Source organism: Streptomyces sp. NPDC048337 (genome assembly GCF_043201175.1).
GTDB lineage: Bacteria > Actinomycetota > Actinomycetes > Streptomycetales > Streptomycetaceae > Streptomyces.
This window is the reverse complement of sequence record NZ_JBICYR010000003.1, coordinates 411,923-468,291: the sequence shown is the minus strand read 5'-3', so window position 1 is coordinate 468,291 and position 56,369 is coordinate 411,923. Positions and strand designations below refer to the sequence as shown.

Here is a 56,369-nt window from a genome sequence, read left to right as displayed (position 1 = left end):
TCTCGTGGACACCGACGACCCGCCCACCGCCGCCGCCCGCTACCGCGCGCTCGGTGCCCGTACGGTCGCGGTCACCGCGGGCGCCGACCGGCTGCTGCTCGACGACGGCGTACGGGCGGCGTACCGGCCCGTGCCCGCCAACCCGGCCCCCGTCGACGCGACCGGGGCGGGCGACTGCTTCACCGGCACGGCCACCGCCCGGCTCGCCCTGGGCGACGGCCTGGCGGACGCCGTGGCCTACGGCATCGCGGCCGCCTCCCTCTCCGTCTCCGGCCGCGGCGGCACCGGGCGCGTCCCCGCCTTCGCGGAGACGGCGGCCCTGGCCGCCGCGCACCGCCGGGCTACAGGGAGTTGAGCAGCGCGATCTCCTCGGCTCCGAGGCGCAGGGCACCCGCGGCGATGTTCTCGACGAGGTGGTCCGGATTCCCGGTGCCGGGGATCGCCAGGACGTGCGGACCGCGGTTCAGCGTCCACGCGAGGCGCAGCTGGGCGACGGACACCCCGTGGACCTCGGCGAGGGGCTCGACGCGTTCGCCGTCGCCCCCGGCCGCCCCCGACTCCTTGCCCGCGCCCGCGATGGCGAAGAAGGGGACGAAAGCGACGCCCTGCTCCCCGCACGCGTCCACGAAGGCGTGCTCCTCGGCCGACGAGCCGATCCCGTACGGGTTCTGCACGCACACCACCGGCGCGATCGCCTGGGCCTCGGCGAGGTGGTGGGCGGTCACGTTGGAGATTCCCAGGTGCCGGATGAGCCCGGCCGTGCGGAGCTCGGAGAGTGCGCCGAAGTGCTCGGCGAGCGAGGCGTCCGCCGCCGTGGACGGGAGGCGCAGGTTGACCACGTCGAGGTGGTCCCGGCCGAGCTGGCGCAGATTCTCCTCGACCTGACCGCGCAGCCGGCCGGGCTCGGCCCAGTAGAAGTCACCGGACGGATGGCGGCCCGGCCCGACCTTGGTGGTGATCACCAGCTCGTCGGCGTACGGGGCGAGCGCACTGTTGATCAGCTCGTTGGCGGAGCGGAGCGGGGAGAAGTAGAAGGAGGCGGTGTCGATGTGGTTCACACCGAGCTCGACGGCCCGGCGCAGCACCCCGATCGCCCGGCCGCGATCGCTCGCGGCGGCGTCGGCGGCGAACGCCGCGCCGCTGCTCTGCGGCAGGCGCATCGCGCCGAAACCCATCCGGTTGACGGTCAGGTCGCCCAGCTTCCAGGTGCCGGCGGCGTCAGCGGTGATCATGTCGGTGGTCATCCCGCGACCGTACCGGGCTCGGAAACCCAGCCGGCGGCCAGGACCAGCCGGGAGGTGCGGTGGACCGCCAGAAAGCCGAAGGGGCGGTGGAAGTACACCTCGGCCCGGCGGGTTCGGTACCTCAGCCGGGGCGGTGCGCCTCCGGCCGCCGCCACCGCGAAGTCGGTGACGGCCGCGGCTTCGAAGCCCTCGGCGCTGAAGCGGGCCAGCGCCGACTGAGCGGCCGAGCCGATCGCCAGCGGCTCGGAAGCGATCCCGGGGAAGTGCCCGTAGTCCGCGTCCGAGGCGGTTTCCAGCCCGAACAGCGGGGCGTGGGCGAGGAGATCGTGCTGCGCGCGCACCTCGAAGGCAACCGTCTCGATGTCCAGCCGGGGCTCCGGAGACAGGGTCGCCATCATCTCGACGAACAGTCCCGGGCCGGGGTTGCCGTCGGGGAGCAGGCTCGCACCCGTGGCAGGGAGGGCCCGGGTGACCGCGTCGATGCCGGTGGCGATCACCTCACCGGCGGGAGCGTCGGCCTCGCCGAGCATGAGGTGGACGTCCACCCCGGTGGCCCCGACGACTTCGAGCAGGGTGACGGGACCCGTCGGTCCGTGGGCCACCCGGACCCGGTCCAGGAGGGACGTGCTGCGGCGCAGTACGGGCAGGATCCGGTCGCTCCACGGGCCCTCGTGCGCTTCCCCCGGCATCTCCCAGAACGGTTGGATCCACTTCAGCCGCAGCGCGAGCGCCGACGCGAGGACCAGCCGGGTTTCTTCCTCGAGGACAACCGGCATGCTGCCGATCTCGCCGCCCGTCCGCTCCGACGCCCACACGTCCAGCGCCCTGTGGTCGGCCTCGGCGTCCCCGGTGAGCGTGCCGCGCGCGCCCGCCGGGAGTTCGGCCGACCAGGCCTCCTCCAGCAGGAGGTCGCCCTTGGCCCAGAGCCCGGTCGCCGCCTGAAGACCTCGTACGCCGGACAGCGCGGTCAGCAGTTCCCGTGCGGCCCCCGCCGCCGCCTCGGCGGACATGCCGAGCGCCTCCGCCAGTTCGGCGCGGGCCGGGCCGCCCGCGCCGTCCGCGAGCAGGGCGAGCAGCGGCCAGACCCCGGCCGCGGTGAACACCGTGCCCGTGTCCCCGGCGGGGGGTTGTGCGGCGGCCCAGCGCTTCGTGAGGCGGTTGACCGCCCGTACCGTCGGGTTCCTCATGCGCGGGAGCGTACGTGGTGGGACGCCGCCGGGCCGGATCATTTTCCGCGGCCCGGCGGCGCCGGTCAGTGGCCGCGCAGGCCCCGGTCGACGGCCGTCATCAGCTCGCCGTCGGCGGTGTCCGCGTCCAGTGACCAGAACATCGCACCGCCCAGGCCGTGTTCGCGGATGTAGCCGGTCTTGGCGCGCAGCACCTGCGGGTCGTCGTACGTCCACAGGGTGGTGCCGTCGAACAGCCAGGCGTGGCCGCCGCGCCGGTCCCGGTGGACCTGGTAGGTGCCCGAATCCGCCAGCTTCCTCAACGCCTTGTAGTCCTCGTACCCGGCGGACCAGGTGGCGGGCGCCGGACCCGTGGCGGGCTGCCCCATGCCGTCCCCGCCGCCACTGACGCCCGTCCAGCCCTGCCCGTAGAACGGCATGCCCATCACCAGCTTGTGCGCGGGCGCGCCGCGCCGCTTCCAGGCGTCCACCGTGCCGTCGACGCTGAAGTCGCCCCGGGCGTAGAGCGCGGACTGCTGGGCCGTGGTGGGCTCGCCCGAGACGTGGAAGTCGTAGCCCTGGAGGGTCACGAAGTCGAGGTCGCGCATGATCCGGCGGACGTCGAAGCCCGCGTCGATCTTGGCGGGGGCGGTGGGGACGAAGGCCGTCAGCTCGTACCCTGCCTTCCGGTTCTGGCTGCGCGCGTACGCATCAAGCTGTGTGCGGAACTCCTTGACGAGTTCGGCGAAGTTCCGCTTGTCCTCCGGCCGGAACTTCGTGTCGGCGTCGCCGGCCGAACCGGGCCACTCCCAGTCGAGGTCGATCCCGTCGAACAGGCCCGCGGCCGCACCTGCGCCGCCCCGGGTTCCGTCCTGCGGCAGGTTGCCCTTGATGTAGAGGTCGATGCAGGACTCCACGAGGGCCTTGCGGGAGGCGGGGGTGAGGGCGGCGTCCGAGAAGTGGGTGGACCAGCTCCAGCCGCCCAGCGAGATCAGCACCTTGAGGCCGGGGTGCTTGGCCTTGAGCTCGCGCAGCTGGTTGAAGTTGCCGGCGAGCGGCTGTTCCCAGGTGTCGGCGACCCCGTCGACGGAGTTCTCGGCGTCGAGCGGGCGCACGTAGTCGGCCCAGGCGTCGGCCTCGCCCGGCACGTTGCCGGTGAAGCACTTGCCTTCCGGGCTGACGTTTCCGAAGGCGTAGTTGATGTGGGTGAGCTTGCCGGCGGAGCCGTTCGACTCCAGGTCCTGGACCTGGAAGTCCCGTCCGTAGACGCCCCATTGGGTGAAGTAGCCGACCTTCCTGTACGAGCGGTCGTGGCCGCCCGCCGTGTCGCCGTGCGCGCCGGCGGCGGGCGCGAAGGCGGTCAGCAGGGACAGGGAGCAGGCGGCGACGGCGAGCCTGCCGAGCATGCTGCGGCGCATGGGCTTCCTTTGCGGATGCGGGAGCGGGGCGTGAGCGCGTGCGCGGTGCATGCCGGAAACTATTGGTCTGGACCAGGGCGGTCAAGGGGGTGGCCGAAATGGGTGTGATCGTCAGCTCGTAGTCTCCATGGCCACGGGATTCACCAGATGACCGGTCAAGACGGGGGACGACACATGACATACCGACGGGCAGCGATCCCGGCACTGGCCGGAGGGCTGCTGCTCACCGCGCTTCTCTGGTGGGCCGGGGCGAGCGCGCAGGCACTGCGCCTGCCGGGTACCGGCGGGGTGATCAGCAGCCGGGTCGCCGCCGAGCTCGAACGCTGGCTCATCCCCTGGTCGTACGACCCTCCGTCCGCGCTTCCGCTCGGCGCCGAGCTGTCCGGCGGGAGCGGGGACGCGGCCGGGAGCGGCGGCAGCCACTACCTCACGCTGTACTCCACCGGCATGCAGATCCGCTTCGCCGCGGTGTTCGCCTTCTTCGTGCCCGTCGCGCTGCTCCTGATCCGCAGGCTGCCGCCGGTGCACGGCCGGATGCCGGCCACGCTGCTCGCCGTGTGGGCCTGGGGCCTGGTGGCCGGGACCCTGGCCGTGACCGTCTCGGCGCCGTGGCTGATCGCCGCGGACGGGCGCGGGAGCTACCGCTTCCTGCCCCAGCTGGCGGGCGTGATCGCCTCCGGGCGGCAAGCCCTGGTGGCGACCGCGCTGGTCGCCGCGGTGGTGACCGTGCTCGTGGCGCGCGTCACGGCGAAGGGCGCCGGTCCGCTTCCGCAGAACATCGTGCCCGCGCGGGCCGCCCGCCTGGCCGCCACGGTCGGGACCGCGGTGGTCGCCCTGTCCCTGGTGGTCCTCTCGTACCAGCCGGTCGCCGCCGAGATCCAGCTGCTCTCCCCGGACGGCGGGCTGTTCGCCGAACCGGGCGATCTCCTGCGCCAGTGGCTGCTGCTCGGCGTCTGGGTCAGCCCGGCGGGCGTGCCGCTCGCGGACTGGCTCCTGCACATGGCCGTCACCATGCTGCTGCTCGTCGTGGTGTGGTGGGCGCTGCGGCGGCTGCCCGCCCTGCTCACGCGGGCCACCGTCCCGGCGATGGCGGCGTGCGCGGTCTGCGCGACCGTCCTCGGTCTGCTGGTGAGCCAGCTGGTGCGGGCGTCGACGGACTCGCTGGCCTCCCTCTACGGGCCGCTGCAGCGGTTCGCGGGCGTGGGGGAGGGTGTTCCGGCCGCCCTGACCTTCGGCCTGGTGGCGGGAGCCGCGGCTGCCGTGACCCTGCGGGTGGCCGTGCGCCACGCGGAGACCGCCGAGGTGACGGTCGAGGAAGAGAGTGCTGCCCGGCCGTAGGCCCTCCCCGCCGTCCTCAACGGAGGCTCCAGTGGCCGACGTCGTCGGCGAGACCACCGTTCAGGGCGAACTGGACCGCGGCGGGTACGGCGTGCTCGGGGAGCCGGAAGGTGACGTGGCCCTCGGCCGTGCCGCCGGGGCTGAGCATGACCGTGTCGGGGAAGGAATCCCCGGCGGTGGTGGCCGTGTTGAGGCCGGCGAACCGCTGCCCGGAGGCGTCCAGCAGGTGCGCGGACGGGGCGGGGGAGTCCTTGTACACGGCGGTACCGGTGTTCTCCAGGCGCAGCCGCACGGCGACCAGCCGGGTGGAGGTGTCGGGCGCCGGGCCCTCGGGGTCGGCCGGAGTGGCCGGGTCGACCACGCGCACCAGGGTCACGTCGAGCCGCTGGCCGGGCTCGTTCCCCGAGAGGGAGATCGTCTCGCCGGACCCCGCGGCGGCCGCGGCCGGCAGTGCGGGGACGAGGAGTACGAGCGCGGCGAGCGATGCCCGGCGCGCGTGGTGCCGACGCGGCTCCCGGCCCGGGAACGGGCGGGGCGGCCGCGGGTCGTGTGCGTGGGGCGCCGGCGCTGCGTCGCGTACCCGGCGGAGGCCACAGGGCATGGCGGAACCTCCTGATCCACGGTCCACCCTGCCCACGATCCTCCGCCGCCCCGGGTCCCGCCACCCGCGTCCCCGCCGACCGTCGCGGCCGCCCCGTCTCACGGAGCGAACACGGAGCGGAAAACAGTGGATCTTCTGGCCGCGCCGTGCCATGGTTGGTCCCACCGAAGGGGTGTAGCTCAGCTGGTCAGAGCGCTGGTCTCCAAAACCAGATGTCGTAGGTTCGAATCCTGCCACCCCTGCGAACACAAGCAGTTCACGGCGCTCCGGGCCCGTCTCCCCGCACAGGGGGGACGGGCCCGGCGTCGTTCCCGCGGCCGTCTGGCAGACTGGGCCGGGCCAAACCAGGCGGTGCAGGACAGGAAACCGGTGCGATTCCGGTGCGGTCCCGCCACTGTGACCGGCCGTCTCCGCGTGGGAGGCCGGGAGTCAGACACTGACGCACCGCCTCTTCACGTCGACCAGGGGACGCGGATCCCCCGGAGAGGCTCCACCATGTCGCGAACCCGCGCCCTTCTGCGCGCCGTCCGGCCCCTCGCACTGCTGATACCCCTGGCCGCCTGCGGCGGTTCGCCGGGTACGGGGGACCGGGCCGCCGACCCGTCCGCCGCGCCCGGGTTCCCGTACACCGTCACCAACTGCGGTGTGACCAGCACCTACCAGGCCCCGCCCCGGCGCGCCGTCACCATGAACCAGCACGCCACCGAGCTCCTGCTCGCCCTCGGGCTGCAGGACAGGATGGTCGGCACCGCCTACCTCGACGACGCCGTACTGCCCGCCTACCGGCCGGCCTACGACGGGATCAAGGTGCTGGCCAAGGAGTACCCCTCGAAGGAGATCCTCCTCGGCGCCGACCCGGACTTCGTCTACGGGGGATACGCCAGCGCCTTCGACAAGGCCCAGGGACGCGACCGCGACGGGCTCGCCAGGACCGGCATCAACTCCCGGCTCAGCGTGGAGTACTGCACCGAGGGCCGGGTCGGCCTCGACCAGCTCAGGACCGAAATCACCGAGGTCGCACGGACCTTCGGCGTGCCCGAGCGCGGCGCGCGGCTCGTCGAGGACGAGCAGCGGCGCATCGACGCCGTGACCGCCCGCCTGGGGGACAAGGCGCGGCCGTCCGTCTTCGTCTACGACTCCGGCGAGGCCTCCGCCGCCACCTCCGGAGGCAACGGCATCGGCAACGAGATCGTCTCCCTCGCCGGCGGGACGAACGTGTTCGCCGACCTCAAGGACACCTTCGGTGACGTGTCGTGGGAGAAGGTCATCGAGCGCAAGCCCGAGGTCGTCCTCATCTACGACTACGGCGGGACCACCGTCGAAGCCAAGAAGCAGCGCCTGTTGAACGACCCGGCCCTCGCCGAGGTTCCCGCCGTCAAGAACCGGCGCTTCGTCGTGCTGCCGCTCTCCTCGGCCGTGCTCGGCGTACGCGTCGCCGACGCGGTCGAGTCCCTGGGCCGTCAGCTCCACCCCGACCCCGCGTGAGGCTCCGCACCCCCGCCGTCCTCGTCCTGCTCGCCGCCGCGCTCCTCGCGTCGGCCGTCGCGGGGCTGGCCCTGGGGGCCGTACGGATCGCACCCGGGCAGGTGCTCGACATCGTGCTCGGCGCCCTCACGGGGGACCGGCGGACCGGGGCCTTCGCCTCCATCGTGTGGGACGTGCGGATGCCGCGCGTCCTCCTCGGAGCCGTCGTCGGCGCCGGGCTCGCGGTGTCCGGGACCGTGCTGCAGGCCCTCGTACGCAACCAGCTCGCGGACCCGTTCCTGCTCGGCGCCTCCTCGGGGGCGTCGGCGGGAGCCGTCCTCGTGATCGTCCTGGGCGCGGGGGCGGGCCTGGCCGCGCTCACCGTTCCGGTCGCCGCCTTCGCCGGATCGATGGCCGCACTCGTGGCCGTCTACGCCATGGCCCGGCGGGGCGGAACCATGACCACCGGCCGGCTGATCCTCGCCGGGGTCGCCGTCCAGTACATCCTGTCCGCCCTCACCAGCCTGGTGCTGGTGCTCGCCGCGAGCCCCGACCAGATCCGCAGCGTGCTGTTCTGGACCCTGGGCGGGCTCGGCGGTGCCCGCTGGGACGAACTGGCCCTGCCCGCCGCCGCGCTGCTCGCCGGGACCGCCCTGCTGGTCGCACTCGCCCGGCCGCTCGACCTCCTCCTCGCCGGAGAGGAGGGAGCCCGGACCCTGGGCCTGGACACCGGGCGTTTCCGCGCCGCCGTCTTCGTCCTGTCCTCCCTCGTCATCGGCGTGCTCGTCGCCTACAGCGGCGCGATCGGCTTCGTCGGCCTGATGGTCCCGCACGCCGCCCGGATGGCCGTCGGCGCGGGGCACCGGGCACTGCTGCCCGTGGCCGCGCTGGGCGGGGCGGTCTTCCTGACCCTGGCCGACCTGGTCGCCCGCACGGCGGCCGCGCCCGAGGAGATCCCGGTCGGCGTGGTCACCGCGCTGGTAGGCGGGCCGTTCTTCCTGTGGATGCTGCGCCGCTCCGGCCGGGCCGAGGGGGTGACGGGATGACGGCGCGTCCGGTGGAACTCGCGGTCGAGGGCGTGCGTTGTGAGATCGACGGGCACACCCTGCTCCACGGCGTCGACCTCACCGCCCGCCCCGGTGAGACCGTCGGCGTGGTCGGCCCCAACGGCAGCGGCAAGACCACCCTGTTGCGCTGCGTGTACGGCACCCTGCGGCCGACCGGCGGCCGGGTGCTGCTGGACGGCGCCGACGCGGACCCGCTCGGCGTCAAGGAGCGGGCCCGCCGCGTGGCGGTGGTCCCGCAGGACGCGAGCGGTGCCTTCGGGCTGACGGTGCGCGAGGTCGTCGCCATGGGGCGCAGCCCGCACAAGCGGTTCTGGGAACAGGACGGCCCCGACGACGCACGGCGTGTCGCCGAGGCCCTGGAGACCGTCGGGGTGGCCGCCTTCGCCGCGCGCCGCTTCGACGAGCTGTCCGGCGGCGAACGGCAGCGCGCCCTGGTCGCCCGCGCCCTCGTCCAGGACCCCGGCCTGCTCGCCCTCGACGAGCCGACCAACCACCTGGACATCCGCTACCAGCTGGAAGTCCTGGCCCTGGTCCGCGCCCTGCCCGCCACCGGCCTGCTCGTCCTGCACGACCTCAACCTCGCCGCCGCGTTCTGCGACCGGCTCTACGTGATGTCCGGCGGCCGCGTGGCCGCCACCGGCACACCCGCGGAGGTCCTGACGGAGGCGCTGCTGGCAGAGGTGTACGGGGTGCGCACCCGCATCGGGATCCACCCCGACACGGGCGCACCGAACATCGTCTACCTGCCGGTGGTGGCCGGGCGCGGCGCGTCTCCGGCGTGAGCGCGGTGACCTCCGTCGGCTTCCGACCACCTGTGGCAGCCGCGGTATCGCCTTCGGCCGGCTCCTGGACGACAGCCCGCCCGGGCCGGTCTCGGCCGGCCCGGGCGGGAGGCTCATGCGGCGTCGTCCTCTTGGTACCCGTACGGGCGGGTGATGATCTCCATCCCGTGCCCGGACGGGTCCGGGAAGTAGACGCCGCGGCCGCCGTCGTTGTGGTTGATCTCGCCGGGGTGTCGCCGCTGCGGATCGGCCCAGTAGCTGATCCCCGCGGCCTGGATCTTCGCGAACGCCGCGTCGAACTCCGCCTCGGAGATGAGGAACGCGTAGTGCTGCACGGTGATGGACCCGGCCGGGACGGTCGCGAAGTCCAGGGTGACGCCGTTGCTCACTTCGACGGGAATGAACGGGCCCCATTCGGCCCCGACCTCGAGGTCGAGGATGTGCGCCAGGAATTCGGCGGACTCCCGGTTGTCACGGGAGTGGATGATCGTGTGGTTCAGTTCGACTGACATGGGCGAATGCCTCCGGAAGGCATGTCACGGACACCTCCATGCCTCACCCAGCCGGTGACCGACACGCGATGCCGTGATCACGATCCTAAACACGCCTTCCGGGTGAAGTCCACCGATTTCCGGCCGACCGGTCGGCCGGCGGGCCGACCGCCACCGCCCCTCACGACCCCCCGTACACCGCCTTGACGTTGTCCTGCGCCGGGTGCGTGCGGCCGGCCGGGCCCGCCGCGAACACCCGGAGCAGGTTCTCCGTGACGCGGGTGGTCAGCGCGCCGGACCGCGCGTCCAGGCCGTGGTTCGAGCCGCTGCGGCCGTCGCCCGTCGCGTCCAGGGCCTCCACCCACCGCATCGTGCCGGTCGCGAAGACCCCCGCCCCGCTCGGCACCGTGTAGTACGCCGTGTCCTGGTGGCTCGGGCGGCCCTCGCACACCACCGGGGAGTGGGCCAGTATCTCGATCGGCCGGGGCGTCGGGAACCCGGTGTTGACCTTGTCGTACTCCACGCCCACCAGGTGCTCGAAGCGGTCGCCCGCCTTCGCGCCGGTGCCCTCGAAGAGCCAGTGGCCGGGGTGGGTCACCACGTACGGGGCGTCCACCGGGTAGCCGTCGTAGATCACACCGAGCAGCGAGCTCTCCGGGTCCGCGCCGGGCGCCGAGCGGAAGTCCACGGTCGCCGGATGGCCCCGCTTGAACCCGGGGTCCTGGTCGTAGGAGGACTTGTAGCAGACCACCGTACGGTCCGGTCCCAGATCGGAGGGCTCCAGCCGGATCCGGCGGAAGCAGCAGTTCGCGCCGAGGATCGCGATGTTGGTGCCAGCGTCGCGGGCGGCCGTGAGGTGCGCCCGCTGCTCCGGCGACCAGTACTCGTCGTGCCCGAGCGAGAGCACCGCCGCGGCCCCCTCCAGCAGCCTCTTCTCACGGGCCACGTCCGTGGTCGTGGCGTACGCCAGGGGTATGCCGAGCCGCTCGGCGAGCGCGACCAGCGGGGCCTCGTACACGAGGAACAGCCCCGCGCCGTCGTCGTACTCGTACGGTCGGTCGAAGGTCACGGCGAGCGAGCGCGAGGCGTAGCCGCCGTTCGGGCCGTCGTAACTCCCGTAGCCGCCCCACCGGTTGTAGGCCTGCCAGGTGGCCACCGCGTTGACCACGACGGTACGACCGGCCGTCGACGCCGACCGCACGGTGACCGGCACGAACCGCTGTCCCTCGCCGCCCTGCGCGTCCAGCCGCAGCAGGTAGCAGCCTTCGGGCCAGCCCTTGGTGTCGACCGTGGTCGTACGGGACCACCGGGTGCGGACCATGCGGGTCCCCGGATCCACCGTGTGCTCGGGCTGCCGCGCGCCGGTCAGCGCCTCGGAACGCCACACCAGGCGGGCCCGGGCCCCGCCGTACCAGCCCATCCGGTAGGCGGAGACGGTGAAGCGGGGCGCCATGGTGGACACGTGCAGCCCGAAGGACTCGCCGGGCAGGACGCTGACCCGGTCCGCGAAGCCCTCGATGGCCCGGGCCGGGCCCGCCTTGGTCACCGGCCAGTCGGCGTTCCCCGGCCTGGCGTTCTCGGCCTTCACGTCGAAACCGCCCGGCCCCGCGCCCGACGGCTTCCCGCTCGGCGCCGCGGACCCGCCGGCCCGCTCCCCGCCCCGTAGGTCTGCGCTGCCGTCCCCGTTCGCGCAACCGGCCGCGGCCCCGAGCCCGGCCGCCGTGGCCGCGCCCGTCGCGATCGCGAGGAACCGCCGTCTGCCTGCGCCGTCGCCGTCCCGGGCTATGTGCTCCTGATCCATGCGGGGCACGTTATGTCACTGTTCGAACCCCCTTTCCACCGGCCCGCCCGAGTCACGGTGATCTAGGCTGGCCCCCTGCCGTGCCGGACACCAACCGACCCTGGGGGCAAGCGATATGACATACAGCGCCGCACACGGCCTGGGTACGGTTCGGCAACTGTGGCAGCTGCTCGAACCCGTCCACGCCCTCGTCTACTTCGCCCCCGAGTCCTACGAGGAGGCGGCGGCGCTCGGTTACCCCACCGACGAGCGCTGGCCCCTGTACTTCGCCTACCGGGCAGCCCCGCTCGGCACCGCCGAAGCGGAGCTCGTGAGCGCCCTCTTCTACAGCTTCAGCCCGGGCATGGTCCAGCGGTACGTCGACCGGTCCTGGCACACCGCCCCGCCCGCCCGGGTCCTCGAGGCCCGCGCGGCCGGCGCCGACCGGGCCCTGCGCACCCTGCTCGGCGACCGCACGGCCTCCCCGGACCTGGCGGAGGCGGCCGCGCTGGCCCGCCGCGCCGCCGAGGCCGCCGCCACCGCCGGGCGCCCGCTGGCCGCCTCCAACGCCGCACTGCCCTGGCCACAGGCCCCGCACGCGGTGCTCTGGCACGCCGCCACGATCCTGCGCGAGCACCGCGGCGACGGCCACCTCGTCGCCCTCCAGGCCCACCACCTCGACCCGGTCGAGTCCCTGGTCCTGCAGGCCGGTACCGGAGCGGCCCCGACCGAGGCGTTCGCGGGCCGCCAGTGGCCCGCGGACGAGTGGACCGCGGCCCGCACCCGGCTCGCCGCCCGGGGCCTGCTGGCCGAGGACGCCACGGCCACCGCCGAGGGGCTGGCCCTGCGCACCTCCGTCGAACGGCTCACCGACGAACTCGCCACCGCCCCCTGGTCCGCGTTGTCCTCGCAGGAGGTGGCCCGGCTCGCCGAACTCCTCCTCCCGCCGGTCCTCGACATCGTCGGCGCCGGACTCCTCCCGGCCCAGGGCACCTTGGGCATCGGCATGAAGTACGACTACGAGGGCTGACCCCGCGGCGCCAGCCGCCCGCACGTCCTCACTCGACGTGTTCGCGGTACCGGTCGATCACCTCCCTCAGCACCTCCGCGCCGTCCCGGGCCCACAGCCCGGGATGGAAGATCTCCACCTCCACCGGGCCCCGGTAGCCGGCCGCGTCGGCCAGCTTCCGGAAGCCCCGCAGGTCGATGGAGCCGTCGCCCAACTGCCCGCGCCCCAGCAGCGCTCCCTCCGGGAGCGGAGTCACCCAGTCGGCGACCTGGACGGACACGATGCGCCCGCCCGCGCCGGCCCGGAGCAGGTCGGCGGGCAACCGCTCGTCCCACCACAGGTGGTAGGAGTCGGCCACCACCCCCACCTGCTCCGCCGGGAACCGCTCGGCGAGGTCCAGGGCCTGGCCGAGGGTGGACACCACGCAGCGGTCCGACGCGTACATCGGATGCAGCGGTTCGATGCCCAGCCGGACCCCGTGCGCGGCGGCCCACGGAGCCAGCTCGCCCAGGATCTCGGCGATCCGCCCCCGGGCGCCGACCAGGTCCCGGTCGCCCCCGGGCAGCCCGCCCGAGACCAGCACCAGCGTGTCGGCGCCCAGCTCGGCCGCCTCCTCCACGGCCCGGCGGTTGTCGTCCAGCGCGGCCGCCCGGCCGCCCGGGTCGGAGGCGGTGAAGAAGCCGCCCCGGCAGAGCGAGCTGACGCGCAGCCCCGCCCCCGCGACGAGTTTCGCCGCTTCCCGCACTCCGAAGGCGCGGACCGGATCGCGCCAGAGCCCGACGGCGCCGACCCCCGCCGCCGTACACCCGGAGACCAGCTGGGGCAGCGACCACTGGCGGATGGTCTCCTGGTTCAGGCTGAACCGCGCCGGAGCCGGGGCCGGCGCGGGGCTCATGACGCCACCCCGTGCAGTGCGAGCAGCCCGCGCATCCGGTCCTCGGCACGCTCCGGATCAGGGAACAGCCCCAACCGGTCGGCCAGTTCGTACGCGGTCGCCAGATGCGGCAGCGGCCGCGCAGACTCCAGCCCGCCGAGCATCGTGAAGTGCTCCTGATAGCCGGCCAGCCAGGCCAGCAGCACCACCCCGGTCTTGTAGAGCCGGGTCGGCGGGGCGAAGAGGTGTCTCGACAGGGGAACCGTCGGATCGAGGAGCTCGCGGAAGCCCACGAGGTCGCCGCGGTCGAGGGCGAGCGCCGCCCGGGCCGCGATCGGGGCGATCGGGTCGAAGATGCCCAGCAGCGCGTTGCTGGCCAGCTCCCCGTCCCCGGCGATCAGCTCCGGGTAGTGGTAGTCGTCGCCTGTGTAGCAGCGCACTCCCGCCGGAAGCCGCCTTCGGATGTCCACCTCCCGCTCCGCGTCCAGCAGCGAGACCTTGATCCCGTCCACCTTCTCCGGGCAATCGGCGATGACCTTCAGGAAGACCTCCGTGGCCCCGTCCAGGTCGTGGTGGCCCCAGTATCCGGCCAGCGCCGGGTCGAACATCGGCCCGAGCCAGTGCAGTACGACCGGCCGGGCGCTCTGCCGGAGCAGTCCGCCGTACACCTCCAGGTAGTCCTCGGGGCCGCCGGCCGAGGCGGCCAACGCCCGCGAGGCCATCAGTACGGCCCCCGATCCGCAGGCCTCGACGTGCGCGAGCTGTTCCCCGTAGGCGGCGGTGATCGCGGCCAGGGAGTGCGGAGCCCCGTCGGCCGGGAGCTGGTCGGTGCCCGCGCCGCACACGATCCGGCCGCCCACCGCCCGGGCCTCGGCCGAAGAACGCCGGATCAGCTCCGCGGCGGTCGGCCAGTCCAGGCCCATCCCGCGCTGTGCGGTGTCCATGGCCTCGGCGACCCCGAGGCCCTGCGCCCACAATCGGTGGCGGAAGGCCAGCGTGGCCTCCCAGTCGACCCCCGGTCCGGCCGCCGACGTGGCCGCCGGATCGGCGACCACGTGCGCCGCCGAGTAGAACGCACGGCTACGGGCCGGGCCGCAGGTCAGCGGAGGGAACGGAGCGGGGTTCGGCCGGTACGGGCGGGATCCGCCGTCCGCCGAGGGGAGCCGGATGCTCACAGGACCACCTCCGGCACCGGCAGCCGCCGCCCCTCGGCCGAGGAACGCAGACCGAGTTCGGCGAGCTGCACCCCGCGCGCCCCGGTCGCCAGGTCCCACCGCCAGGGCTCGTCGAGCACGACGTGCCGCAGGAAGAGCTCCCACTGGGCCTTGAAGCCGTTGTCGGCAGGGGTGTTGTCGGGCACCTCCTGCCACTGCGAGCGGAACGCCTCGGTCTGCGGCAGATCCGGATTCCACACCGGTTTCGGCGTCGCCCCGCGGTGCTGGACGCGGCAGCCGCGCAGCCCGGCGACGGCCGACCCGTGCGTACCGTCCACCTGGAACTCCACCAGTTCGTCGCGGTGGACCCGCACCGCCCAGGAGGAGTTGATCTGCGCGACCGCGCCGCCCTCCAGCTCGAAGATCCCGTACGCCGCGTCCTCGGCCGTCGCCTCGTACGGCTTGCCCTCCTCGTCCCACCTCCGGCCGATGTGCGTGCGCGTCAGGGCCTGCACCGTGCGGACCCGGCCGAACAGCTCGTGGAGGAGGTACTCCCAGTGCGGGAACATGTCGGCGACGATCCCGCCGCCGTCCTGCGCGCGGTAGTTCCACGAGGGCCGCTGGGCGGGCTGCCAGTCGCCCTCGAAGACCCAGTACCCGAACTCGCCGCGCACGGACAGGACCTCACCGAAGAAGCCGCCCTCGATCAGCCGCTTCAGCTTCAGCAGCCCCGGCAGGAACAGCTTGTCCTGGACCACGCCGTGCTTCGTGCCCGCCGCCGCGGCCAGCCGGGCGAGCTCCAGGGAGGACTCGAAGGTCAGCGCGGTCGGCTTCTCGCAGTAGACGTGCTTGCCCGCCGCTATGGCCTGCCGGAGCGCCGCCTCGCGGGCGCTCGTGACCTGGGCGTCGAAGTAGATCTCGACCTCGGGGTCCGCCAGCACCGCCTCCAGGTCGGTGCTCACGTGCTCCAGCCCGTGCCGTTCCGCGAGGGCCCGCAGGGCCGGCTCCCGGCGCCCCACGAGCACCGGCTCGGGCCAGAGCGCCGTGCCGTCGCCCAGGTCCAGCCCGCCCTGCTCGCGCAGGGCGAGCACGGACCGGACCAGGTGCTGGCGGTACCCCATGCGCCCCGTCACGCCGTTCATGGCGATCTTGATCGTCCTGCGCTCCATGCCGTCCCCCTCCTTCGTGTCGATTCCTTCGTGTCGATGGCCGCCTTCTCGACCGTCCGTCGATAGAAAGCGCTTTCACTCCGTTCAGGCTAGGGTCGGAAACATCCTCGCGGCAACACCCGAACGAGTGATAGAAAGCGCTTTCTCTCCTCGGGCAGAATGGAGATCCACACACCGGATGAGACGATGACCCGGATCAGGAGAAGGAGGGGGTGCACCATGGCGGTGACTCTCGCCGAGGTCGCGGCGCACGCGGGCGTGTCGCCCGCCACGGTCTCGCGCGTGCTCAATGGCGGATACCCGGTGGCCGGCACCACCCGGACCCGGGTGGAGCAGGCCGTCGAAGAGCTCGGCTACATCGCCAACGGCCCCGCCCGCGCGCTCGCGGCCGCCACCTCCGACCTGGTCGGCGTCCTCGTCCACGACGTCGCGGACAGCTTCTTCGGGATCCTCGCCGGCTCCCTGCAGAGCGCCCTCGCTCCCACCGGCCAGGGCGATGCCCGCCGCCTCGCCGTGGTCTGCAACACCGAAGGGGAGCCCTCGGCCGAACTGGCCTACCTCACCCTGCTGGAGGGCCAGCGGGCCGGGGGTGTGGTCCTCACCGGCGGCGCCGCCGAGGATCCGGAGCACACCACCGCGCTCGCCGCCCGCGTCGCACGGATGGCGGGCACCGGAGCCCCCGTGGTCCTCTGCGGGCGGCCTCCGCTGCCCGTGCCCGGCGGACTGCCGGTCGCCACCGTGATGTTCGACGACCACGGCGGCGCCTTCCGCCTCGCCGAGCACCTGTTGGCCCTCGGGCACCGCCGCATCGCCTACGTCGCCGGCCCGCCCGGCCTGAGCACCACCCGGGCGCGCCTCGCCGGGCACCGGGCCGCCCTGCTGCGGCACGACCCCGGCCTCCCCGAGGCCTGCGCCGACCTCACCGTGCACGCCGGCTTCGAGCGCTCCGCGGGCTACGACGCCACCCGCGAGCTGCTGCGCCGCGCAGCACCCTTCACCGCGATCGCCGCGGCCAACGACACCGTCGCCGCCGGAGTCGCCGCCGCCCTGCGCGAGGCGGGGATACGGATCCCCGAGGACGTCTCCGTGGCCGGCTTCGACGACCTGCCGTTCTGCGCGGACACCTCCCCGGCCCTGACCACCGTCCGGGTACCGCTGCGCGAGGCGGGCGCCCTCGCCGCCCAACTCGTCACCGGCCGCCGGGCGCTGCCCCCGGGCGGGATCACCACCCTGCCCACGGAGCTGATGGTGCGCGCCTCGACGGCCCCGCCCCCGGCCGAAGCGGGCACCCGATGAGGTACGCCTTCTCGACGCTCGGCCTGCCCGGCGTGCCGCTCGACCGCAGCGGGGCCCTGGCCGCCGCCCACGGGTTCGAGGGCCTCGAACTGCGCGCCCACGTCGAGGAGCCCCTGCACCCCGCCAGCCCGACCGCCGACCGGGCCGCCGGCCTGCGCGCCCTCACCGCCGCCGGGGTCGCCGTCCTGGGCGTCGCGGGCTACGCGCAGGTGGCCGCGGCCGGTGCGGACGAGCCGGTCCTCGCCGAACTGCGGGCCCTGGTCCGGCTCGCGGCCGATCTGGAAGCGCCCTACGTACGGGTCTTCCCGGGCGGCGGCGACCTGCCCGAGGTCGACGCCGACGCCCACGCCGTGCGCAGGCTGGGGGACGCGGCCCCGTTCGCCGAGCGGCACGGCGTGCGGATCCTGCTGGAGACCCACGACTCCCACCGCACGGGGGCCGCGGCCGCCCGGGTCCTGGACCGGGTCGCGCATCCCGGCGCCGGGGCGGTGTGGGACGTACTGCACACGTGGCTGGGCGGCGAGTCGCCCGCCGAGTCGTGGCGGGCGCTGGCCGCGCACCTGGGCTACGTACAGGTGAAGGACGTGGCATCGGCGCAGGAGCTCACCCCGCTCGGGCTCGGCGCCGGGGTGCTGCCCCTGGCCGAGGCGGTGGCCGCCGTACCGCGGGACGGGTGGCTCTGCTGGGAGTACGAGAAGCGCTGGTACCCCGACGCGGCCGAGCTCCCCGGCCGGCTCGCGCGGGGCCGGGAGTACCTGGAGTGGCTGGTGGCCAGGGCGCCGGGCGATCCGGGCGGCGCCCGGTAGGGGCACGCGCGGCGGTGGAGACGAGCAGTCCGCGCCTCCGTACCGCCGTCACGAGCCAACGCAGGACCCGATCGAAGTGATCAGCTCACCGGTGCGGTCCCACCTCAGGACCGGATGGTCAGGCGCGGGAGCAGTTCCAGATGTTGCCGGGGGCTCTCTTCGGCACCCACCTCGGACAACCGGTCCAGCAGCAGGCCCGCCGCCCGGGCGCCCACCTCACGCTTGGCCGGTGCCACCGCCGACAGCGGGACGTCGGCCATCCCGGCCACCTCGTCGTCGTACGTGATCACGGCCAGGTCCTCCGGCACCCGCACCCCCCGCGCCTGGAGCCGAGGGATCAGCATGATCGCGTCGGTGTCGCTGTGGATCAGCGCAGCGGTGACCCCGCCCGTCGTCACCGCGTCGCACAGGTACTCCAGCGTCCGGGAGAACAGGTCGGCATCGGAGACCGGGCCCGGCCCGGCCGGCGGCCACGGCGGCGCGGGCTCCAGACCGAGCGCGGCCACGGCGGCCTCGTACCCCGATCGCAGCCGCGTCGCCGTCGGGGTGAACCGGCTGGCGAGCGCGATCCGTTTGTGCCCCAGCCCGGCCAGGTGCTGCACCGCGCGGGCCGCTCCGTGCGCATGGTCGGAGGCCACCCGGTCCAGCCCCGCCGCCGGATGCCCCGGCGGAGCCCACCGCTCCACCAGCACGGTCGGAACCGGGAGTTCCGCTGCCCACGCGCCCTCCCCGGGCCCGGGCGCCCCGGTCTCCCAGTTCGGAGTCAGCAACAGCCCGTGCGCCCCCGTGGAGACCAGCCGGTCCGCCTGGGTCCGGTCCTCACCCGGCAGATACCGCGTCAGCCCCACGGTCAGCCGCGCACCGCGCGCCTCGACCACCGCGCGGGCCCCCCGGACGACTTCCGCGTAGTAGTACTCGGTCGTCGGCACCACCATCCCGATCACCAGCCCCTCGCCGGCGCCGCTGCCCGTCGATCCGCCCGCAAGGGCGGTGGCGGCGCGCGCGGGGACCGCACCCGGCCCCGTACGCACCCGGCTGATCACCCCGTGCATCCGCTGGATCTCGCCCCGCGCGGCCATCGCCTCGATGTCCCGCCGCAGGGTGACGGGGGAGATGCCGAGCTCCTGGGCCAGCTCCGCCACACGCACGCTGCCGCGCTCCCGGACGAGTGCGAGTACCTGTGCCTGACGCTGGTTCACGTGCGGTCGCAAAGCGTCCCCCTGTGGTCCGGTGATGTAAGCGGTCCCATCATAGGGAATCGAACCGATCGATTCGATCGAATACGTTCAACTGGTCATTGACGGCATGGCCGGTGCGTTCATATATTCGGCGGCGTCCGGCACCTCACAGCATCTCGGCCTCGTTCTCGGGAGTCACCGCATGCTCACGCTCGACCAGGACGGCTTCCGGCGCGCAGACCGCCCCCATCGCATCGTCTCCGGGGCACTGCACTACTTCCGGGTCCATCCGGACCTGTGGGAGGACCGCCTGCACCGGTTGCGTGCCATGGGTGTGAACACGGTGGACACGTACGTGCCGTGGAACTTCCACGAGACCGACCCGGGGAAGGCGGATTTCACGGGGCCGCGGGATCTCGGCCGGTTCCTGCGGCTCGCGCAGGGCCTGGGTCTGGACGCGATCGTACGTCCGGGCCCGTACATCTGCGCCGAGTGGGACTTCGGCGGTCTGCCGGCGCGGCTGCTGGCCGACGACAGCCTCCGGCTGCGCTGCTCCGATCCGCGGTTCCTGGCCGAGGTGGACGGCTGGTTCGACCAGGTCGTGCCGGAGCTGCTGCCGCTGCTGGCGAGCGCGGGCGGGCCGGTGGTCGCCGTGCAGATCGAGAACGAGTACGGCTCGTACGGCAACGACCGGGCCTACCTGCGCCACCTCGAACAGGGCCTGGTGCGGCGCGGGGTGGACTGTCTGCTGTTCACGGCGGACGGTGCCGAGGACGCCATGCAGCAGGGCGGCATGGTGCCGGGCCGACCGGCCACGGCCACCTTCGGCGCACGGCCCGCCGAGCGCCTGGAGGTGCTGCGCCGCTACCAGAAGACGGGCCCGCTGATGGCCATGGAGTTCTGGATCGGCTGGTTCGACCACTGGGGCGAGGACCATCACGTCCGGGCCGTCGAGGAAGTGGCCGACTCCCTCGACGAACTCCTCGCCACCGGGGCCTCCGTGAGCCTCTACATGGCGCACGGCGGCACGAACTTCGGCTTCTGGGCGGGTGCGAACCACACCGGGTCCCGCCCCGAAGAGCCCGGATACGAGCCCACGGTGACCAGCTACGACTACGACGCCCCGATCGGCGAGGCGGGCGAACTCACCCCCAAGTTCCACGCGTTCCGCGAGGTCATCGGCAGGTACGTACCGCTGCCGGACGGCCCGCTGCCCGAGCCGCCGCCGCGTGTCACCCCCGCCCTCGCGACCCCCGCGGGCACGGCCTCACTGCTGGCCGGCCTCGATCTCCTGGGCGGGGAGCCGGTGTCGCGTCCCGTGCCGGAGCCCATGGAGAAGCTGGGCCAGAGCCACGGGCTGATCCACTACCGGACCACCATCACCGGTCCGCGCCCCGCGATGCCCGTCCGGATCGACGGCCTCGGCGACCGCGCGTACGTCTTCGCCGACGGCGTGCCGCTCGGCGTGCTGGACCGCAACACCCCCGACGAGGGCCCGGACCTGGCCGTCGGCGAAGCGGGCGTGGTCCTGGACGTACTGGTCCGCGCGCAGGGCCGGGTGAACTACGGACCGCTGATCGACGACCGCAAGGGCATCCGCCGCGGCGTGCGCCACGGCCACCAGCAGCTCCACGTCTGGGAGATCCGACCGCTGCCGCTCACCGACCTGACCGGCCTGAAGTGGACCGCGGAAGCCCCCACAGTGCCCGGCCCCGCCTTCCACCGCTTCACCGTGCCACTGCCGGCGGCGGCCGACGGCTTCCCGGACCTCTCCGGCTGGGGCACCGGCCTGGTCTGGCTGAACGGCTTCCTCCTGGGCCACTACGACACCCCGCGCGGCCCCCAGCGCACCCTCTACGCCCCCGCACCCCTGTGGCGGAGCGGCGACAACGAGATCATCGTCCTGGAACTGGAACGCCCCGGCACCGAACTTCCGCTCCGCGACCGGCCCGACCTCGGCCGTCCCACCGTCGTCACCCTCCAGTGAGCGGCCGGCCGGGACCGTAACCGGGCATCCTAGACTGGCCACTTGGTCGATCACGTGCCGGACGGACGCGGAGGAACGAAACGCATGCGCCATCTCCCCCTGGGCAGTTCAGGTCTGCAGGTCTCCGCCGTCGGACTCGGCTGCAACAACTTCGGCGGCCGCCTGGACGCCCAGGCCACCCGCGCCGTCGTCGACGCCGCCCTCGACGCGGGCATCACCCTCCTCGACACCGCCGACATCTACGGCGGCCTCGGCGGCTCCGAAACCCACCTCGGCCAGGCCCTCAAGGGCCGCCGCGACCAGGTCGTCCTCGCCACCAAGTTCGGCTACGACGGCATGGACATGAAGTACGGGCCCGCCGCCGGAGCCCGCGGCGGCCGCGCCTACATCCGGCGCGCCGTCGAGGAGTCCCTGCGCCGCCTGCGCACCGACCACATCGACCTCTACCAGCTGCACAGCCCCGACCCGGCCACCCCGATCGCCGAGACCCTGGCCGCGCTCACCGAACTCGTCGCCGAGGGCAAGGTCCGCTACATCGGGCACTCCAACCTCACGGGCTGGCAGCTCGCCGAAGCCGCCCACACCGCCCGCGAGACCGGCGCGGCACCCTTCGTATCCGCGCAGAACCAGTGGTCGCTGCTGGAGCGGTCGGCCGAACGCGAGCTCGTCCCCGCGGCCCTGCACTACGGAGTCGGCGTGCTCCCGTACTTCCCGCTCGCCAACGGCCTGCTCACCGGCAAGATCCGCCGGGGCGCACCCGTCCCGGCCGGCTCCCGCCTCGAAGGCCGCGACGCCTACCTCACCGAGCAGCGCCTCGACGTAGTCGAAGCGCTCGCCGCCCTCGCCGAGAAGCACGGCCGCAGCGTCCTCGAACTCGCCATCGGCTGGCTCTCCGCCCAGCCAGGCTGCGCCTCCGTCATCGCCGGGGCCACCTCCGCCGAGCAGGTACGCGCCAACGCGGCCGTCGCCGACCGCCCGCTGGAGGCCGAGCTGCTCGCCGAGATCGACGCCGTCGCCCCGGGCGTCCCGGCGTGACGGGCCCGCTGCGCTGCGCGGTCCTCGACGACTACCAGGAGGCCGCGACCACGCTCGCCGACTGGTCCCCGGTCGCGGACCGGGTGGAGGTGGTCACCTACTCCGACCACCTCTCCCACGAGGACCGGCTCGCCGCGCGCCTGGCCGACTTCGACATCGTCGTCACCCTGCGCGAGCGGCTGGCGTTCCCCGCTTCCCTGCTCGACCGGTTGCCGCGCCTCAAGCTGCTCATCGCCAGCGGCATGCGGAATTCGGTGATCGACTACGCCGCCGCCGCGCGCAACGGGGTCACCGTCTGCGGCACCGCCAGCTCCTCCACCCCACCCGTCGAGCTGACCTGGGCCCTGCTGCTGGGCCTGGCCCGCGGCATCGTCCCCGAGAACAACGCCCTGCGCGCGTACGGCCCCTGGCAGAGCACCATCGGCGCCGACCTGCACGGCCGTCGGCTGGGCCTGCTCGGCCTCGGCAAGATCGGCAGCCGCGTCGCCCGGGTCGGGCTCGCCTTCGGCATGGACGTGGTCGCCTGGAGCCGGAACCTGACCAAGGAGCGGGCCGCGGAGGTGGGCGTGGGCCTCGCCGGGTCCAAGGAGGAACTGCTGGCCGGCAGCGACTTCGTCTCCGTCCACCTCGCCCTCGGCGAGCGCACCCGCGGCCTGATCGGCGCCGCCGAACTGGGCCTGATGCGCCCGACCGCCTACCTGGTCAACACCTCCCGGGCGGCCATCGTCGACCAGGAGGCGCTGCTCGAAGCCCTCCACTCGGGCCGGATCGCGGGCGCGGGCATCGACGTGTTCGACGTCGAGCCGCTGCCCGCCGAGCACCCGATGCGCACCGCTCCCCGACTGCTCGCCACCCCGCACCTCGGCTACGTGACACGGTCCAACTACGCCACCTACTACGGCGAAGCCGTCGAGGACATCCGAGCGTTCCTCGACGGCTCACCCGTGCGCGTACTGGGCTGACACCTTCCCGAACACCTTTCCGGGGGCCTCCCGCTCAGGACGTGATGTCCTTGCGGGAGAACCCCCGGAAGGCGAGGGCGAACAGCACCAGCGCGTACGACACCGACACCGCGACCCCCTTCACCATCCCGCCCCACTCCAGCTGAGGCTGGAGCGCGTCCGCCCACGCGAACTGCCAGTGCGCCGGCAGGAACTCGCGCCACGACCCGAGCGCCGTCACCGCGTCCAGCACGTTGCCGACGATCGTCAGCCCGACCGCACCGCCCACCGCGCCCAGCGGCGCGTCCGTCCGCGTCGACAGCCAGAACGCCAGCCCCGCCGTCACCAGCTGCGACACGAAGATGAAGGCGACCACCAGCGCCAGCCGCGGCACCGTGTCCCCGGCCGCCAGCGAGCCCCCGGTAGGGAGCTTCAACGGCCCCCACCCGTACGCCGCCGTGCCCGCCGCCAGCGCCACCACCGGCAGCAGCACCATCGCCGCCAGGCTGAAGCCGAGCGCCACGACCAGCTTGCTCCACAGCAGCCGGGCCCGCGGCACCGGCGAGGCCAGCAGATAGCGCAGCGAGGACCAGCTCGCCTCCGAGGCCACCGTGTCCCCGCAGAACAGCGCCACCGGCACCACCAGCAGGAAGCCCGCCGAGACGAACAGACACGTCGCCGCGAAGTTCGCCCCCGAGGCGGTGGCCGTGTCGATCAGCGTGATCCGGCCGTCGCCGCCGCCCCGGCTGCCGGGCCCGCCGCCCACCGCGAACGCGACGATCAGGATGAACGGCAGCGCGGCCAGCACCCCGCCCATCACCAGCGTCCGCCGCCGGCGCCACTGCCGCAGCGCCTCCACGCGCAGCGGCAGCGTGCGGCTCGCCCGATAGCCGGGGGCCACCTCCCGCGGGACCTCCGCCGTGCTCATGCCGGACCTCCGATCAGGGTGAGGAACGCGTCCTCCAGCCGGCGGTGCGGACCCACTCCGCTCACCGGCACCTCCAGCCGTACGAGCTCGGCGATCAGCCCGGCGGCCGTCGCGCCTTCGAGCCGTACGAGCAGTCCGTCGTCGGCGGCCGTCACCGCACCCACTCCCTCCAGCGCCGCCACCTTCTCGACGACCACCTCGTCCACCGGTCCCGCCAGCGTCACCAGCAGGGTGTCCCCGCCGCCCGTGATCTCGGCGACCTCGCCCGCCTGCACCAGCCGCCCGCGGTCCATGACCACCAGGTGAGTACAGGACTGCTCCACCTCCGACAGCAGGTGGCTGGAGACGATGACCGTCCGCCCGCCGGCGGCGTAGCGGATCATCACGTCCCTCATCTCCCGGATCTGCGGCGGGTCCAGACCGTTCGTCGGCTCGTCGAGGATCAGCAGGTCCGGCATACCGAGCATGGCCTGCGCGATCGCGAGCCGCTGCCGCATGCCCTGCGAGTACGTGCGCACCGCCCGCTCCAGCGCGTCGCCCAGCCCGGCGATCTCCAGTGCCTCCGCCATGTGCGAGTCCTCGGCCGGGCGGCCGGTGGCCTGCCAGTACAGCTCCAGATTGGCCCGGCCCGTCAGGTGCGGCAGGAAGCCCGCGCCCTCCACGAAGGCCCCGACCCGCGACAGCACCGGAGCCCCGGCCCGCACCGCGTGCCCGAACACCCGGATCTCCCCGGCGTCCGGCGAGATCAGCCCCATCAGCATCCGCAGGGTGGTGGTCTTCCCGGCGCCGTTCGGCCCGAGGAGGCCCAGCACCTGCCCCTTCTCCACCCGGAACGACAGGTCCCGTACGGCGTACCGGTCCTCTGCCTTGGCGTACTTCTTCGTCAAACCGGTGATTTCCAGCGGTACGTCGGCCGGCGCGGCCTCCGGCTTCGGTACGCCGGTCCGCGCCCCCTCGGCCCCCCGGCCGGTCCTGCGGATCCCGAGCAGCGCCGCGGCCAGCGCCGCAGCGCCCAGCGGCAGCCCCCACGTCCAGGCGGGCAGCCCGGCCGCCGCGGTCCGCACCTCCGGGACGACGGGCACGGAGAGGGGGCCCCGCGCCGACACGGTGTAGGTGGCGGGCGCGGCGGGCGTGGCGTAGCCGAGGTCGGTCGCGGCGACCACCAGCCGCAGCCGGTGCCCGGCCTCGACGGCGTGGTCGATCGCGGGCAGCCGCAGCTCGACGGGCGCGCCCTGCTGCGCGTTCTCCACGCGCACCGGGGCGACCAGCTGACTGGGCAGCACCTGCTGGCGGCCGTCCGGCCCGACGTCGTACACCTTGCCGAACAGTACGGCCGAACCGTCCGCGGCAGTCGACCTCACGTTCAGGGTTACGGTCGGGGTGCCGGTGATCCGCACCTCCTTGGCCAGCGGCTCCGACTCGAACCGGGCGTTCTGCCCGGGGAAGTCCAGCGAGAGCCCGGCTCCGAGCGAGGCGAGCTGTCCGCCGATGCCGGGCAGCGAGGACAGCGCGGGCGGGGCGCCGCCCGCCGGATTGGCGAAGCTCTGCTCGCGCCCGGTCAGCTCGAACTCCTGCGGGCCGGAGGTGAGTCCGGGGTACCGCTCGCCGCTCGCACCGCGCAGCTGGACCTCACCGTCGGTGGAGTCGATCCCGCCGGAGCGCGAGACGCGGAACGCCGGGCCGGTGGCGGCGCCCTCGTCCCCCTTGAGATAACGGTCGAACCAGGCCGTCACCCGGGCCTCGACCCGGTCGGCCTCGCGCATGCCGCCGTCGTGCCCGCCGGCCGCCCAGTCCACGGAGACGGGCGCGCCGTTCGCCGCGATGGCCTTGGCCATGGCATCGGCCTGGTCCAGCGGAAAGAGGGAGTCGTCCTGGCCCTGCACGATGAGCGCGGGCACCTTGATCTTGGCGCCGACGGCGGAGGGGCTGCGCTGCTCCAGCAGCGCCCGGGCCTCGGGGTCGGGCTTCCCGGCCACCGCGACCCGCTCGTACATGGCGCAGAGCTCCGGCTGGAACCGCCCGCACCCGGGCGCGGCGAGCGGATCGGGGGCCTGCGGGCCCTGCTGCGACGGCTGCATCCCGCCGGAGGAGCCGGTGGTGAAGAAGACGCCGGACCACAGCTTCTTGAAGACGCCGTTCGGGAAGAGGGAGTCCGCGAGGTTCCAGTAGGCGATCTGCGGAGCGATCGCGTCCACGCGGCGGTCGTACCCGGCGGCGAGCAGCGAGACCGCCCCGCCGTAGGAGGCGCCGGACACGCCGACGCGCGGATCGCCGTCCCCGTCGAGCCGGACCTCGGGCCGCGTCGCGAGCCAGTCGATGAGCCGGGACACGTCCTTGACCTCGTGCTCGGGATCGTTCAGCCCGATCCGGCCGCCGGAGCGGCCGAACCCGCGCGCCGACCAGGTCAGGACGGCGTACCCGTCGCGGGCCAGCTGTTCGGCCTGCTCGCGCACGTCGTCCTTGCTGCCGCCGAAACCGTGCCCGAGGAGCACAGCGGGACGTTTCTTCCCGCCGCCGTCCCCACCGCTGGCCGTGAAGTACGAGGTGTCGATGGCGGCATCGGGCATGTCCAGTACGGCGTCCTGGCGGTGCACGGCCGGCGCGTCGTCGGCGGCGGCCGAAACCGTCCACGTGCCGGCTCCCGCGACGACGGCGAGCGCGGCGGCGCCGGCGAGCAGGCGGCTGCGCCGTCGCCTGGGCAGTCGGAGCTTCATACGGGAACCCTAAACGCCAGGTGCCCCGGTGCCCGAGCGCCCACAGGGGGATGTCCCGCACTTCCCGAGGAGTACTCCGTCCGCTGTCGAGTACCGCGCCCGCGGTATGCGGGCCGTGGTGCGGCGCGCCCCGCCCGGCGGGAGGATGGCCGCATGCTGCTGGCCGAACTCGCGCGCGTGTCCCGGGAGGTCGCCGACACCTCCGCCCGGTCCCGGAAGACCGCCCTGCTCGCGGAGGTCTTCGCCGCCGCGTCCCCGGAGGAGGCCGCCCTGGTGATCTCCTACCTCGCCGGGCGCCTGCCCCAGGGCCGCCCCGGCATCGGTTGGCGGCTGCTCGCCCACGAGGTCGAACCGGCGGCCGGGCCCGGCCTGACCGTGCGCGCCGTGGACGAGGCGGTGACCGAACTGGCCGCCGTGGCCGGTACGGGGTCCCAAGCCCGCCGGCGCCGCATCCTCGACGGCCTGCTCGGCGCGGCCACGGCCGACGAACAGGCCTTCCTGCGCAGCCTGCTGTCCGGAGAGGTGCGCCAGGGCGCGCTGGACGCGGTGGCCCTGGAGGGGGTGGCCGCGGCCGCCGGGGTACCGGCCCCCGACCTGCGCCGCGCCGTGATGCTGGACGGCTCGCTGCCCCGGGTCGCGGCGGCCGTGCTGGCCCGCGGAGCGCGGGCGCTGGGCGGATTCACCCTCCGCGTGGGGCAGCCCGTACAGCCCATGCTGGCCGGCACCGCCGCATCGGTCGCCGAGGCCCTGGCCGCGCTCGGGCCCTGCGCGGTGGAGGAGAAGCTCGACGGGATCCGGGTCCAGGTCCACCGGGAGGGGGACGACGTACGGGTGTACACGCGCTCCCTGGACGAGATCACGGCGCGGCTGCCGGAGGTGGCCGAGCTGGCCCGGTCCCTGCCGGGGGAGCGGTTCATCCTCGACGGGGAGGTGATCGGCCGTTCGGCGGACGGCCGCCCCGTCCCCTTCCAGGAGATCGCGAGCCGGGTCGGTTCCCGGGTCGACGTCGAAGCCGCCCGGCGGACCCTGCCGGTCGTCCCCTTCTTCTTCGACGTCCTCGCCACCGCCGACGAGGTGCTGCTCGACCTCCCGGTCCGCGAGCGGTACGCGGCCCTCGCCGCCCTCGTCCCCGAGCACGCCCGGGTCCGGCGGCTCGTGGTCGAGGACCCGGGGGCGCAGGTCGCCGACGCCGAGGAGTTCTGGGCCGAGACCCTGCGCCGCGGGCACGAGGGCGTCATGGTCAAGGGGCTGGACTCGGCCTACGCGGCCGGGCGGCGCGGACGGCACTGGCTCAAGGTGAAGCCGGTGCGCACCCTGGACCTGGTGGTCCTCGCCGCCGAATGGGGCCACGGGCGGCGCACCGGACTGCTGTCCAACCTGCACCTGGGGGCGCGGGCCGCCGACGGCACGTACGCCATGCTCGGCAAGACCTTCAAGGGGCTCACGGACGAGATGCTGCGCTGGCAGACCGGGGCGCTGCGCGCGCTGGCGGTCTCCGACGACGGGTTCACCGTCCGGGTGCGGCCCGAGCTGGTGGTGGAGATCGCCTACGACGGGCTGCAGCGCTCCCCGCGCTACCCGGCCGGGGTCGCCCTGCGCTTCGCGCGGGTGCTCAGGCACCGCCCGGACAAGAGCGCCGAGCAGGCGGACACGGTGGAGACGGTGCTCGGGGACGGCGGCGGCGACGCGGAAGGCGGGGACAGCGGGTGAATTTGCCTCAGAGGCAAGACGGTTTGCCAGTCAGGCAAGACTCTGGCTCAATCGGGGCATGACACCCGGTCCTGCCCCCGGCCCCGAAGACGCGGCCGACGACCTGCACGCCGTGGCCCCGCAACTGCGCGACCTGCGCCGCCGTGCCGGACTCACCCTCGAGGCCGCCGCCGCACGGGCCCGGCTCTCGCCCGCCCACCTGTCGCGCCTGGAGACCGGCCGGCGCCAGCCCTCGCTGCCGCTGCTGCTCGCGCTCGCCCGCACCTACGGAACGACCGTCTCCGAGCTGCTCGGCGAGACCCCGGCCGTCGCCGATCCCATCGTACGGGCCGGCGGACCGGGTGCCCGCGAGGCCGACGGGTGGACGTACTGGCAGGCGGGCGGCTCCGGTCGCGGGATGCAGGCGCTGCGCGTGCACGTTCCTCCGGGTCGCAGCCAGGGCGAGCTGGTCCGCGTACACCCGGGCGAGGAATGGCTGTACGTCCTGGGCGGGCGGCTGCGGCTGCACCTGGGGGAGACCGAGCACCTGCTGGAGCCGGGGGACAGCGCGCACTTCGACTCGCTCACCCCGCACCGCATCACGGCGGCCGCCTCGGGCGGAGCCGACCTGTTGTTCGTCCACACCCTGCTCCAGAGCAGCCTCGCCGGGCTGTGCCTGGGCGGCGGGGCCGCAACCACGCACCACCGATAGCCGAGGAGTCGTACGCATGCCGGAGACCGAGACCGAGTCCAAGATCGAGTCCAAGTTCCCGCGCGGCCTGGTGATCCGGCTCATCGCCTACTTGTTCGTCGGTCACCTCTTCGCCTTCTTCGTCTACCTCCTCTTCGTCCTGGGCGCCCGGAACCAGTAAGGGAACCTGTAACGGAGGAGGCCCGGCAGACTCTGGAAACATGCAGGTCCTGTCGCTACCCTCCGCGCATGATTTCCACGGTTGTCTGGGGTACCGGCAACGTCGGCCGTTTGGCCATCCGCGCGGTCGAGGCCCATCCAGCGCTGAAACTCTCCGCAGTCATCGTCCACAATCCAGCCAAGGTCGGCCGCGACGCGGGCGAACTCGGCGAGCTCGACCGCCCGTTGGGGGTCGAGGCCACCGACGACATCGAGGCCGTGCTGGCCGCCCGTCCCCGGGCCGTGGTCTACGCCGCCTCCGCGGACGTCCGGCCCGACGACGCGCTCGCCGACATCACCCGGGCCATCCGGGCCGGCGCGGTGGTCGTCAGTCCCGCGCTCTACCCGCTCTACGACCACCGCGGCGCACCACCGGAGTTCCGCGATCCGGTGCTGGCCGCCATCGCGGAGGGCGGCGGTTCGCTCTTCGCCTCCGGCGTCGACCCCGGCTGGGGCAACGACGTCCTCCCGCTCCTGCTCAGCGGACTCGGCACCACCATCGACGCCATCCGCTGCCAGGAGATCTTCGACTACTCCACCTACGACCAGCCGGACTCCGTCCGCTACCTCGTCGGCATGGGCCAGCCCATGGAGTACGAGCCGATGATGCTCATGCCCTCGATCCCGACCATGGTGTGGGGCGGCCAGATACGCATGATGGCCCGCGCCCTCGGGGTCGAACTCGACGAGATCCGCGAGACGGTGGACCGGCGCGCGCTCGACACCACGGTGACCACCCGCACGATGGGCGCGTTCGAGGCCGGCACCCAGGGGGCGATCCGCTTCGAGGTGCAGGGCATCGTCGAGGGCGAGCCCCGCATCGTCATCGAGCACGTCACCCGTATCCACGCCTCCTGCGCGCCGGACTGGCCCACGCCGCCAGACGGCGGTGACGGCGCCCACCGGGTCGTCATCGAGGGCCGGCCGCGCATCGAGGTCACCATCGAGGCCACCGACGAGGGCGAGAACCGCTCGGCGGGCGGCAACGCCACCGCCGTCGGCCGCCTGGTGAGCGCCATCGACTGGCTCGCCGAGGCGAAGCCAGGACTGTACGACGCCCTCGACATCCCGCTCCGCCCCGCCATCGGCAGACTCGGAAGGAAACAGTCATGAGGATCGACGTCCCCGAAGGGCAGCACCCGATCGAGTACGTGTGGGGCGACATGGTCCCCGGCATCGGGATGGCCGCCGCGAACTTCTCCCTCTCGGTGTACGCCCACACCACCCTGGGCCTGCGGGAGTTCGAGGCGGCCAGGCTGCGCGTCGCGCAGATCAACGGGTGCGTCTTCTGCCTGGACTGGCGCACGGACCGGGACGGGGAGAAGGTCGAGGAGGAGTTCTCCGACGCGGTCACGGAGTGGCGCACCACGGACCGCTTCGACGAGCGCACCCGGCTGGCGGCGGAGTACGCCGAGCGGTACACCCTCGACCACCACGGCCTGGACGACGAGTTCTGGGAGCGGATGACCGCGCACTACAGCCAGTTGGAGATCGTGGAGCTGACGATGAGCATCGGGTCCTGGCTGGCCTTCGGCCGGCTCAACCACGTGCTCGGCCTGGACAGCGTCTGCGTGCTGCCGGGGCACTGAGCGGCGGGGCGCGGCATGGACGAGGGGCCGTTCGGTGAGTCCGAACGGCCCCGGCCGCTGGGGGGAGGACGCGGCCCTACCGGAGGTCGGTGGCGATGATCTTCTCGATGTTGCGCTCGGCGAGGGCCGTGATGGTGACGAACGGGTTGACGCTGGTGTTGCCGGGGATCAGCGCGCCGTCGATCACGTACAGGCCGGTGTAGCCGTGGAGGCGCCCGTAGTTGTCGGTCGCCTTGTTCAGGACCGCACCGCCGAGCGGGTGGTAGGTGAGGGTGTCGTTCCAGATCTTGTTCCCACCGAACAGGTCGGTCCGGTAGATCGTGCCCTCCTTCGAGTTGATCTTGTCGAAGATGGTCTTGGCCATGTCGATCGAGGACTGCTTCCAGGACGTCTGCCAACTCAGCTCGGCGGCGCCCGTCGCGGCGTTCCAGGTGAACTCACCGCGGTTCGGGTTCTTGGTGATCGACAGGTAGAAGGAGGCGTACGTCTCGATGCCCGTGGGCAGCGGTGCGACCTCGGCGAACGCGCCGCCCGCGTCCCAGTTGTCGATGCCGGAGCACGGGATGGTCGACTGGAGCTTGCCGGTCGGGTCCCACATGTGGTTGGCGCGCCCGCACATGACGTTGCCGTTCTCGCCCCAGCCCTTGCCGACCTCGCCGTTGAGGTTCGCCAGCGCGCCGGTGGCCTTGAGCTTGACCAGGAGCTTGCTGGTGCCCACGCTGCCGGCGGCGAAGAACACCCGGTCCGCCGTCACGGTCTTGGTGGCCACGGTGTCGCCGGTGGTGTTGATCTGGTCGATGGTGACCGTGTAGCCGCCGCTCGCCGCGGGGGTGACCGAAGTGACCTTGTGCAGGGGCGAGATGGCGACCCTTCCCGTGGCCTTGGCCTGGGCGAGGTAGGTCTTGACCAGCGACTTCTTGCCGTGGTTGTTGCCGTAGAGGATCTCGCCGTCCAGGGCCGACTTGGTGGCGGTGCCGGCGGCCTCCTGCTTCATGTAGTCCCAGTCGTACACGTCGGGCACGAAGGTCCACGCGAAGCCGGAACGCTGGGCGTGCTTGCGGCCGACCCGGGAGAACTGGTAGCAGTCGGCGGTCTCGAACCACGCCGGGTCGACCATGCCGACCCCGAGCCCGGCGTTGGCCCGGGGGTAGTAGGTTGAGTACATCTCCTCGGCGTCCACCGACGGGAGGACGGCGCTGAAGTTGGCGCGCTTGGGCGTGACCGCCATGCCTCCGTTGACCAGCGATCCGCCGCCGACGCCGCGGCCCTGGTAGACCGTGATGCCGGCGAAGTCCTCGGCGTCCAGGATCCCCGTGTACTTGGGGACGTCCTTGTCGATGGGGAAACCGAGGAAATTGCTCAGCGGTGCCTTGGTGCGGGTGCGCAGCCAGAAGGACCGGTAGTCCGGGCTGGTCACCTTGGGGAAGATCTTGCCGTCCGAGCCCGGGGTGTCCCAGTTCAAGCCCATCTCGATCATCTGTACGTCGACGCCCGCCTGGGCGAGGCGTAGGGCCGCGACGGAGCCGCCGTAGCCGGTTCCGATGACCAGGGCCGGTACGTGGGCGCCGTTGTCGATGGGCGCGGGGGCGGCGGCGGTCTGCGCACGGGCGGCCGGGGCGATGTGGCCCGCCAGGGTCACTGCTCCAAGAATAGAACCTGTTCTAGCCATGAATCCGCGACGTGAAAATCCACGCGTGCCGTTTCCGGGCAGGGGGTTGTCACTCATGTGACGTTCCTCACTCTCGGTCGAATGGGAACGAGTTCTACTGCCGCTCTCGTGCGAAGTCACTACATACGTCTAGGTAACTTTCGGTCGGTCATGTAACAGAGGAAGCGGGTCGCCGGTGTCGGACCCAGCCCAGCACGAGCACGGAGGAGACCGCCGCGAACGCGCACCAGGTGGAGGCGAATTCCAGCCGCCACAGCGCTGAGCAGGCCAATGCCCCGGCGGCCAGCACCGCGCCGAGCAGCCGCAGCCACCGGTCTCCGGCGAGCAGCAGGGCGCCGAGCGTGGCGAACAGATAGCCCGTCAGGACCAGCGGCATCCACGGAACATTCACGCCGTAGCCCACGGTGTGGCCCCGGATCTCGGCGGTCACCGGCCGCGTCGCGAGGCAGTACGCGAGCACGGCGGCGGTGGCGAGACCGACGGCCGCCGGCCCCCACAGGCGCCGCCGGACCCCCGGCCCGGCGGCGAGCAGCACCCCGAAGGGCACCCAGACGGGCAGGACCGGCAGCGCGATCACGGCCCAGGCCGTCGCGGCGGGGGAGCAGCCGCCGCCCGAACCCCAGACGGCGGCCTCCACCAGCTGGTGCGCGCCCAGCAGCACCGGCAGCGCGGCGACGGGCAGATCACGGGGCCGCCGCGCGCGCACCGCCCCCGCCAGGCAGACGAGTCCGACGGCGGTGATGACCGTGCCCGCCGTCAGATCGGCCGTCGCGCTCCAGCACATGCCGCCCCGCTACACCGCGTCGGGCCGTCGCGTCCCAGTCACGGTCGCCGCCCTTCCTCCCGCGGAGGTTCGAGCGGCGGAGCGGCCATCGCGCAGTGCGTGTGGCACTGAGGGTGGCAGGCCCCGGGCGCGGGGGAGCGTACGGTCGCCCAGGCCACGGCGGCGCCCACCACGAACGCACCCGCGCACCAGGGCATGGCCCGCCCGAAGGCGGCGTCGAACTCGGCCGCCGAGCGGTACGCCTCCGGTCCCATTCCGGCCAACAGGGGCAGCGCCGCCACCGCGAGGAGCCCGGCCACCCGGGCGGCCGCGTTGTTGATGCCGCTGGCCAGCCCGGCCCGGCCGGGGTTCACCGAGGCCAGCACGGTCGCCGTCAGCGGGGCCACCAGGGCCACCAGACCCAGGCCCATCACGGCCATCGCGGGCAGCACGTCCTCCGCGTACGAGGCACCCGGCCCCACCCGCAGCATCAGCAGCACCCCGGCCGCGCACACCAGCGGCCCCACCGTGAGCGGGATCCGCGGCCCGATCCGCTCCCCGAGCTCACCCGACCGGGCCGACAGCAGCAGCATCAGCACGGTGGTCGGCAGCATGGCCGCCCCGGCAGCCAGCGCCGAGTAACCGGACACCACCTGGAGCTGGAGCACGACGAGGAAGAAGAAGCCGCCGAGGGCCGCGTACACGAACAGAGTGACCACATTGACCGCGGTGAACAGCCGGGACGAGAAGATGCCCGGCGGCATCATCGGATCCGCCCGCCGCCGTTCCAACCGGACGAACGCCCCGGCGAGCAGCAGGCCGCCCACCGCCGCGACGACCACCGGCACGGTGGCGGACCGCGCCTCGATCAGCGCGTACGTGAGCAGCGCCAGGGCCGCCGCGCCCAGCACGGACCCGGCGATGTCGAACCGCCCGTGCGCCTGCGGGTCCCGCGATTCCGGTACGTGCCGCAGGGCCACCGGGACGCACAGCGCGGCCAGCGGCACGTTCAGCAGGAACACCCAGCGCCAGCCGGGCCCGTCCACCAGCCAGCCGCCGAGGAACGGCCCCACGGCCGCGCCCACCCCGCCCAGCCCCGACCACAGGCCCACCGCCCGGCCCCGGTCCTCGGCGCGGATCGAGCCCTGGATCAGCGCGAGGGAGCCGGGCGTCAGCAGGGCGCCGCCGATGCCCTGGAGGGCGCGGGCGGCCACCAGGATCCCGGCGTTCGGCGCGATTCCGCACAGCAGCGAGCCCACCGCGAACCAGACCACGCCCAGCACGAAGATCCGGCGCCGCCCGAAGCGGTCGCCGAGCGCCCCGCCGACCAGGATCAGCCCGGCCAGCGTCAGCAGATAGGCGTTGACCGTCCACTGGAGCACGGCCAGATCGGCGCCGAGATCCCGCCCGATGCGGGGGAGGGCGACATTGACCACCGTCGAGTCCAGCAGGGCCATGCTCGACCCGAGCACGGTGGTGAGCAGGATCCACCGGCCCTTCGCGGAGGCGAGCGGGACCTCGGGGCCGGCGGGGGGTGCGGCGGGCGCGGTCATGCCTTCAGGCTGGCGCGCGCGGCCGGGAAGGGCCACCGGGCGGCCGCCGGGGGCCCCGGGACGGGGCCGGTCGGGGCGGCCCGTACGGCTCAATAGGCACCCTTGTAATGGACATGACCTCTCGCTCACCATGGCCCGCGCACGTCACGTACACACCCTTCCCGCACAACCCGCACACACGGCGTACGAGGAGACCACACGTGGCCCCACGCAACAGGCGTTCCTTACGCGCGGCGCTAGCCGCCCTCACCTCGGTCCTGCTCCTCCCGATCGGCGCGGGCGTCGCCGCGGCCGCCCCGGACCCGCGGCCCGCCCCCAGCGCGGCCGAGCGCAAGATCGAACCCAAGCTCCGCACGCAGCTCGACGCATCGGCCAAGGCCGTCTTCTGGGTCTACCTCGACAGCGCCGCCGACCTCACGGCCGCGGGCAGCCAGAAGACCCGCGCCGCCAAGGCCGAGACCGTGCTCCGGGCCAAGCAGGACCACGCCGCGCGCACCCAGGCCGACGTGATCAAAGCCCTGGAAGGCGCCGGGGCCGAGTACACCTCGTACTGGATCGTGAACGCCGTCCGCGTCGTCGGCAGCGAGAAGCTCGCCGCCACCCTCGCGCAGCGCCCCGAGGTCTCCCGGATCGACGCCGACGACAAGGTCGACCTCCCCAAACCCGCCGAGGGCACCCGGGAGAAGACCGCCGCCGACGCCGTCGAGTGGAACATCGACCGCATCAAGGCCCCCCAGGTCTGGGAACAGGCCGGCGTCCGCGGCGAGGGCATCGTCGTCGCCAACATCGACAGCGGCGTCGACCACACGCACCCGGCGGTCAACAACCAGTACCGCGGCAAGAGCGCGGACGGGTCCTACGACCACAACTACAACTGGTTCGACCCGGCCGGCATCTGCGCCGCGGCCGCCCCCTGCGACAACAACGACCACGGCACCCACACCATGGGCACGATGGTCGGCGACGACGGCGGCGCCAACAAGATCGGCGTCGCGCCCGGCGCCAAGTGGATCGCCGCCAAGGGCTGCGAGACCAACTCCTGCTCCGAGGCCTCCCTCCTCGCCTCCGGGCAGTGGATCGTCGCCCCGACCGACCTGCACGGCCAGAACCCGCGCCCCGACCTCGCCCCGCACATCGTCAACAACTCCTGGGGCAGCGCCGCGCACGACGACTGGTACCGGCAGATCGTCGACGCCTGGCGGGCCGCCGGCATCTTCCCGGCCTTCTCCAACGGCAACTCCGGCCCGAACTGCGCCACCAGCGGCTCACCCGGCGACTACGCGAGCTCCTACAGCTCCGGCGCCTTCGACATCAACAACGCCATCGCCTCCTTCTCCTCGCGCGGCGCCGGCCCCGGCGGCATCGTCAAGCCGAACATCGCCGCCCCCGGCGTGAACGTGCGCTCCTCCGTCCCCGGCGGCGGCTACCAGGCCTTCTCCGGCACCTCGATGGCCTCCCCGCACACCGCGGCCACCGTGGCCCTGCTCTGGTCCGCCGCGCCCGCCCTCGAAGGCGACATCGCGCAGACCGAGGCCCTGCTGGACGGCACCGCGCAGGACACCGACAGCAGCCAGTGCGGCGGCACCGCCGCCGACAACAACGTCTTCGGCGAGGGCCGGCTCGACGCGCTCGCCGCCGTGAACGGCGCCCCGCGCGGGGCCATCGGCGCACTCGCCGGCACCGTCCGCTCCGGCGGCGCACCCGTCGCCGGCGTCAAGGTCACCGCCGACGGCCCGATCGACCGTACGACGACCACCGCGGCCGACGGCACCTACCGCTTCGCCTCCCTCTCGGTGGGCGACTACACCCTGACCGCGGCCAAGTTCGGATACGCGTCCCAGACCGCCGGCGTGGCGGTCACCGAGAACGCCACCGCCACCGGCGACTTCAGCCTCACCCAGGCCGCCTCCGGCAAGCTCACCGGTACGGTCTCCTCCGCCGCCGGGCCCGCCGCGGGCGCCTCCGTCACCATCGCGGACACCCCGGTGACCGCGACCACCGACGCCCAGGGCCGCTTCGAGGTCACCCTCCCGCATGGCACCTACGACGTGAGCGCCACCCACCCCTCCCGCTGCCTCACCGGCGGCACGGCGAAGGCCACCGTCGCCGGGGACACCACCGTCGCGGTGAACCTGCCCGAGCGCACGGACAGCTACGGCTACGCCTGCGCCACCGCCGGCGACCGCCCGTACCAGGCGGGCAGCGGCCGGCTCGCGCTGACCGGCGACAACACCACCGAGCGGGTCGAGCTGCCCTTCCCGCTGCCGCTGTACGGGAAGACGTACGGCCAGGCGTGGATCGGGACCAACGGCACGGTCAGCTTCGGCGGCAACAACACCGGCGACATCAACGGGGACATCCCGAGCACGGCCACGCCCAACGCGGCCCTCTACCCCTTCTGGGACGACCTGGTCGTCGGCGCGGCGGGCAGTGGCTCCGGCGTCTTCACGGCCGTCACCGGCACCGCCCCGCACCGCCAGTACGTGATCGAGTGGCGCGAGGTGGCCCACTGGTCGGCGCAGGCCGACAAGTTCTCCTTCTCGGCGGCCATCGGCGAGGACGGCACCGTCTCCTACGCCTACAAGGGGACCGGCGGCACCGGCATCAAGGGCGGCTCCACGGCCACCGTCGGCGTGGAGAACGCCACCGGCACCGACGCCTTCAAGTACTCCTTCAACACCCCGGTCATCACGGACGGCCTGTCCATCACCTTCCGCACCACCAAGAGCGGCGTGGTGACCGGGCGGGTGCTCGACGCCAACGACGGCAACGGCATCGCGGGCGCCACGGTGAGCGTGGGCGCGGGCGACTCGGCGGTGTCCGCGACCACGGCGGCGGACGGCGCGTACGTCGTCCAGAGCCCGGCCGGCCGGACCTCCGTCTCCCTCCAGGCACCGAACTACGAGGGTGTCACCGCGGCGCTGGAGGTCAAGGCCGCCGATGTGACCCCCGTGACGCAGTCGCTGAAGACCGGCAAGGTGACCGCGTCCGCGCCGGCCGTGGAGGTCGTCCTCCCGCCCGGCCAGCAGCGGACCCGGACCCTGGAGCTGACCAACCCCGGCAAGGACACGGCCTTCACCGTGTCCGAGGACGCCGCCTGGCTGACGGCCACCCCGGCCACCGGGAACCTCCCGACCGGGGCCAAGGCGCCGGTGAAGCTGGCCGTCGACACCACCGGCCTCGCCCCGGGCACGGTCCTGACCGCCGACCTCAAGATCACCTCGGCGAGCGGCCGGACCCCGGTCCTCGGCGTTCCGGTCAAGATCGTCGTCCCGCGCTACCAGGTCGCCCTCGACGCGGGCTCCTCGTCCGCGAGTACGGACTCCCTGGGCGACGGGTGGTCCCCGGACCGCAAGTACACCGCGGGCTCCTACGGCTACCAGGGCAACTCCACCGACCGGTCCACCGGCCGCACCATCGCCGGCACGGACGACCAGCGGCTCTTCCGCAGCGCCCGTGAGGGCATGTACGAGTACCGCTTCGACAACGTGCCGAACGGGACCTACACGGTGGAGCTGGGCTTCGCGGAGCTCTCGTCCACCAAGCCGAACAAGCGCGTCTTCGACGTCCTGGCCGAGGGGACGCAGGTCCTGCCCTCCCTGGACATCTCCCTCGAAGCGGGCACGTACACGGCCCTGACCCGTACGTACACGGTCACGGTGACGGACGGGGTGCTCAACATCCGCTTCGTCACGCACGCCGGATTCGGCAAGCCGCAGCTGAACACCCTGCGGGTGACCGACCGCCCCGACCGGGGCTAGGCCGTCTCCCGTCCCCCGGCGGCGCGGTGACCGGCCCTGGAGCCGGTCGCCGCGTCCGCCGGGGGCATTCGGGTGGCCGGAGCCGCGACTCCGCCCCGACGCGCCGGGGGACCGGTGTGCGGCCGGCCGGCGTGGGCGACCATGACGCCATGACGCTCCTGAGCGACCAGGCCGAAGACATCCGGGCCCTCATGGGGTCCGCCGACCCCGGAGCGATCTGGGCCATCGGCGGCCCGGACGGCGTCCAGGCGCAGTCCGATGCCGCGACGACCGCCCGGGACACCCTCTTCGACGTCGACGGCCTCGCCCCCGTCCTGGCCCTCTGGCCCGCCCTGGGCACCCTCGTCGCCGAAGGCACCCTCCGCCTCCACACCCCCCTCACGTCCTACGCCACCCCGCCGACGAAGACCCCTCCCGCGACCCCGGCAGTGGGCGCTTCCGACGCCCGGGCCACGGCGGGTGCTTCAGGGGCCCCGACCGCGGTGGGCCCCTTGGGCGCCGGAGGCGCGGCGGGCGGCCTCGGCGCCATCGCCCCGGGCACCGTGACCGCGGCGAGCGGCCTCGGCACCCCGGCGGCGGGCGCTTCCGACGCCCGGGCGGCGGCGGGTGCTTCCGGGGCCCCGACCGCGTCGGGCCCCTTGGGCGCCGGAGGCGCGGCGGGTGGCCTCGGCACCGCCCGCGCGACCGGTGGCGCCGGCGCCGCGGACGCGGGAGGCGGGCTCGGCGTCACCGCCCATCACCTGCTCACGCACCCCGGGGGAACCGCCGCCCTGACCCGGCTCGCCGAGCACCTCGCGGGGTGCTCCCTCGCGGACCTCGCAGCCACCCGGGTCTGGCAGCCCCTGGGGATGACCCGCACCCACTACGCCGACGGCACCCTCCGCGCGCCCCTCGCCGACCTCGTCCGCTTCCTGAGCCACCTCCTCGCCCCCGCGGACACCGGCTCCGCCGGTACCGGCATCAGCCGTGCCTGGACCGGCGAGTCCCTCCGCATCCGCACCGGCGAACTCACCCCGCCCCGCGGCCTCCTCTGGCACCCCACCCCCCACGGCGCCTGGTCCCACCACGCCCCGACCCCCGCCGGCCCCGCCCTCTGGATCTCCCCCCGCCACCACCGCTGGGCCCTCCTCCTCCCCACCACCCCCCACCCCCACCTCCGCACGTCCTTCCGCGACACGGCGTTCCCCCCGACCGGCCCCCGCTGACGGGCCGTCGCATGGCATCCTGAGGGCCGCATCCGGGAGGGGGCTCCGCATGGCCAGGACCCGTCAGCGGGACCGCGAGGTCCCCGGCCCGTCCACCCCGTGGGACGAGATCGCCCCCGGCCTCTGGATGGGCGGGCACTACTGGACCGACCCCGACGGCGAGCTGCGGCCCGCCGTCGTGACCGACGAGTTCGACCTCGTCATCAGCCTCTTCACCCGGACCGGCCACGGTCCGTGCCCGCGCGCCGAGCACGTCGTGGGGGAGGTGCCCGACACCGCCCTGACCGTCGGGCAGCTGCGGACCGTGCAGCGGCTGGCCCGCACCGCCGGGCTCGGGCTCGATGCCGGTCTCACCACGCTCGTACGCTGCCACTCGGGCTACAACCGGTCCGGGCTCGTCGTGGCCCAGTGCCTGGTCGACCGCGGGATGGCGCCCGCCGAGGCCATCGCGCTCGTGCGGCGCCGGAGGTCCCCGTGGGCGCTGCACAACGAGGCCTTCACGGCCTACCTCGCCTCCGGGCTGGACGTCGCGGCCCTGCTCGTCGGGCTGGAACCCGGGCAGTAGTCCTCGGGGCGCGGTGCATGCGCGGGGGACGTACGGTGATCCCGATGTCACCGACCGTTGTTGTGCCGGCTGTGGAGGTCCACGGATGCGTACGGTCCAAGGGGTCGCCCTCGACGGGCTCCGGGCCCGGGTCAGGGCCCTCGCGGAGCGGACCCGGCTGCCGATGCGGCCGGCGGCGGGTGCGCCCGCGGCCCGGTACCGGTGGGCCGCCTCGGGATCCGGGGTGGTCGGCCGGGCACCCCGCGGCGAGGTGCCGGTCGCGGACCGCGGGCCGGCCGTGCCGGCGCTCGGCGCGGGAGGTCCCGGCTGGCTGACATCCGTAAGAGAATCGTTTCTGCGAACCGCTGCCCTGCTCCGGGCACCCCGGCCCCGCTCCGGCCCCGCCCGCAGCTCCGCCGCGCTGCGTGCCCTGCGTGCCCGCCACGGCGACGCGCCCGTCCTCCTGCGGTCGCGGTCCGGCGAGCGGATCCTCGTCCTCCTCGACCCCCGCGACCTGTGCCGCTTCTACGCCGAACCCGTGAGCCCGCAGCCGCGGATCGACACCGAGGCCATGGCCGCGGGCGTGCTGGCGGCCGTCGCCGAGGAGGCCCGGCACCTGACCGCCTCCGGCACCCTCGAACTCGCCCGCGCCCACCGCGCCGTGGGCCGCGCCGCCCGGCGGATCGTGCTCGGCGAGGCCGCCGCCGGGGACGAGCAATTGGCGGGCTGGCTCAGGCGTGCACACCTTGACGGGCCGACCCCGGGGCTGCGCAAGGGCACCCCGTACGACCTCGCGGGCTCCCGCATCCGGGAGTACGCGGGCCGGGCCGACGCGAGCTCCCTCGTCGCGCGGGCCGGCGCCCCGGACCCCGCCGGCCGGGCCCGCCAATGGCTGCTCGCCATGGACTCCCTCCCCGCCACCCTGCTGCGCACCCTGCTCCTGCTCGGCGCGCACCCGGCCGAGCAGGAGGCGGCCGCCGCCGAAGCGGGCGCCCGGGCGGCGGGCTGCGGCGAACTGCCCCGGCTGCGGGCCTGCGTACGGGAATCCCTGCGGCTCTACCCGGTGGTGCCCGAGCTGATCCGCGTCACCCGAGCCGAGACCGACTGGCGGGGCGTGCGCTGCCCGGCCGGCACCTCGGTGCTGCTGCCCGCCGCGTTCCACCAGCGCGATCCCGAACGGGTGCCGGCCGCGCACGTCTTCGTGCCCGGCCGGTGGAAGAACCCGGCTGCCGACCACGACACCCGGATGGCGCCCTTCGGGCACGGCGGCGGCCGCTGCCCGGGCGACGAACTCGGGCTGCTGGTGACGGCCGCGTTCTGCGCGGAGGTGCTACGGGGCCACCGGATCGGGGCCACCCGGCCGGTCCTGGACCCGGTCGGGCCACTGCCCGCCACGCTCGACGCCCATGCCATCCGGCTCGGGCTGACCCACCGATGACCGCCCCCATGCCGCCGCCCGCCACCGCCGACCCCGAGGGCTGCCACCGACCCCGGCCCGTGTCGCTGACCCGGTCCGACCTGACCCGGCCCCGGCCCGTGCCGCTGACCCGGATGCCGACCGTGCGGGTGAGCCGGTCCGGCCTGATCTGGCCCCCGATCGGGCCGCTGACCCGGTCCGATCTGACCCGGATGCCGACCGTGTCGGTGAGCCGGTCCGGCCTGACCCGGATGTCGATCGGGCGGCTGGCTCGATCCGGCCTGACCTGGCCCCCGATCGGGCCGCTGGGCCGGTCCGGCCTGACCCGGATGGCGACCGTGCCGCTGGGCCGATCCGACCCGACCCGGACCCCGAGCGCGCCGCTGCCCCGACCTGGAGCTCACCCCCGGCCCCGCCGCTGACCCGCCCCCGATGCCGACCCGCTCTGCCCCTGCCCGCCCGAGACAACCCCCTGCCGAACCACGCGAGGATCCCATGCCCGACGCCGCGACCGCCGCGTCCACCGACGCGGACGTCGACCTGCTCGAAGACCTGTGCCGCGTACTCGCCGAGGCCGCCGACGCGGTCGGCGAGGCCGCCCGCTACGCCTCCGGACTGGCCTTCGGCGCCCGCCTGCCCGCGGCGGCCCTCGCCCGGGGCGGCGGCCACCGGCTCGGCTGGCGGACCCTGCTGCGCACCCTCACCGACCCGGAGGGCCTCGGCTGGGCCCCGCGCGGCCGGGGCGTGGCCCGGGCCGGCCGGCTCGCCGGGCTGCTGGCGGGCCGCGAGAGCCTCGCGATCAGCGTCGCCGTCTGCGGGCTCCGGACCCGGATCCGGGCCGTCAGCGCGAGTCGCCCCGAACTCCTGGAAGACCCCGGTGCGGCGGCGGTCCTCGCAGCCGTCGAGGCGGGCCGGCAGGCCGAGGCGGCCCGCCTGTTCCGCGGCATCATGCGCGAGCGGGGCACCGAGCACGCCTTCGCACTGCTGGCCCCCGCCTTCGCCGACATCCTGGCCTGGAAGGCCCTGACCGACGTGAACCCGTTCAACGACCACGCGGGCTGGCAGGTCGCCACCGGCCGGGCCGTGCCCGCCGAACCGCTCCTCGGACTGGGCGCCGCCTTCTGGGCGTTCTGCGACCTCGGACCGAGCGGGCCCGAAGGATCCGGAGTACGCGGAGAGACCCCGGAGTCCGGTGGGCCCGGGGGATCCGACGGGGCGGCAGGGCCGATGCGGCCCGACCGGCCCGCCGGCCACCGTCCCCCGGCAACGACGGCGCCGCCGCCCCGTCCCACCGTCCGCCCGCGCCCGGTCGGCAGCCTGCGAGGCCACGCCTCCGCCCTGCGTACCCACGCGGTGCGCCTGCGGGCGACGGCGGCGCCGGCCCGGAGGGATCCCCGGACCGGCGCCCTGCGCGCGGAGATCGACGTCCTCGCCCGCCGCTGCGCCACCGCGGCGAACGGCTTCGCCCTGGCCGCCGCCCAGCTCGGCGAGCGATGACGGCAGCGGCCGGGGCACGTACCCGACGCGGCTACAGGACCAGCGACAGCAGCAGGACGAAGCCCAGGCCGACGACCGAGATGACGGTCTCCATCACCGACCACGTCTTCAGGGTCTGCCCGACGGTCATCCCGAAGTACTCCTTGACCAGCCAGAATCCGGCGTCGTTGACGTGGCTGAAGAACAGCGAGCCGGCGCCGATGGCGAGGACCAGCAGGGCGGTCTCGGTGGTGGACATGCCCGCGGCGAGCGGGGCCACCAGTCCGGCCGCCGAGATCGTGGCCACCGTCGCGGAGCCCGTGGCGAGGCGGATGGCCACGGCGATCAGCCAGGCGAGCAGCAGGGCCGGGATCGCCCAGTCCTTGGACAGGTCCAGGATCATCTGGCCGACGCCCGCGTCGATCAGGGTCTGCTTGAAGCCGCCACCCGCGCCCACGATCAGCAGGATGCCGGCGATGGGGGCGAGGGACTTCTCCACCGTCGTGGAGAGCCGGGCCCGGGTGAAGCCGGCCGCCCGGCCGAGGGTGAACATGCCGACGAGCACCGCCGAGAGCAGCGCGATCAGCGGGGAGCCCGCGACGTCGGTGACGCGCTGCACGGCGTTGGCCGGATCGTTGACAACGATGTCCACCAGGGCCTTGACCAGCATCAAGGCGACCGGCAACAGCACCGTGAAGACCGTCGCACCGAACCGCGGCCGACGCTCGAGATCGGCCGAGGGCCGTTGCGGAATCATCTTCTCCGGCGCCGGGATGTCCACCCACCGCGCCGCGTACCGGGAGAACAGCGGCCCGGAGATGATCACCGTCGGGATGGCGACGAGCACCCCGAGGGCGAGGGTGACGCCCAGGTTCGCGTGGAGCGCGTCGATGGCGACGAGCGGTCCGGGGTGCGGCGGGATCAGCCCGTGCATCACGGACAGGCCGGCCAGCGCCGGGATGCCGATCCGCATCAGCGAGTAGTTGCCCCGCTTCGCCACCAGCAGCACCACCGGGATCAGCAGGACGATGCCGACCTCGAAGAAGAGCGGCAGCCCGATCACGGAGGCGATCAGCACCATGGCCCACGGCATGGCCCGGCCCTTGGCCCGGGCGAGGATCGTGTCCACGATCTCGTCCGCGCCGCCCGAGTCCGCCAGCAGCTTGCCGAGGATCGCGCCGAGGGCGATCAGCACGCCCACGCCGGCGACCGTCGAGCCGAGTCCGGCGGTGAAGCTGGAGATCGTCTTGGCCAGGGGAGCGCCCGCGAAGACGCCGAGGGCCAGCGAGCCGACCGTCAGGGCCAGGAAGGCGTGCAGTTTGAGGCGGGTGATGAGCAGGACGATGACGGCGATGCCCGCGAGGACGGCGATCCCCAGCTGGGTGTTCCCGGCCGAGGTGATCGGTCCGGTGCCGGCCGCTGCCAGAGTCTCGACGCTGAGACTGGTCACGGTGACGATTCCTTAGTTCTCGGGGTTCTCGGGGTTCTCGGGGGTCTGGTTCTCGGGGGTACGGAGCCGGCGCAGAGCGGCCAGCGCCCGTTGGGTGATGTCCTCCGGGGAGCCGGACACGTCGACGACGACGCCGAGTTCGTCCTCCTGGAGCGGCTCCAGCGTGGCGAACTGCGAATCGAGCAGGGTGGCGGGCATGAAGTGGCCCGTGCGGGCCGCCATCCGCTCCTCGATCAGCGGGCGCTCACCGGTGAGGTGGACGAACACCGCCTGCGGGGCGGCGCCGCGCAGCCGGTCCCGGTAGGCGCGCTTGAGGGCCGAGCAGGCGACGACCCCGCCGCTGTGTGCGGCGGCGCGCTCGCGGATCCACGCGCCGATGGCATCGAGCCACGGCCCGCGGTCCGCGTCCTCCAAGGGGGTGCCGGCCGACATCTTGGCGACATTGGCCCGGGGGTGGAAGGCGTCGCCCTCCGCGTACGGAAGGGCCAGCGCCTCCGCGAGCAGCCGGCCCACGGTCGTCTTGCCCGTACCGGCGACGCCCATCACCACAATGACGCGCTGGGTGCTCACGCCTGCTCTCCCTCGCTGTCCTCGTCGACATCGGTTCGTGTGGCAGCAGTGAAGCCTATTAAGTAGTACTTATTCAAGGGCCGCGGGATAAAACATCGCATCTTTTGTTCGCCGGGGCGTCACCGTACGCTTACGCCATGCTTCACTCCCACGTGCTGGACACCCTCGGGCTCGCGATCACGGCCGGGGAGTACCCGCCGGGCAGCGTCCTGCGCACGGACGAGATCGCCGAGCGCTTCGACGCCTCCCGCACGGTGGTGCGCGAGGTCGTCCGCGTACTGGAGTCCATGCACCTGGTCGAGTCCCGCCGCCGGGTCGGCGTGACCGTGCGCCCCACTGACCAGTGGAACGTCTACGATCCGCAGGTCATCCGCTGGCGGCTGGCGGGCGCCGACCGCCCCCGCCAGCTGCGCTCCCTGACCGTGCTGCGCTCGGCGATCGAGCCGGTGGCGGCCGGACTGGCGGCGACCCTGGCCACGCCCGAACAGTGCGCGGAGCTCACCGAGGCGGCCCTGGGGATGGTCCGCACCTCGCGCGGCCACCAGCTCGACGCCTACCTGCGGCACGACATCGCCTTCCACCGCGTCGTCCTGAACGCGTCCGGCAACGAGATGTTCGCCCGCCTCGGGGACGTCGTCGCCGAGGTCCTGACGGGCCGTACCGAGCACGCGGTGATGTTCCACGATCCCGACCCGGCGGCCGTCACCCTCCACGTCCGGGTGGCGGAGGCCGTACGGGAGGGTGACGCGGCCCGCGCCGAGGCGCTGACCCGGCAGATCGCGGTGGGCGCCCTGGAGGAGCTGGACGTACTCGCCCCGTAGGCCCCGCCCACCGCGGGCGGGGCCGGGTCTCAGGCGTCGAGCACGGCGAGGTCGAGCTCGCGCAGCCGCTCCGGCTCCGCGATCACGTCGATCCCGGTGATCAGACCGTCCTCGATGGTGAAGGCGAGCACCAGGAAGAGGCGGCCCAGCGGGGCCATCGCGAGGCCGACCATGCCGTTGACCAGCGCGGTCTGCGTGGACTGGGCCCGCTCCATGGCGGCCATGGCGCTCTTGGCCACCGTGACGGCGCCGCTGAGGAAGATGGGCGCGGGGCTGGGTCCGACCGCCTTGTCGGCGCGCAGGGTGATGTCCGGGTCGAGCAGGGTCACCAGCGCGTCGAAGTTCCCGCCGCGGGTGGCGGCCAGGAAGGCGTCCACCACCTGCCGCTGACGGCTCAGATCGGCGTCGGGCACCGCGGGAGCCCCCTTGACCCGGCGGCGGGCCCGGCTCGCGAGCTGCCGGGTCGCGGCCGGCGTCCGCTCGATCAACGGGGCGATCTCGTCGAAGGGAACGGCGAACAGGTCGTGCAGCACGAACGCGAGCCGCTCCGCCGGCGCCAGGGTGTCGAGCACCACCAGCAGCGCCAGGCCGACCGAGTCGGCCAGCAGCGCCTCCTGTTCGGGGTCCACCGTGTCCTCACGGCTGACCACCGGGTCGGTCGGGTACGCCTCCATCGAATCCTCGCGCCGGGACTCACGGGAGCGCAGCATGTTCAGACAGATGCGGGACACCACGGTGGTCAGCCAGCCGCCGAGGTTCTCGACCTCGCTGGTGTCGGAGCGGTTGAGGCGCAACCACGCTTCCTGGACCGCGTCTTCGGCCTCGCTGAGCGAGCCGAGCATGCGATAGGACACCGCTCGCAAATGAGAGCGGTGCTCTTCAAAGCGTTCTGTCAGGTCGGTTCTCTCGTCCACCTGTCATGTTCCTTCCTCGCAGCGGACCATAAAAGTAGATCATCGGAAAGTCGCTGCTGCGAGGGGGAGTTGGCGCGGCCGGAGTCGGGGAGGGTCAGACGATGTCGTAGAAGCCCTCCCCGTCCAGGTAGTGCGCGGTCAGGATGTCGTGCAGGACGGTGTTCGGCGTCTCGTGTACGAGGTACACGCGCAGGGGGTAGGTCCAGTCGTCCACCGACCGGTGGATCCGGTCGCCCGGGTGGACGTTCACGGCGGCGTCGAGGAAGCTGTCGAGCCCACGCAGCTCCGCCATCCTCGGGTACTCGCGCAGGGTGCCGTCGGCGGGCGAGACCATGTTCACGAGCCCCGCGTGCCCCGCCAGTTCGTAGCCCTCGTCCCACCGGGCGAGGAAGCGCTCGGGGTCCGCGTACGCGTCCACCGTCCAGTCCAGCTGGCTCTCGCCGATCGCCGCCTTCACCGGCACGTGCAGGTCGGCCCCGCACGCGCGGGCGGCCGTCTCGATCAGGCGCGGCCCCTGCCCGGTCAGCTTCAGCTCGCTGTGCGCGGGCCCGTTGCGCACACCCAGCGCGTCCAGGACCCGGCAGGTGTACGCGGCCAGCGCGTCCTGATCGGCTCCGTGGCGGGGCAGCAATACGGCGCTGACGCCCAGGTCGCGGACCCCGTTGGCGCTGATGTGGTGCATCCGCCAGATGTCGGTGACGTGGTGCCTGCCGTCCAGGCTCACCGTGTTCACGATGTACTCGCCGCCGACCAGGTACTCCTGGGCCAGCACCGCCCGATTGCGGGCCCCCAGCGCGCTGTCGGTGCCGATGAGCGCGGCGAAGGCCGCCCGGACCTGTTCGGCGTCGTCGCAGAAGTGGATGCCGTCGTTGCCCGCGCTCTTGACCGGCTTCAGAACCACCCGGCCGTCGGCCTTGGCGTACCAGTCGAGCAGCGTGCCCAGGTCCGTGGCCAGGATCTGCCCCACGGCGGGCACCCCGGCCGCCCGTACCGTCTCCAGCATGCGGTACTTGTCCCGGCGGGCCGTGCTCAGCGCCGTGCCGTTGGTCCGCAGGCCCAACTCCTCGCTCAGTACGTCGGCCAGCTCCACGCCGCTCTCGATGCCGGGCAGCAGGCACACCGGCCCGTGGGCGGCCACGGCCGCGGCCGTCTCCGCCGCATCGCCCCCGTGCACGACCTCGGCGACGAAGTCCCGCGCCCGGAAGCTGCGTTCGTAGACGGGATGGGCGGTGGCGGCGCTGCGCACGTGCACGCAGTCGAAGCCCCGCTCCCGGAAGAGCGGCGCCAGGGCCCGGGCACTGGAGTAGGCGTCGACGATCGCCACGACCGGGCGGAAGGTCGGGGTCGGCTTGTCACTCATGTCAACCTCGTGGATCGGTGGTGATCAGGGCAGAGCCAGGCCGGTCTGCCAGGCAAGGAAGGCGAGGGTGTCGGCGGCCAGGGCGGCGGCCCTCGTGGTCGAGCGCCCCTTGTGGCCGGCCTCCGCCTCGGTGCGCAGCAGGATCGGCGCCCGGCCCCCGGTGGCGTGCTGGAGCGCCGCGCACATCTTCCGGGCGTGCATCGGATCGACCCGCGCGTCGTTCTCGGACACCGTGAACAACACCGCCGGATACTCCACCCCCTGCCGTACGTGGTGGTAGGGCGAATACCCCAGGAGCCAGCCCAACTCCTCGGGGTCCTGCGCCGAGCCGTACTCGGCGGACCACAGGCGCCCCAGGCCGAAGCGCTCGTACCTGACCATGTCCAGCAGCGGCGCTTCGCACACCGCCGCCCGGTAGAGCTCGGGCCGCTGGGTGAGCGCGGCGCCCGCGAGCAGGCCGCCGTTGGAGCCGCCGTGGATCCCGAGCCGGTCCGCCGTGGTCCAGCCGCCGGCGATCAGCGCCTCGGCCGCGCTGTGGAAGTCGTCGAAGACCTGCTGCTTGTTCTCGCGCATCCCGGCCCGGTGCCATTCCTCGCCCTCCTCGCCGCCGCCGCGCAGGTTGGCCACGGCGTAGACGCCGCCGGCCTCCACCCAGGCCAGCACGGACGGGTCGTACGCGGGCACCTGGGAGGAGCCGAAGCCCCCGTAGCCGAAGAGGATCGCGGGGCGCGGCCCGGTCCGGTGGAGCGGTTCGACGAGGAGCATGCGGACGGTCGTGCCGTCGGTGGAGCGGTAGGCGATCTGCGAGCTCTTCACCTCCGGGACGGTCACCATGCCCGGAGCGGCCGCCCAGACCCCGGTCGAGCCGTCGCGGGCGTCGTAGCGCAGGACCGAACCCGGAGAGGTGCCGTCGGTGTACGAGAACCACGCCTCGTGGCCGCCCTCCGGGCGTTCGAAGAGCCCGCCGAGCGAGCCGACGCCCGGTGTCGGCACCGTGCCGAGCCGCTCCCCGGTCTCCAGGTCGTGGACCGTGACCTCGCCCGCGGCGTGCCGCAGCCAGCCGACCAGCAGGCGCGGCCGGTCCAGCTCCGGGCCGTCCAGGATCGCGAAGTCGGTCAGCACCGCCTCCGGGTCCTCCGGTACCAGGTCGCGCCAGGCCTCGTACGCCAGGTCGGAGGGGGAGGCGACGCAGAGGCGCGAGCGGGGCGCGTCGCGGTCGGTGAAGAGGTACGCCCGGCCGTCGCGCCACATGTACAGGCCGGTGTCGGCGTCCTCGCCCACCTGGACCGGCCGGAACCGCGGCGCCTCGGGGGTGCCGGCCGTCAGGTCGCCGAGCCACAGGTCGCTGCGGTTCTCGGTGCCCCGGGAGGCCCCGACGCTCAGCCAGCGCCCGTCGCGGCTGACCAGGATGCCGTAGTCGTTGGAGTCGGGGAGCCCTTCCCCGAACACCACCACGTCCTCCGACTCCGGGTCGGAGCCCACCCGGTGGAGGTAGACGCGGCGCCGCCCCGGACCGCCGGCGTCCTCTTCCCCTTCCGCCTCGGGCAGGCGGCGGACGTAGTAGTAGGCCGAGCCGCCGGGGAGCCAGGCGACGGCCGAGTGGCGGGCGCGCGGGATCGGGCCCTCCAGGACCGTGCCGGTCGCGACGTCCAGTACGTGGAGCAGGGACTCCTCGGTGCCGCCGCGGGAGATCTTGTACGCGAGCCGGCGCCCCTCCTGATCCGGATGCCACGCGTCCAGGGTGGTGTCGCCGCTGGGGTCCAGCCGCATCGGGTCGAGCAGGACGCGTTCCGCACCGTCCGGTTCCACCGTGAGCAGGACGGCGCGCTCCTGGCCGGGGAGGCGGCGGGTGAAGAACTGCCGCCGGCCGCGCCATACGGGAGCGCTCACGCTGCCGGTGCCCAGCAGCTCGGTGAGGCGGCCGCGCAGCGCCGCGCGCCCGGGAGTTGCGTCCAGGACGCGGTCGCACAGCTCGCGCTGGGCCGCCGACCACTGCCGGGTGGGTGCGCTCGCGGGGTCCTCGAGCCACCGGTAGGGATCCTCGACCAGGTGCCCGTGCAGCTTGTCCTGGTGCGGATCGCGGGGCGCGGGGGGATAGGCGAGAGCGGGGGGATCGTCGGGAGAGGTCATTGCTCCGCCTTCTGGAGTCCGCCCGGCGCGGCCGAGGCGTCGTGGCCGAGGGAGTGGAAGCCGCCGCCGTAGAAGACCAGGGGGCCTTCCCCGGGTTCGTCCGACGGGGTGAACGCCAGCACGCGCGCCAGGACGATCGCGTGGTCCCCTGCGGGGACGACCGACTGGACCCGGCCTTCGAGCCAGGCGGCGCCCTCCGACAGCAGCGGGGCGCCGGTCTCCTGGCCGGGCCGCCAGGCGTGGCCGGCGAACTGGGCCTCGCCCACCGGGCGTTCGGCGCGGGCGAAGTGCACGGCCGTCTCCCGCTGGTCGGCCGCGAGGACCGTGACGCCCAGCGGTGAGCCCTCAGTGATGAGTCCACCCAGATGCGAACCGTGTGCGACGCAGATCATGACGAGCGGCGGGTCGAGGGAGACGGTCACGAAGGAGTTCACCGTGGTCGCGTGCGGGACCCCGGAGGCGACCGTGGACGCGACGGTCACGCCGGTGGCGAAGGACCGGCCCGCCTGCCGCACCAGCAGCGCGGCGGACTCCGCCTCCCCGTCCGGGCCTTGGGGATCGGCTTCGGGGGCCGCCTCCCCGTACCTGCGGGCGGCGGCATGGCCGACGCCCGCCGAGACCAGCGCCGAGAGCGCCGCGGCGAGCAGCAGCACGGTGAAGGAGCCCCGCAGCGATCCGGCGCTGGTGATCCCCATGAACAGCAGGATGCTCACGGTCACACCGGCGAAGGTCCCCAGCGTGAAGTGGCCCGAGACCCGGCCGGCCACCGCCACCGGCTCGTTCTCCAGGATCCGGGCCTGGAAGACCACCGCGAACACCTGGCCGGCCAGCAGCATGGTCGAGCTGGCGAGGACCGCCACCCACGCCGTCGTCACCAGCGTCATGCACGCCAGGGACACGGCCACCGTCAGCGCGGCGAGCACACCGGGACGCAGCCCCCGGCGCCCGCGCAGCCGGGCGGCCAGGGTGGCGCCGATCACCGCCCCGGCGCCGTTGGCGAGGTTGATCACGCTCAGCCAGGTGGCGCCGCCGCCGAGGAAGTCCCGGGCGACGACGTTGGGGTAGACGTTGATGACCCCGGCGCCCGCGTTCAGCGCGAACACGCTCGCCAGCAGCCACCTGCTGCTCCCCGTCAGCCGCGGCTTGCCCGCTCCGCCGGCCGCGCCGTCCGTCCGGCCGCCCGCCGGGGCGGGGGCGGGCGCCAGCCGGACCAGCAATAGCCCGGAGACGACGAAGCTGGCGATGTCCAGGGTGATCAGCACGGGCAGATTGGAGACCTGGAGCATCAGCGGCGCGGCCGCGGTGCCCAGGATGAAGGTCGACCAGTCGACCTTCGACACCGCCGCCAGCGCCGAGGGAATCCGCTCGGTCGGCAGCACCCGCCGCAGGTAGGCCGTCTGTGAGGCGGTGAAGAACGGCGTCAGCAGGCTGAGGAAGGCCATCACGCCGATCGTGGCGGCGGAGGTGAAGCCGCCGCCGGCCCCACCCCCGACCGCGGCGAGGAGCACCACGAGCACCGAGGCGCGCAGCACGTCCAGCCCGATCAGCGTGCGCCGGGTGTCCTGGCGGTCGGCCAGCGGGGCCAGCAGCCGCGAACCGAACAGGATCGGGAGGTACACGAGCACGATCGCCGTCGTGAGCAGTGCGTTGGAGCCGTGGTTCTGGTTGTAGGCGTAGTAGACGACACCGGTGCGGAACAGCCAGTTGCCGAACTGGCTGACCGCGTACGCCGACAACAGCGCGCGAAGGGAACGGTGTTCGGTGGTTTCGCGGCGCTCGGTGGGTGGCACGGTGCTCCTTGTCGCTCCGGGTGGTGCTCGCTCTCGTCCTGTCTAGTCCGTGGCGGGCCCCGAGGTCGCATCCGCGGTCAACCGGGCGCGCAACTCGGCCAGTTCCCCGGGGTCGCCGCCGCGCTCCGCGGCCAGCTCGATATCGGCGCGGGCCCCGTCCGGATCGGCGAGTTCGAGCCGCAGCACGGCCCGGTTGTAGGCGTAGTCCGGGTCGTCGGAGAGCCGTACCGCATGGTCGAGACAGGTCAGGGACTCCTCCGGGCGGCCACTCGCATGGAGGACGTGCGCGAGGTTGTTCCAGGCCTCGGTGAGCTTGGGATTCCGGGCCACCGCGGTGCGCAGGCTCTCCTCCGCTTCGGCCGTGCGCCCGGTTTCGGAGAGGGCAAGGCCTCGGTTGCTCCATGCCTGGGCGTTCCCGGGATCGTGGTAGACGGCGGCGTCCAGGCTGTCCAGCGCCTCGGCGGGCAGCCCCTGCTTGAGCCGGAGCACCCCGAGGCCGACGTGCGCCCGCGCCTCGCCGGGCTTGAGCTCCACCACCCGCCGGAAGTCCCGTTCGGCCGCCGCCGCATCGCCCCGCTGCGTGTGGAGGCGGGCCCGGTTGAGGTGGGCCTCGTAGTAGGGCGGGCACAGGTCGATGGCCCGGTCGTAGTACTCCAGCGCCTCCTCGAACCGGCCGGTCTTCTGGAGCATGTTGGCGAGGTCGTTGGCGTATTCCCCGTAGTTCGGGTCGAGCGCGATGGTCCGCTGGTAGGTCTCGTAGGCCTTGGGGAAGTCCTTGACCATTTCGTAGATCTGGGCGGTGTTGTAGACGAGGATCGACTGGTGGAGCGCGTATTTCTCATCGCCGTAGATCTTCTGCATCCGCTCCATGCCCTCGGTGCAGAGCGTGAGTGCCTCGTCCATCCGTCCCTGCCGGGCCCGGATGTAGGCGAGGGCGTTTTCCGCGAATACCTTGATGTACTCGTACTTCGGGTGGTCCTGGAATTCGGTGGCGAGCTTCTCCAGGTTGAGCAGGGCGAATCGCTCGGCGGTGACGAGGTCCGGAGGCGATTGGTAGCGGCCGTGGGCCATGCTCTGCGAATACAGCACGGTGGGCGTGTAGAGGCTCTGCGGGAAATGCCCGTAGAACGTGTCGAGATAGGGGATCGAGGTGTGGGCCAGACCGAGGGAGTAGAGGACGAACGACATCCGCAGGTAGACCAGGTTGTGGGTCTGGCCGCCGCCGGGAAGGGTGCGCAGCTGCGGATCGGCCCAGAAGCGGGAGAAGAGGTCGAACCAGGTGTCGTAGAGCCCGATCTCCTGGAGCGAGATCGACAGCGGGGCCAGCGCCACCACCTGGTCGGACGCGTCGCGCAGGGCGAGGTGGTGGACCGGGTGGAACACCTCCTCGGGGGTCTCGGCGAGGCCCGCGAGGACCTCGCGGTGCAGGCGTTCCCTCGTGCCGGCGTCGTACGTCTCGTAGTTGCGCACCGCGACCGGGTCGTCGTCCGCGCAGTGGGACGCGACGTAGGCCTCCAGGAGGTCGTACCGGGGTCGCTCGCCCATCAGGCTCAGGTAGAGGTCCAGGTGGGTGTCGAAGGTGAGGTAGTCGGGCAGCGAGACCTTCGCGTCGGCGCAGCGCATGAGCGCCGAGAGCCGGGCCGGCCGGCCCTGCGAGAGCCGCCACAGGCTGTCGAGCCGCTTCGCCGCCGGGGCCGGGAAGCCCCAGGTCTGGATCAGCTCGCGGGCCTCGCCGCGGGACAGGGGGCCCAGGGTGACCCGCGCGCCGTGCTCGGCGAGGGCGACGTCGGGTTCGCCGTCGACCAGGAGCACGATCGTCAGGCGCCGGCACAGCGTCCTGCGGCGGGCGACGATGTCGAGGAACTGCACCACCGTGGGGGACAGCCGGTCGGCGTTGTCGATGACCAGGGTGTACGGGGGGCGCCCGGGGGAGGCGAGGAAGGCGTCGAGGAACTCGTACAGGCCGTTGAGCAGCTTGCCCTGGTACTCGTGGAAGTAGAAGCGGGTCCGCTCGTCACGGCTCGCGATGCCGGTGAGGTCCTTCGGAACCCGGTAGGCGGGGGAGTCCCGGTGCGGGAAGATCCGCTTGAGGGACTGCTCGGCGGCGGCGACCAGGTCCGGGGCCTCGGCTTCCGCGGCGCTCAGCGCGTGGTCCACCAGGGGTTGCAGCCCGGCGAGGTAGCCGTGGGCCAGTTTGTCCCCGCTCGCCGACACCACGCGGCCGGCGGGCCGGCCGCCGGACGCGGACTCGAGCCAGGCGCGCACCGTGTCCGCCTTGCCGCTGCCGTCCGGTGAGGTGACCAGAAGGAATACGGGGGCATCGGGATCATCGGAATTCAGTCGGCTGCTTGCCTGGTCGAGCTCTGCGAAGAAAGCGGGGCGCACGCGCGGAAATGGAGCGGTCATGCCGGATCTCTCCCGTGTCCGAATCTGTCTCACCGGAGGGGGTGGGGGGCCCGCTTGAGCGGACCCCCCACCGAATTCGCCTTAGCCGGCGACGTAAGGCGTGGTGGTGCGAACGGTGTCCTGCTTCTCGGCAACCTTGACCTTCATGTTTGTCACCCCTTTGTCCTGTCAACGGGTCAGCGTCCTTGAATTTCGGACGGCATCAGCATGGGACGGGCGAGTTGACGGCGTCAAGGACGCGCCGGGGGAGGCCGGTTCTGGGTTTTGGCCGGATCGGTTCGGGTGTCCGCTATCTGTGCGTGCCGCGAAATCGCGGAGGTGTGCCGGCCTTTTTCGGTACGTTCTTCCGGCGGTTTCGTATACGAGAACCCGCGCGGGGCGGGGGGAGGTGCGGCGACTGCGCGCGCTCTGCCGTTGTCCGTGCGCTGGTGGGCGCGGCGCGGGCCGTGGGCTCCGCCCGCGCGGCCGGGCCTCCCGGCGTCGACCGGCCGTCGGCGGTTCGTCACCCGGTGGTACGTTTCCGCGCGCGCCTGCGGGGCGGTGCCCGACCGGGCGCGGGCCGGTGCGCGTGGCCGAATGCGGACGGACCGGCTCCGGCGCCGGACCCGTGGCGGTGGGTGCCCGGCGCAACTATGGCCTGAAGCAGATGTTTTAGCCTTCTACAACCTGTTGCAAGGGGGCGAGTCGGGCTGCTGGATAATGACCGGGAACAGCCGAGCGGAAAGACGCCGGGGACACGTGGTGGCCCGGGCAGGAGAGGGAGCCCCCGATGGACGTGCAGCACTTCGAGCGGATCACCGCGTTCATCGAGGCGAGGCTGACCCCGCTGTTCGACGAGTCGACGGGCAGCGAGCACGGCTGGGGGATGGACGACACCTCCCGTGCGCTGCGCGCGCTGCGCAACGCCGTCCTCGAGGCCTCCCACATCAAGGGACTCATCGCGCAGCGCGAGTCGGCCGACCCGGCGATGCGCCGCGTCATCGACCAGTCGGTGGAGCACAACTGGGACGTCCTGCGCGGTATCGCCCGCATGTGGGAGGACCACGCCGACTTCCGCCACGAGTTCAGCCACCACGCGTGGGAGCTCGAGGGACACCACAGCCACGCCTGATCGACCTCGGGGCTCGCCGGGCAGCCGGCCCTCAGGGCTGGTGGGCGGCGGGCAGGGCCGCGGGCATGACCAGGGTGGTGAAGCTGCCCTGGTCGGCGGAGCGGACCAGGATCGGGCGGGGTGGGGCGGGGAGTTCCAGCAGGACGTCCGGGCCCACGCTCGCCTCCAGGGCGGGCGCGAGCACCGCCGGGTCGAAGCCGATCCGTACCGGCTCGGCCTCCGCGCGCAGTGCGGGCAGTACGGTGTCCGCCACCAGCAGCCGGTCCCGGCCCAGCTCCACGGCGACGGCCGGGGTGTCCCCGCAGCCGTCGAGGGCGGCCAGCAGCGCCGCCCGGTCCACGACCACCCGGTGCACGGGCGGCGTCATGGCGTCCAGCACGTCCCGGTAGGCGGGGTACTCCCCGGCCGTCACCGCCAGCTCGCGGGAGCCGCCCGGGTGCCGGACGGTGAGCGGGGTCCCGGCGGCACCCGCGACCACGGTCACCTCGGCGGCCCGGGCCGCCCACGCCCCCAGCCCGACCAGGGCGTCCGCCTCGATCAGCACCCGGCCCGCCGGACCCGTCAGGGAGCCGGGCCGCAGGGTGCGCAGCGAGAGCCGGTAGCGGTCGGTGGCCACGAACCGGACCTCGTCCTCCTCGAACTCCACCAGCACACAGCCCAGTACGGGAGTCGCGGGATCGCGCCCGGCAGCCGGCGCCACCTGCCGTGCCGCGCTCGCCAGTTCGGCCCCGCCCAGGGTGAACTCGGTGGCCGCGGGGGAGCCGGGCAGCGAGCCGAGGACGGCCCCGAGCGCCGCGTC

The 56,369-nt window shown here is 73.5% G+C and carries 47 protein-coding genes, 1 tRNA gene and 1 riboswitch (2 of these 49 running past the window's edge); of the genes, 25 read left to right on the top strand and 23 right to left on the bottom strand.

The annotated features are described in order from the left end of the window. Positions 1-355 carry the end of a PfkB family carbohydrate kinase gene (locus ACGFYU_RS07790; RefSeq protein ID WP_393826371.1) on the top strand. 617 nt of this gene lie to the left of the window's left edge, so 355 of the gene's 972 nt are visible here — the last part of the coding sequence; its start codon lies off the left edge, out of view; it ends in the stop codon at positions 353-355. On the opposite strand, the gene ACGFYU_RS07785 is transcribed toward ACGFYU_RS07790, so the two are convergent. From ACGFYU_RS07785 to ACGFYU_RS07775, 3 genes are all read right to left on the bottom strand, one after another. Beyond that, entirely contained in the window at positions 342-1,244 is a 903-nt protein-coding gene (locus tag ACGFYU_RS07785; RefSeq protein ID WP_393826370.1) for an aldo/keto reductase, read from the bottom strand. The two genes, ACGFYU_RS07790 and ACGFYU_RS07785, sit on opposite strands and share 14 nt — an antisense overlap. After that, positions 1,241-2,431 carry a serpin family protein gene (locus tag ACGFYU_RS07780; protein WP_393826369.1) on the bottom strand — a complete coding sequence of 397 codons (1,191 nt, stop codon included), beginning with the start codon at positions 2,429-2,431 and terminating at the stop codon, positions 1,241-1,243. Before ACGFYU_RS07780 ends, ACGFYU_RS07785 begins: the two co-directional genes overlap by 4 nt. Before the next feature lie 65 nt (positions 2,432-2,496). Beyond that, positions 2,497-3,828 (bottom strand): glycoside hydrolase family 18 protein, encoded by a 1,332-nt coding sequence (locus tag ACGFYU_RS07775; RefSeq protein ID WP_393826368.1) that lies wholly within the window; start codon positions 3,826-3,828, stop codon positions 2,497-2,499. A 174-nt stretch (positions 3,829-4,002) separates the two neighbouring features. Between ACGFYU_RS07775 and ACGFYU_RS07770 the strand changes: the two genes are divergently transcribed. After that, entirely contained in the window at positions 4,003-5,166 is a 1,164-nt protein-coding gene (locus ACGFYU_RS07770; protein ID WP_393826367.1) for a hypothetical protein, read from the top strand. A 16-nt stretch (positions 5,167-5,182) separates the two neighbouring features. Here ACGFYU_RS07770 and ACGFYU_RS07765 read toward each other — a convergent pair whose 3' ends face one another. After that, positions 5,183-5,767 carry a hypothetical protein gene (locus tag ACGFYU_RS07765; RefSeq protein WP_393826366.1) on the bottom strand — a complete coding sequence of 195 codons (585 nt, stop codon included), beginning with the start codon at positions 5,765-5,767 and terminating at the stop codon, positions 5,183-5,185. Positions 5,768-5,935: 168 nt separating this feature from the next. Between ACGFYU_RS07765 and ACGFYU_RS07760 the strand changes: the two genes are divergently transcribed. From ACGFYU_RS07760 to ACGFYU_RS07745, 4 genes are all read left to right on the top strand, one after another. After that, positions 5,936-6,009, top strand: a tRNA-Trp gene (locus tag ACGFYU_RS07760). 116 nt (positions 6,010-6,125) lie between these two features. Further along, positions 6,126-6,206, top strand: a riboswitch (cobalamin riboswitch). A 56-nt stretch (positions 6,207-6,262) separates the two neighbouring features. Beyond that, entirely contained in the window at positions 6,263-7,252 is a 990-nt protein-coding gene (locus ACGFYU_RS07755; RefSeq protein ID WP_393826365.1) for an ABC transporter substrate-binding protein, read from the top strand. After that, positions 7,249-8,277, top strand: coding sequence for a FecCD family ABC transporter permease (locus ACGFYU_RS07750; protein ID WP_393826364.1), 1,029 nt, complete (start codon positions 7,249-7,251; stop codon positions 8,275-8,277). Before ACGFYU_RS07755 ends, ACGFYU_RS07750 begins: the two co-directional genes overlap by 4 nt. Continuing rightward, a complete protein-coding gene (locus ACGFYU_RS07745; RefSeq protein WP_393826363.1) occupies positions 8,274-9,080 on the top strand; it encodes an ABC transporter ATP-binding protein in 807 nt (268 codons plus the stop codon). The genes ACGFYU_RS07750 and ACGFYU_RS07745 overlap by 4 nt, the downstream gene beginning before the upstream one ends. Before the next feature lie 113 nt (positions 9,081-9,193). Here the strand turns inward: ACGFYU_RS07745 and ACGFYU_RS07740 are convergent, their stop codons facing one another. Next, positions 9,194-9,592, bottom strand: coding sequence for a VOC family protein (locus ACGFYU_RS07740; RefSeq protein ID WP_393826362.1), 399 nt, complete (start codon positions 9,590-9,592; stop codon positions 9,194-9,196). 160 nt (positions 9,593-9,752) lie between these two features. Continuing rightward, positions 9,753-11,372 (bottom strand): N,N-dimethylformamidase beta subunit family domain-containing protein, encoded by a 1,620-nt coding sequence (locus ACGFYU_RS07735; RefSeq protein WP_393826361.1) that lies wholly within the window; start codon positions 11,370-11,372, stop codon positions 9,753-9,755. Positions 11,373-11,487: 115 nt separating this feature from the next. On the opposite strand from ACGFYU_RS07735, the gene ACGFYU_RS07730 reads away from it, so the two are divergent. Further along, positions 11,488-12,381 carry a hypothetical protein gene (locus tag ACGFYU_RS07730; RefSeq protein WP_393826360.1) on the top strand — a complete coding sequence of 298 codons (894 nt, stop codon included), beginning with the start codon at positions 11,488-11,490 and terminating at the stop codon, positions 12,379-12,381. 28 nt (positions 12,382-12,409) lie between these two features. Here ACGFYU_RS07730 and ACGFYU_RS07725 read toward each other — a convergent pair whose 3' ends face one another. Genes ACGFYU_RS07725 through ACGFYU_RS07715 form a run of 3 tightly spaced genes read right to left on the bottom strand, consistent with a single transcriptional unit; the run spans position 12,410 to position 15,557 of the window. Further along, the gene (locus ACGFYU_RS07725; RefSeq protein WP_393826359.1) at positions 12,410-13,255 is read right to left on the bottom strand and encodes a sugar phosphate isomerase/epimerase family protein; all 846 of its coding nucleotides are present in this window, start codon (positions 13,253-13,255) and stop codon (positions 12,410-12,412) included. Continuing rightward, the gene (locus tag ACGFYU_RS07720; RefSeq protein ID WP_393826358.1) at positions 13,252-14,409 is read right to left on the bottom strand and encodes a dihydrodipicolinate synthase family protein; all 1,158 of its coding nucleotides are present in this window, start codon (positions 14,407-14,409) and stop codon (positions 13,252-13,254) included. Before ACGFYU_RS07720 ends, ACGFYU_RS07725 begins: the two co-directional genes overlap by 4 nt. Next, a complete protein-coding gene (locus ACGFYU_RS07715; RefSeq protein ID WP_393826357.1) occupies positions 14,406-15,557 on the bottom strand; it encodes a Gfo/Idh/MocA family protein in 1,152 nt (383 codons plus the stop codon). Before ACGFYU_RS07715 ends, ACGFYU_RS07720 begins: the two co-directional genes overlap by 4 nt. A gap of 219 nt (positions 15,558-15,776) precedes the next feature. Here ACGFYU_RS07715 and ACGFYU_RS07710 point away from each other — a divergent pair, with 219 nt between their 5' ends. Both ACGFYU_RS07710 and ACGFYU_RS07705 read left to right on the top strand, forming a co-directional pair. Further along, positions 15,777-16,853: a LacI family DNA-binding transcriptional regulator gene (locus ACGFYU_RS07710; protein WP_393826356.1), complete on the top strand. Its 1,077-nt coding sequence runs from the start codon at positions 15,777-15,779 to the stop codon at positions 16,851-16,853. Next, positions 16,850-17,659: a sugar phosphate isomerase/epimerase family protein gene (locus tag ACGFYU_RS07705; protein ID WP_393826355.1), complete on the top strand. Its 810-nt coding sequence runs from the start codon at positions 16,850-16,852 to the stop codon at positions 17,657-17,659. Before ACGFYU_RS07710 ends, ACGFYU_RS07705 begins: the two co-directional genes overlap by 4 nt. 104 nt (positions 17,660-17,763) lie before the next feature. Here ACGFYU_RS07705 and ACGFYU_RS07700 read toward each other — a convergent pair whose 3' ends face one another. Then, positions 17,764-18,870 carry a substrate-binding domain-containing protein gene (locus tag ACGFYU_RS07700; protein WP_393826354.1) on the bottom strand — a complete coding sequence of 369 codons (1,107 nt, stop codon included), beginning with the start codon at positions 18,868-18,870 and terminating at the stop codon, positions 17,764-17,766. A 169-nt stretch (positions 18,871-19,039) separates the two neighbouring features. On the opposite strand from ACGFYU_RS07700, the gene ACGFYU_RS07695 reads away from it, so the two are divergent. The 3 genes from ACGFYU_RS07695 (at position 19,040) to ACGFYU_RS07685 (ending at position 22,821) form a co-directional block, all read left to right on the top strand. Then, positions 19,040-20,824 carry a beta-galactosidase family protein gene (locus tag ACGFYU_RS07695; RefSeq protein ID WP_393826353.1) on the top strand — a complete coding sequence of 595 codons (1,785 nt, stop codon included), beginning with the start codon at positions 19,040-19,042 and terminating at the stop codon, positions 20,822-20,824. A gap of 84 nt (positions 20,825-20,908) precedes the next feature. Continuing rightward, entirely contained in the window at positions 20,909-21,859 is a 951-nt protein-coding gene (locus tag ACGFYU_RS07690; protein ID WP_393826352.1) for an aldo/keto reductase, read from the top strand. Continuing rightward, the gene (locus ACGFYU_RS07685) at positions 21,856-22,821 is read left to right on the top strand and encodes a D-2-hydroxyacid dehydrogenase family protein (protein WP_393826351.1); all 966 of its coding nucleotides are present in this window, start codon (positions 21,856-21,858) and stop codon (positions 22,819-22,821) included. Before ACGFYU_RS07690 ends, ACGFYU_RS07685 begins: the two co-directional genes overlap by 4 nt. Positions 22,822-22,855: 34 nt before the next feature. Here the strand turns inward: ACGFYU_RS07685 and ACGFYU_RS07680 are convergent, their stop codons facing one another. Then, on the bottom strand, positions 22,856-23,728 hold the full coding sequence (locus ACGFYU_RS07680) for an ABC transporter permease (RefSeq protein ID WP_393826350.1): 873 nt from the start codon (positions 23,726-23,728) through the stop codon (positions 22,856-22,858). Continuing rightward, positions 23,725-26,442 carry an alpha/beta fold hydrolase gene (locus tag ACGFYU_RS07675; protein WP_393826349.1) on the bottom strand — a complete coding sequence of 906 codons (2,718 nt, stop codon included), beginning with the start codon at positions 26,440-26,442 and terminating at the stop codon, positions 23,725-23,727. The genes ACGFYU_RS07680 and ACGFYU_RS07675 overlap by 4 nt, the downstream gene beginning before the upstream one ends. 153 nt (positions 26,443-26,595) lie before the next feature. Between ACGFYU_RS07675 and ACGFYU_RS07670 the strand changes: the two genes are divergently transcribed. The 5 genes from ACGFYU_RS07670 (at position 26,596) to ACGFYU_RS07650 (ending at position 30,630) form a co-directional block, all read left to right on the top strand. After that, entirely contained in the window at positions 26,596-28,152 is a 1,557-nt protein-coding gene (locus tag ACGFYU_RS07670) for an ATP-dependent DNA ligase (protein ID WP_393826348.1), read from the top strand. A gap of 58 nt (positions 28,153-28,210) precedes the next feature. Continuing rightward, positions 28,211-28,843, top strand: coding sequence for a helix-turn-helix domain-containing protein (locus ACGFYU_RS07665; RefSeq protein ID WP_393826347.1), 633 nt, complete (start codon positions 28,211-28,213; stop codon positions 28,841-28,843). 16 nt (positions 28,844-28,859) lie between these two features. Next, complete coding sequence (locus tag ACGFYU_RS07660) at positions 28,860-29,003, top strand: DUF6126 family protein (protein ID WP_393826346.1); 144 nt, start codon at positions 28,860-28,862, stop codon at positions 29,001-29,003. Positions 29,004-29,071: 68 nt separating this feature from the next. Then, positions 29,072-30,154, top strand: coding sequence for a dihydrodipicolinate reductase (locus ACGFYU_RS07655; protein WP_393826345.1), 1,083 nt, complete (start codon positions 29,072-29,074; stop codon positions 30,152-30,154). Continuing rightward, positions 30,151-30,630, top strand: a complete 480-nt coding sequence (locus ACGFYU_RS07650; protein WP_382634481.1) for a carboxymuconolactone decarboxylase family protein — start codon at positions 30,151-30,153, stop codon at positions 30,628-30,630. Before ACGFYU_RS07655 ends, ACGFYU_RS07650 begins: the two co-directional genes overlap by 4 nt. A gap of 76 nt (positions 30,631-30,706) precedes the next feature. Here ACGFYU_RS07650 and ACGFYU_RS07645 read toward each other — a convergent pair whose 3' ends face one another. The 3 genes from ACGFYU_RS07645 to ACGFYU_RS07635 all read right to left on the bottom strand — a co-directional run bounded on the left by ACGFYU_RS07645 (position 30,707) and on the right by ACGFYU_RS07635 (position 34,615). Further along, entirely contained in the window at positions 30,707-32,356 is a 1,650-nt protein-coding gene (locus tag ACGFYU_RS07645) for a GMC oxidoreductase (protein ID WP_393826344.1), read from the bottom strand. A 91-nt stretch (positions 32,357-32,447) separates the two neighbouring features. After that, complete coding sequence (locus ACGFYU_RS07640; protein ID WP_393826343.1) at positions 32,448-33,083, bottom strand: DUF6629 family protein; 636 nt, start codon at positions 33,081-33,083, stop codon at positions 32,448-32,450. 38 nt (positions 33,084-33,121) lie between these two features. Beyond that, on the bottom strand, positions 33,122-34,615 hold the full coding sequence (locus ACGFYU_RS07635) for an MFS transporter (protein WP_393826342.1): 1,494 nt from the start codon (positions 34,613-34,615) through the stop codon (positions 33,122-33,124). A gap of 200 nt (positions 34,616-34,815) precedes the next feature. On the opposite strand from ACGFYU_RS07635, the gene ACGFYU_RS07630 reads away from it, so the two are divergent. The 6 genes from ACGFYU_RS07630 (at position 34,816) to ACGFYU_RS07605 (ending at position 43,039) form a co-directional block, all read left to right on the top strand. After that, positions 34,816-38,376: a S8 family serine peptidase gene (locus ACGFYU_RS07630; protein WP_393826341.1), complete on the top strand. Its 3,561-nt coding sequence runs from the start codon at positions 34,816-34,818 to the stop codon at positions 38,374-38,376. Between the two features lie 149 nt (positions 38,377-38,525). Further along, on the top strand, positions 38,526-39,581 hold the full coding sequence (locus ACGFYU_RS07625) for a hypothetical protein (RefSeq protein ID WP_393826340.1): 1,056 nt from the start codon (positions 38,526-38,528) through the stop codon (positions 39,579-39,581). A 49-nt stretch (positions 39,582-39,630) separates the two neighbouring features. Then, positions 39,631-40,146, top strand: coding sequence for a protein phosphatase (locus ACGFYU_RS07620; RefSeq protein WP_393826339.1), 516 nt, complete (start codon positions 39,631-39,633; stop codon positions 40,144-40,146). Between the two features lie 85 nt (positions 40,147-40,231). Then, entirely contained in the window at positions 40,232-41,563 is a 1,332-nt protein-coding gene (locus ACGFYU_RS07615) for a cytochrome P450 (RefSeq protein ID WP_393826338.1), read from the top strand. Beyond that, complete coding sequence (locus tag ACGFYU_RS07610; RefSeq protein WP_393826337.1) at positions 41,560-41,964, top strand: hypothetical protein; 405 nt, start codon at positions 41,560-41,562, stop codon at positions 41,962-41,964. Before ACGFYU_RS07615 ends, ACGFYU_RS07610 begins: the two co-directional genes overlap by 4 nt. A gap of 73 nt (positions 41,965-42,037) precedes the next feature. Continuing rightward, positions 42,038-43,039 (top strand): hypothetical protein, encoded by a 1,002-nt coding sequence (locus ACGFYU_RS07605; RefSeq protein WP_393826336.1) that lies wholly within the window; start codon positions 42,038-42,040, stop codon positions 43,037-43,039. Positions 43,040-43,070: 31 nt separating this feature from the next. On the opposite strand, the gene ACGFYU_RS07600 is transcribed toward ACGFYU_RS07605, so the two are convergent. Together ACGFYU_RS07600 and ACGFYU_RS07595 are read right to left on the bottom strand one after the other, a co-directional pair. After that, entirely contained in the window at positions 43,071-44,468 is a 1,398-nt protein-coding gene (locus ACGFYU_RS07600; protein ID WP_393826335.1) for a gluconate:H+ symporter, read from the bottom strand. A gap of 12 nt (positions 44,469-44,480) precedes the next feature. Further along, positions 44,481-45,038 carry a gluconokinase gene (locus ACGFYU_RS07595; protein ID WP_393826334.1) on the bottom strand — a complete coding sequence of 186 codons (558 nt, stop codon included), beginning with the start codon at positions 45,036-45,038 and terminating at the stop codon, positions 44,481-44,483. 137 nt (positions 45,039-45,175) lie between these two features. Here ACGFYU_RS07595 and ACGFYU_RS07590 point away from each other — a divergent pair, with 137 nt between their 5' ends. Beyond that, positions 45,176-45,859 (top strand): FadR/GntR family transcriptional regulator, encoded by a 684-nt coding sequence (locus ACGFYU_RS07590; RefSeq protein WP_393826333.1) that lies wholly within the window; start codon positions 45,176-45,178, stop codon positions 45,857-45,859. Between the two features lie 29 nt (positions 45,860-45,888). Here the strand turns inward: ACGFYU_RS07590 and ACGFYU_RS07585 are convergent, their stop codons facing one another. From ACGFYU_RS07585 to ACGFYU_RS07565, 5 genes are all read right to left on the bottom strand, one after another. After that, positions 45,889-46,773 (bottom strand): sigma-70 family RNA polymerase sigma factor, encoded by an 885-nt coding sequence (locus tag ACGFYU_RS07585; RefSeq protein WP_393826332.1) that lies wholly within the window; start codon positions 46,771-46,773, stop codon positions 45,889-45,891. A gap of 94 nt (positions 46,774-46,867) precedes the next feature. Further along, positions 46,868-48,133, bottom strand: a complete 1,266-nt coding sequence (locus tag ACGFYU_RS07580) for an ATP-grasp domain-containing protein (protein WP_393826331.1) — start codon at positions 48,131-48,133, stop codon at positions 46,868-46,870. A gap of 24 nt (positions 48,134-48,157) precedes the next feature. Next, the gene (locus ACGFYU_RS07575; protein ID WP_393826330.1) at positions 48,158-50,263 is read right to left on the bottom strand and encodes a prolyl oligopeptidase family protein; all 2,106 of its coding nucleotides are present in this window, start codon (positions 50,261-50,263) and stop codon (positions 48,158-48,160) included. Continuing rightward, on the bottom strand, positions 50,260-52,053 hold the full coding sequence (locus ACGFYU_RS07570) for an MFS transporter (protein ID WP_393826329.1): 1,794 nt from the start codon (positions 52,051-52,053) through the stop codon (positions 50,260-50,262). The genes ACGFYU_RS07575 and ACGFYU_RS07570 overlap by 4 nt, the downstream gene beginning before the upstream one ends. A gap of 42 nt (positions 52,054-52,095) precedes the next feature. After that, positions 52,096-54,318, bottom strand: a complete 2,223-nt coding sequence (locus ACGFYU_RS07565; RefSeq protein ID WP_393826328.1) for a tetratricopeptide repeat protein — start codon at positions 54,316-54,318, stop codon at positions 52,096-52,098. A gap of 910 nt (positions 54,319-55,228) precedes the next feature. Here ACGFYU_RS07565 and ACGFYU_RS07560 point away from each other — a divergent pair. Next, positions 55,229-55,570 carry a hypothetical protein gene (locus ACGFYU_RS07560; protein WP_393826327.1) on the top strand — a complete coding sequence of 114 codons (342 nt, stop codon included), beginning with the start codon at positions 55,229-55,231 and terminating at the stop codon, positions 55,568-55,570. 31 nt (positions 55,571-55,601) lie between these two features. Here the strand turns inward: ACGFYU_RS07560 and ACGFYU_RS07555 are convergent, their stop codons facing one another. After that, positions 55,602-56,369, bottom strand: partial view of a MerR family transcriptional regulator gene (locus ACGFYU_RS07555; RefSeq protein WP_393826326.1) — the 3' portion only. The gene runs 315 nt beyond the window's last position; only the last 768 of its 1,083 coding nucleotides appear in the window; its start codon lies beyond the right edge, outside the window; it ends in the stop codon at positions 55,602-55,604.

Bases quoted from the DNA above. Each gene is read 5' to 3' on its own strand.
- ACGFYU_RS07785 (WP_393826370.1), bottom strand. From the start codon at position 1,244: ATGACCACCGACATGATCACCGCTGACGCCGCCGGCACCTGGAAGCTG.
- ACGFYU_RS07780 (WP_393826369.1), bottom strand. From the start codon at position 2,431: ATGAGGAACCCGACGGTACGGGCGGTCAACCGCCTCACGAAGCGCTGG.
- ACGFYU_RS07775 (WP_393826368.1), bottom strand. From the start codon at position 3,828: ATGCGCCGCAGCATGCTCGGCAGGCTCGCCGTCGCCGCCTGCTCCCTG.
- ACGFYU_RS07770 (WP_393826367.1), top strand. From the start codon at position 4,003: ATGACATACCGACGGGCAGCGATCCCGGCACTGGCCGGAGGGCTGCTG.
- ACGFYU_RS07765 (WP_393826366.1), bottom strand. From the start codon at position 5,767: ATGCCCTGTGGCCTCCGCCGGGTACGCGACGCAGCGCCGGCGCCCCAC.
- ACGFYU_RS07755 (WP_393826365.1), top strand. From the start codon at position 6,263: ATGTCGCGAACCCGCGCCCTTCTGCGCGCCGTCCGGCCCCTCGCACTG.
- ACGFYU_RS07745 (WP_393826363.1), top strand. From the start codon at position 8,274: ATGACGGCGCGTCCGGTGGAACTCGCGGTCGAGGGCGTGCGTTGTGAG.
- ACGFYU_RS07740 (WP_393826362.1), bottom strand. From the start codon at position 9,592: ATGTCAGTCGAACTGAACCACACGATCATCCACTCCCGTGACAACCGG.
- ACGFYU_RS07735 (WP_393826361.1), bottom strand. From the start codon at position 11,372: ATGGATCAGGAGCACATAGCCCGGGACGGCGACGGCGCAGGCAGACGG.
- ACGFYU_RS07730 (WP_393826360.1), top strand. From the start codon at position 11,488: ATGACATACAGCGCCGCACACGGCCTGGGTACGGTTCGGCAACTGTGG.
- ACGFYU_RS07725 (WP_393826359.1), bottom strand. From the start codon at position 13,255: ATGAGCCCCGCGCCGGCCCCGGCTCCGGCGCGGTTCAGCCTGAACCAG.
- ACGFYU_RS07715 (WP_393826357.1), bottom strand. From the start codon at position 15,557: ATGGAGCGCAGGACGATCAAGATCGCCATGAACGGCGTGACGGGGCGC.
- ACGFYU_RS07710 (WP_393826356.1), top strand. From the start codon at position 15,777: ATGGCGGTGACTCTCGCCGAGGTCGCGGCGCACGCGGGCGTGTCGCCC.
- ACGFYU_RS07705 (WP_393826355.1), top strand. From the start codon at position 16,850: ATGAGGTACGCCTTCTCGACGCTCGGCCTGCCCGGCGTGCCGCTCGAC.
- ACGFYU_RS07695 (WP_393826353.1), top strand. From the start codon at position 19,040: ATGCTCACGCTCGACCAGGACGGCTTCCGGCGCGCAGACCGCCCCCAT.
- ACGFYU_RS07690 (WP_393826352.1), top strand. From the start codon at position 20,909: ATGCGCCATCTCCCCCTGGGCAGTTCAGGTCTGCAGGTCTCCGCCGTC.
- ACGFYU_RS07680 (WP_393826350.1), bottom strand. From the start codon at position 23,728: ATGAGCACGGCGGAGGTCCCGCGGGAGGTGGCCCCCGGCTATCGGGCG.
- ACGFYU_RS07675 (WP_393826349.1), bottom strand. From the start codon at position 26,442: ATGAAGCTCCGACTGCCCAGGCGACGGCGCAGCCGCCTGCTCGCCGGC.
- ACGFYU_RS07670 (WP_393826348.1), top strand. From the start codon at position 26,596: ATGCTGCTGGCCGAACTCGCGCGCGTGTCCCGGGAGGTCGCCGACACC.
- ACGFYU_RS07665 (WP_393826347.1), top strand. From the start codon at position 28,211: ATGACACCCGGTCCTGCCCCCGGCCCCGAAGACGCGGCCGACGACCTG.
- ACGFYU_RS07660 (WP_393826346.1), top strand. From the start codon at position 28,860: ATGCCGGAGACCGAGACCGAGTCCAAGATCGAGTCCAAGTTCCCGCGC.
- ACGFYU_RS07655 (WP_393826345.1), top strand. From the start codon at position 29,072: ATGATTTCCACGGTTGTCTGGGGTACCGGCAACGTCGGCCGTTTGGCC.
- ACGFYU_RS07650 (WP_382634481.1), top strand. From the start codon at position 30,151: ATGAGGATCGACGTCCCCGAAGGGCAGCACCCGATCGAGTACGTGTGG.
- ACGFYU_RS07645 (WP_393826344.1), bottom strand. From the start codon at position 32,356: ATGAGTGACAACCCCCTGCCCGGAAACGGCACGCGTGGATTTTCACGT.
- ACGFYU_RS07640 (WP_393826343.1), bottom strand. From the start codon at position 33,083: ATGTGCTGGAGCGCGACGGCCGATCTGACGGCGGGCACGGTCATCACC.
- ACGFYU_RS07635 (WP_393826342.1), bottom strand. From the start codon at position 34,615: ATGACCGCGCCCGCCGCACCCCCCGCCGGCCCCGAGGTCCCGCTCGCC.
- ACGFYU_RS07625 (WP_393826340.1), top strand. From the start codon at position 38,526: ATGACGCTCCTGAGCGACCAGGCCGAAGACATCCGGGCCCTCATGGGG.
- ACGFYU_RS07620 (WP_393826339.1), top strand. From the start codon at position 39,631: ATGGCCAGGACCCGTCAGCGGGACCGCGAGGTCCCCGGCCCGTCCACC.
- ACGFYU_RS07615 (WP_393826338.1), top strand. From the start codon at position 40,232: ATGCGTACGGTCCAAGGGGTCGCCCTCGACGGGCTCCGGGCCCGGGTC.
- ACGFYU_RS07610 (WP_393826337.1), top strand. From the start codon at position 41,560: ATGACCGCCCCCATGCCGCCGCCCGCCACCGCCGACCCCGAGGGCTGC.
- ACGFYU_RS07605 (WP_393826336.1), top strand. From the start codon at position 42,038: ATGCCCGACGCCGCGACCGCCGCGTCCACCGACGCGGACGTCGACCTG.
- ACGFYU_RS07590 (WP_393826333.1), top strand. From the start codon at position 45,176: ATGCTTCACTCCCACGTGCTGGACACCCTCGGGCTCGCGATCACGGCC.
- ACGFYU_RS07580 (WP_393826331.1), bottom strand. From the start codon at position 48,133: ATGAGTGACAAGCCGACCCCGACCTTCCGCCCGGTCGTGGCGATCGTC.
- ACGFYU_RS07575 (WP_393826330.1), bottom strand. From the start codon at position 50,263: ATGACCTCTCCCGACGATCCCCCCGCTCTCGCCTATCCCCCCGCGCCC.
- ACGFYU_RS07560 (WP_393826327.1), top strand. From the start codon at position 55,229: ATGGACGTGCAGCACTTCGAGCGGATCACCGCGTTCATCGAGGCGAGG.